The organism is Bacillus sp. P4_E1, from assembly GCF_056401715.1.
On the sequence record NZ_JBFUIV010000009.1, the window covers coordinates 57,672 to 115,342 of the forward strand.

Here is a 57,671-nt window from a genome sequence, read left to right on the forward strand (position 1 = left end):
AAACTTTATGACCGGTATTGGTGTAGTCTTTATTACAGCTGGTGTATTATTTATCGCTTTCAGCTAAAAAAACCGCTATTATTAGCGGTTTTTTCTTTTCCTTATGTAAATCCACACAATCAATATTACAATTGCCGAAACTAATAAAATCCATATTCCATAATGATGTAAACTATATTCAACAAAGCGCCACTTCTCTCCCAGTTTCCAACCTAAGCCAATAAAAACACTTATCCAAATTAGTGCACCACCGTAAGCATACAAACAAAATCGCCACAATGTTAAATTTGAAACTCCAGCAAAATATGCTGTTAAATGACGTACTCCCGGTATAAAGTAGCCAATCATTAAAAGAAATGGACCGTATTTTTCAAATAAAATATGTGTTTTTTCAATATGATGTTCCTTAATTCTAACTTTCGGACCATATTTTTTTAAAACAGGGAGCCCAAGTTTTAAACCTAATATGTAACTTAATGTAATGCCAAGCATTGCACCTGCCATTCCACTTAAAAAAGCAGCTGTTCCTGACATAACTCCTTTTGAAATGTTATATCCAATAAAAGTCAATAAAAACTCATCCGGTATAGGTAATCCAACAATCCCGCCAGCTAAAGCTATAATAATTCCAAAATATCCATAATGTGCGATTAACTCGCCAATATGTTGTTCCATTCGGAAGACACATCCTATACACGATCGTTATTCCATATTGTGCCCATTCTATCTTTAAGACAAACATGGTATACATATTCACTATACATTGTTTTTATAATGAACTCTACTTCTATTCCATTCCTTAAATAGAGATTTAATCAGTGGTTTTTTATCCATCCCCACTGATTATTAGCCTGAACCAATCGGGATTTTACGGGCAGCAGGGCCCCCACTTAACTTCCTTGCATTCGCTCAATTTTGGAGTAGGAGTCTTACTTCCTATAAATAGCGAGATAAAAAAATAAAAATTCATAGGCTTATTTTTTTGTTACAATAAAGGGAAGTTACTTTTTGCAACGGTTTAACTCTCAAGAAAAATGATATATCTAGCAAAAACATAGTTTGGTCTATATAATGCAACTTCTACCTATTAGAGTAACATGCACCCTTTTACATACAACATCATTTTTCTAAATTATACAGGGGGAACGAACATGACCATTGAAAAACAATTTATCCAAAAGATTTACTATAAAACATTTTTAACAGAAGACTCTTCCATTCCGGTAGCGGAAGTACTCGGTGAAGCATATATAAATGAATCAAAGAATGAATTCTCCAATATATCTAATGTTCGCTTTGCACAAGGTGAAGTTTATTTTCAAACTAACGACTTTGAAGCCGCTATATTCAAATGGGAGAAAGTAAATAATGAACTTGCTCTCTGGGCTATGAAGAATATTGCAGATGCTTATTTCGAATTAGATTTCTTGCCAAAAGCAGAAGAAATTTATACATCTATCCAAACAGAAGATACAACTCTTACAATGGAAGTCTCCCTACAACTTCTTTCTCTTTATATAGAGCAAAATCGTTTAGGACTAGCATTTAAGACGATTAGCGAGGCTGTTGCATTTCAACCAGACTATCCAAATATTACTGCAATCGCTCGATCGTTCTATGAAAAACAAGAAGATTGGAATAATGCTATTGAACTCGCTGTTCAAGAAGGAATTCGAACAAAATCATTACACTGGTTCGATACTTTAATCAATTATGTGAACAGAGGCTTTACTAAAAAAATTAAACCTGAGTATTTCTATGAATCTTTAAAAGCCTTATATACAATTGATCAAGTTCAATTTAAAGAGCTTGTTATCTCACTTTGGAACAGCTATGAAAATGAATCATTCCATCTACCTTGGATTCAAACAATAAATCACCTATTCTTACATGTTGAAGTAGATGCTCATGACGATTGGAATGAAATTTCTACTCGCTATCAAGAGACGTACTTCGAATTGATTACTGGACAACATTTCATGCACGAATTACAAGGACTTGTACCAGATTTATTAACAAATTGGTTTAGTTTAATGAGAGCGGAAGATTCTTTACTTGTCTCCGCAGCAGTATTAGCATGGAATGAAGTTTCACCGACAACTCTAGAATCATTACTCGTAAAAAGCGCAGGTGCCTTACTTTCAAATGCATCAGCTCATGCAAATGTTGATATGGCAGACGTATCAGCATTATTTGAAACGATTGCTGTATGGGCTGAGAAGAATGATGTAGATTTAGGTCATCAATTCACACTACTTGTTCGTGAGTTATACGATTTAACTGTTACACAACTTCTAGTAGCAGGAGCTAGCGATTATGATAAATCAGCCTTTATTAACTCTATACTAGGAGAAAATATATTAAATGAGGCTATAACAACTTCAATTACATTTAAAGATGATAGTCAAACTGAAATAACTGAGCTTACAGAACTAGATATACGAAATATACCAAACTTTGACGAACTTCATAACATACTAGCCGTACCTTCTCAGTCAAAACTAGAAAGAAAATGTATTGAAGTTAAATTACCAAGTAGATTTTTACGAAAAAATAAGTTTTCATTCCTTGTCACACCTACTGTGCATGGACAACTTGACAAAAACAGCTCTCACTTTGAATACTTACAGGCAGCAGATAGTCTCATCTATGTCCTAAATTCAGCTTCACCATTACATGATGAAGAGCTCGATACATTATTATATATTCGTGAGCAAGTACCAAATTTACAAATTAAATTCGTCTTACAAACAATTGATACGAATACTAGTGAAAATATCACGAACAGCATTAAAAAGAAAATACTCGTACATTTCCCAGAAGCACACTTTTTCCCTTACTCTCCTTCACAAGAGAGTAGTGAACAGCTAGGTAATGTAACAGACTCTATTCTTTCTAACCTTACTCAGCGTAACGTGGAAAAAGAACGCATTGAAAAATTATTATGGTTTATCCAAAAAACAATTGCATACCTTGTAAATGAACGTGTGGAATTAGAAAATACGTTAGTGAAATCCGTTCGCTGGAATAAACATATTTTAGTAAAACTTGATGGTTTTATTAATAATCTTACTGCCATTCAAAAAGATAAAATTCGTTCTATTACAGAATCTTATCTCTTAACGAAAGAAGAGATTACGCAGGATATACATTCTCAAATTCCTGAATTGTTGCAGAGTTGCTCTGACCTCGTTCAAGAAGATAGTGATTTCAAACTGGTCCATGAAGAACTAAATGTAGCAATGAATGAAAGAATTCAAAAACATGTACAGCAAGTGCTTCTTCCTAAATTTACTGGGTCTATTCAAGAATGGATTGAAACTGCTCATAATGAATTCATTCAAGCTCAGGCTTATTTAGATGAAATGAGCGATACCTTTAATAAGCTCTATGAGGAAGAGCGTATTAAACTTCCTTGTGATTTCAAATTACTAGATGACTGGGATAGAGATGTTGCAAGAATGACGAATAGAATTACAGTAGCTAACATCAATATTTTATTACGCTTTACACCGACACAATTTTTCTTAAAGAGTGCAGGGAAATTATTCGGTAATATGCAAAAAAATCAATCTATGCTATCAAATAAATATAAACAATATATTGAAACAGAAGATTATACAGAAGTTGCTCAGATGATTTCAAAACAATTCTTCCTTCAATTTGAAGTATTTGAAGGTGCGCTAGAACGGGATATCATGATGTTCTTTAAAGACCCTCTTAGCATATTGAAACAAACCGTAGAAGCGGCCCAACTTGAAATACAAGAAGATGAGCAAACATTAACAAAGCTAAGAACAAACCCAGAAACTTATCATGATCCTTTAACACTCTTTAAATTGCAATTGTTACAACGAAAATTCATGTTAAATATCGACCAAAATAATGAACATATTGCTTCACAAGAAACAATAAATAAAACACCAACTGTTTAAATAAGAAAAACCAAGCAACTAATTCGCTTGGTTTTTCTTATTTTTAATCTACAATTTTCACATGTTCAAATGGATAATATATCGCCATGAACTTTCCTAATACTTCTGTTCTATCAATGAGCCCTAAGCCGTTCCTACTATCCCTACTAACTAAACGATTATCTCCCATCACAAAAATTTTATTTTTAGGAATTGTAATCGGTCCAAAATCTTCAGTTAAATTGATAAGTAATTTTTCTGCCTGTTTTTTATTATTCTTTAAATACTCTTCATTTTTCACTTGATGATTAACATATAATTGATCATTCTTCATCTCAATTACATCTCCTGGTAATCCAATAACTCTCTTCACATAGAAATTATCTGTCTTCACGACAATAATATCCTCTCTCTCATAACTTTCAAATCTCTTTGCAAGTTTATTAATAATTACTTTATCTCCATCTTGTAACGTCGGCCTCATCGATGCTCCTTTTACAGTCGTAGGGAAAAACAAAAAGATTTTTGCCAAAAACACTAATAAACATGCAATTGCAATTATTTCAAAGAATTCACGCAAACGTTTTTTCTTTTGCATCATTCCACCATCTCATCATCTTTTTATTTTTATTATAAGTACTCCGACTGGTTAATTTCCACAAAATTCTGAATTATAACATTAGAATATTACAAATATAAAAATAACAATCCCTATAAATTCACTATTTTTATATACTATGTTTTCCATCTATCAAACAGGACTTTTCCTATGAAATTTATGCTTAGAAAGTATAAGATACTGCACAAATTAAACAAACAAATATAATAGCATAGCAATAAAAAAGATACTCTCAAAATAGTCTATCAACTATTTTTGAGAGTATCTTTTTATAATCCTACATATACAATACACATCTGCGCTGCGACATATGTAAACCAAATCCAAAGCGGTTCATACTTCAGTTTGCGCCCTCCGATATCTGTCACGCCGATAATAAAATCAGAAATCACAAACAGTAAACCACCAAGTGCTGGTATCCACCATATTCCTATATTCTCGTAATATAAGGCGAATGCAAAACATGCCATTCCTCCAACCCACAAACCGTAAATTAGAGCGCCTATTGTAAAAAGTTTGTCTTGTTTTTCATTTCGAATAAAGAAAAACCACCCTATAATTAGAAAGAGTCCGTATACGAATAAACCGATCCAAAAACCATTCCATGAAATACCTGTTTGTAAAAATGCTTTCACATAGAAACAATGTGCAAGAGCGAAAGTAACCATTCCTCCAATTAATCGATGACCAATTGGAATTAATCCTGCCATAAATAAATCCCCTACAGTTGATAAAGTCATACCGAGTGCAACCCACGTACTGTACTCAGCCGATGGATCTTGTAACCATATCCAAATTGCACTTCCTGTTAAAGAAAAACTAAGAATAAGACGAACTGCTAAAGGTAACGGCATATTATTTCTCGTTCTCTTCGTCTGTCCTATTGCATAAATTGCTCCCATTAAAAAAAGAATAATTTGCCCGACTAACACAATGTAAAGTACATTCATAATATGTTCTCCTCAATAAATGCTTTATTCTATCTTTTTTCGTTACATATATCACGTTCTCCTTTTTCTATGTAAAAAAAGAAGAACAATACTGTTCTTCCATTTTAATCGTTTTTCTGTTCTCTATGCTACTTGTTTTTCTTGCTCAACTTTCTTTTTAACCGGGTTACGATTTACTACAATAATTCCCGCTGCGACACATGCTAAACCAAATAGTACAAAGGAATGGATTGCTTCCCCTAAAATTAGACTTGATAGTAGCACACCAAACACTGGTATAAAGAACATATACATCGAGACTTTCCCTACTTTGTTATACTTCATAATTGTATTCCATATACAGAATCCAGCTGCTGATAAGAACGATAAATATATGAGCATAAGTATTGCATGTAGATTAAATGTGAATGGCATCATTCCAACTTGAAATGCACCTATACATAGCAACCCAATTGATCCGAAAATCATCTGATATGCTGTCATATACCCAATATCTAATGTTTTACTACCTTCTTTCGCTAATATGTTTCCATACGAATACATCATGGCTGCCCCAAGAAGTAATAAGCTACCTATTCCAAAATGAAATGATAAACTTCCATCACTCGGTACATTCACTAAAATCACACCGCAAAAACCGATAGCTACTCCAATTACTTTTCGCCTATTTAGAGCATCATCTTTATATAAAAAGTGTGCGAGTAAAATTTGAAAGAATGATGATGTTCCTGAAATAATCGCTCCTTCAATTCCTGAGCTATAACTCATTCCAATATAAAAACATATATATTGAAGAAAAGTTTGAAACAAGCCAATTTGAACTAACTGCTTTCCTGTTCCTTTTTTGAACTTCATATCTTTTCCTAACGCTTTAAAAAATAATAAGAGCATTACACCAGATAAGAAAAAGCGATAGCCAGCAAATAATATTTGTTCCCCGACTTCTTGTGGCTGAATTCCAAGTTCAGCATAGCTTAATTTAATAAAGGGAAATGCGCTTCCCCATAAAAATGTTGCTACTATTGCAGCAATAAACACGCCAATCGGATGGGTAAAAAATTTCTCTGTCTTCAACTTGATGTCTTCCTTTCCGACCTTTTTATGAACAATATTCATATATACCAAAGGAAATGCGAAAACACAAGTTTTCAGTTTATCCCGCTATTCGCCGGGCAGTAAAAGCCCGATTGGCGAGGGCTAATAATCAGCGTGGGATGAACAAAACCCCCACTAATTAAAGTTTCACTTTATACTAAAACAAAAACATATCATCTAAGAAAAACATATGCTATACTATAGAATAATTACAACATAATAACTATTAAAATCAGATTCAACAGAAATGCTGCTATCCATTATGGATGGCAGCTTTCGTCGTTTTATAGGGGTTTCGATTTTGATTCTTTTTCTCAATAAGAATTCGGAAGGAGCGAGTATTAATGAACGCAGAAGTAAAAACATTACAAGCACAAAAAGATATTTCTCATCCCTCTTTATGGGATACATTAAAGAAACATTATGAACTTATATTTGCAATCACATCTGGTATTTTTATTTTAGCTGGTTGGTTATTCACAAAAAATGATGCAATAAGTGCAGGTATTACTTTCTATATCCTTGCTTATGTAATTGGAGGATTTGCAAAAGCGAAAGAAGGTATTGAAGACACAATTGAAGAGAAAGAGCTAAATGTTGAAATGCTCATGATTTTTGCAGCTATCGGTGCCGCAGTTATCGGTTACTGGGCAGAAGGTGCTATTTTAATCTTCATCTTTGCATTAAGCGGTGCAATGGAATCTTATACATTAAGTAAAAGCCAAAAAGAAATTTCAGCGCTTCTTAATCTACAACCGGAAGAAGCATTACGTATTTCAACTGGAACCGAGGAACGTATTCCAGTTGGACAATTACAAATTAACGATATTATTTTAATTAAGCCAGGTGAGCGTGTTCCTGCTGATGGCACAATTCATAATGGTGAAACAAATATTGATGAAGCAGCTATTACAGGAGAACCTATTCCGAATGAGAAAAAATTCGGCGATGAAGTATTTGCCGGCACTGTAAATTTACGTGGTGCTATCGAAGTTAAAATTACGAAGCCGAGCGATCAAACATTATTCCAAAAGATTATTCGTCTCGTTCAAAGTGCACAAAGCGAAAAATCACCATCACAACTATTCATCGAAAAATTTGAAGGAACATACGTAAAAGGTGTGCTGCTCGTTGTTGCGCTTATGATGTTCGTTCCTCATTTCTTACTTGATTGGAGTTGGAATGAAACGTTTTATCGCGCTATGATCTTACTTGTAGTCGCTTCTCCTTGTGCTCTAGTTGCAGCTATTACACCAGCAACTTTATCAGCAATTTCAAACGGAGCGAGAAACGGTATTCTCTTTAAAGGTGGTATTCATTTAGAACGTCTAGCTTCAGTAAAGGCGATTGCCTTTGATAAAACGGGAACATTAACACAAGGAAAACCTACTGTAACAGATGTATATGTTCGAGAAGGCATAGCAGAAAGTGAAGTACTTTCTATTACAGCAGCGATTGAAAGTCACTCTACACACCCTTTAGCAGAAGCGATTGTTAAATATGCAAAACATGCTTACGACATTACGATAAAAAAACCAGAAAACGTTGAAGATGTAACTGGTTTTGGATTAAAAGGAATATTAGAAAACAAAGCTTATAAAATTGGTAAAGCTGATTTTATCGGAGAAGAAATAAAAACATTTCATAATGGCATTTCTGCTTCACTTGAAAAAGAGGGGAAAACTGTCGTTTATATTAGTGATGAGGATGGTATTCTTGGACTGATTGCTTTAAAAGATACCCTTCGCCAAGAAACGATAGCGGCTATTCGTGATTTGCAAAGCATTGGTGTCGAAGCAATCATGATTACTGGTGATAATGAAGAAACAGCAAAAGCAATTGCCAATGAAAGTAATATAAAAGAATATTACGCATCATGTTTACCGGAAACAAAAGTTGAAACGATAAAGCAGTTAAAAGAAAAGTACGGCATAGTCGCCATGGTTGGAGATGGTATAAACGATGCACCTGCCCTCGCTACTGCTAGTATTGGTGTTGCAATGGGTGAAGGAACAGACGTGGCATTAGAGACTGCAGACGTTGTTCTTATGAAAAACGAATTATCTCGTCTCTCTCAAGCAATCCGTTTATCAAAACGAATGAACCGTATTGTGAAGCAAAACGTTATCTTCTCTTTAGCTGTCATTGCAATGCTGATTTGTTCAAATTTTTTACAGTTTTTAGCGCTTCCCTTCGGTGTTATTGGACATGAAGGAAGTACCATTCTTGTAATTTTGAATGGCTTACGATTATTAAAAGGAAATAATTAAAACGGGTCCCTCATAAAGGACCCGCTTTTTTTAATGGTAGCTATTGTGACCGTTCGCACTGCTGCTCGTTTTATGCTTTGGATGCGAACTGCTCTTTTGTTTGTTATTTTTATTATTGTGGTTCTTTTTATTATTACTCATGAAATATCCCCCCTGTTCCCTTTTATTATGGAACAAGAGCTCATTTTTCATTACGGGAATTATTGTCACCCGTTCTATAATGATGGAGTAAACCATTAATTTCACCGCCAAGTAAAATTACCCATCCAGTTAAGTAAAACCATAACATTAAAATAATAATACCACCGAGACCACCATATGTATTAGCGTAATTTGCAAATTTATCTACATAATAGGCAAATGAGTACGATACCACAATCCATCCTATAGTAGCAAATAACGCCCCTGAAACAACTTCTCTTCTCTTTAACTTACGATCAGGCGCAAATGTATATAAAAAGCTAAACAAAGCGATTAAAACGAAGAAACTTGCTACTAAACGTGTAATGCTCCAAACATAAGAAAAACTATCCGATAAACCAATTGCTTTAAACACGGCTGCCCCAATCACTTGTCCAAATACTGGGACGATTAGTGCAAACACGATCATAAAAATTATTGCTAACGTGAACACGATAGATAAAGCTCTTGTTTTAATAAAGGAGCGTGTTTCTGTTACATCATAAGCGCGGTTAAAAGCATTCATAACCGCATTAACACCATTTGAGGCAAACCATAACATCGATAATAGACCAAATGATAATAAACCACCATTTTGCTGATTTACAACTTTATCTACATTTACCTCAATCAAGTTCATCGCATCATCTGGTACATAAACCTCTAATAAACTAAGCACATCCTCTGTTTGAATGGGAATAAAGCCAAGAAGCGTAATTAAGAAAACAAGCCCAGGGAAAATCGCAAGCAAGAAGAAATAAGCGAGCTGTGCTGCTAAGCCCGCTACATCATCGCGCATCGTCCGGTCATATAAATCTTTCCCAAACGAAAAAGTGCGATTTCTTTTTGCTTTTTCTAGAAATTTTCTCATATTTTTTAGACGCTTTTCTTCTCTTCTTTATTTTGCTTTAGCTCAATGTATGCTTCAGTTTTTTTTTCCTCTGCATTTGAGTCCTTCATAAATAATTCACGCGCTTCTTTCATACCACCATCTTCAGCTACCACTGGCTCTTCTTCTGCTTTAAGCTCATCTACCTTTGGAGATACAGCTTGAATTTCAATCGTTTCCGGCTTTTCTACTGGCACAATCTTTTTCTTACTAAACATTTCTTTCGTTTCTTTTAATGTTTCTACAACAGACGGCGTCAATTTTTTAATTTCTGCTACTTTCGCTTTCACTACATTGAAATCAGCAAGTTCGCGTCCTTTATCTGTAACAGTTTGCACTTTTTCTTTTATCTTCGCATTTTCACCAATCTCAATCATCTTTGTTTTTGCTTTTTCTGCCGTATTTTTTACTTTTTCACGGTTTTCTTTCTTTAACATAGATACAGCTACACCTGCAGCTACACCAATCGCAATGTTTCGAGCAATATTATTTTTCTTTGCCATATTCCTTCACCCTTTCATTTCTTATATTAGAAAGTATTACTTTCTAAGCTTCCTCATATTCCTTGTTCATTTCGAATGAAAGCTAATAGCTTTACACACCCTTCTGTTACAAGGTCATACACTTCTTGGAAGTTCCCTGTAAAGTAAGGGTCAGGAACGTCTGTCCAGCCACCGTCTGGAACAAAATCGGACAGCCTACCAATATAGCCTCCAGTTTTACTAAAACTTTTTAAATCCGCTATATTCTTGTTGTCCATGGCAATAATATAATCAAACTTTGTTAAGTCTTCTTTTTCTACTTGCCGTGCTTTAATTCCTTCAAAAGAGACTTCATTTTCTTTTAAAATTTTTTGTGTTCCTTTATGTGGTGGATGACCAATATGCCAATCTCCAGTTCCTGCAGAATCAATGACAATTTTCTCTTCGAGTCCCTCTTTTACGACAAAATCTCGAAAAATTGCTTCTGCCATTGGAGAACGACAAATGTTCCCAAGACAAACAAACAATACTCGGACCATATTTTTGTTTCTTCCCTTCTTGGTGCATTTCTTAATATATATCTATAGTATAAGCAACCAATTATTAATTATAAAGGAAATCCCTACTAATTTAATAGGATTGAAAAGTTTCATTAACGAAAATGATAAAAAAATGTTAAGATAACCTTATGTTATTTTAAAGGGGGACACTTCGGTGGATTTATCCGTGAAATCAGAAGCAAACGTTGAATATATGGTAGAAGCTATTAAAGAAAAATTACGCATGGTTAATGCTGGAGCAATGAGAGCTGCTAGTTTTAACGAAGAAATGTACGAGGACTTACGTGACATTTATGAGCATGTTATGAAACGTGAAACATTCAGTATTAGTGAAATGCAAGCTATTACTGAGGAACTAGGTACATTAATTAAAAAATAACAAAGAGCCTCACGTATGCGAGGCTCTTTTAATTTCAACAAATTCATGACAACTCTTCTCTTTTCCTCATCACATTCTAAAATACTGTACAATGAAAGTAGAATCTCACCTTAGATTTTTTCTCCATACATACTACTCTAAAAAAATTGCCACACTACCATTGCTAACTGTTTTTACTGGGGGTGCTTACTTATGAGCAATTGGTACAGTAAGACGAAAAATCAAACATTAATCGACCTAGAAACAAATGAACAACACGGTTTAACAGATGAAATCGTAAATGAACGTTTAAAGCAATATGGTTATAATGAATTAGCTACCAAACAAAAACGTACTTTATGGCAACGCGTTTTCGCCCAAATTAATGACGTCCTCGTATATGTCCTTATTATCGCTGCCCTTATTTCCGCCTTTGTAGGTGAATGGGCTGATGCAAGTATTATCGCGCTCGTTGTAGTTTTAAATGCCGTTATCGGTGTAATCCAAGAATCGAAAGCAGAACAGGCTTTAGAAGCATTGAAAAAGATGGCAACACCTAAAGCTATCGTAAAGCGAGATGGTGAACTAAAAGAAATTCCATCTGAGCACGTCGTTCCAGGTGATATCGTTATGCTTGATGCTGGGCGGTATATCCCCTGCGATTTACGCCTTATCGAAACTGCAAATTTAAAAGTTGAAGAATCTGCTCTAACTGGTGAATCCGTCCCTGTCGATAAAGATGCAGTCTACCACCCTTCCATGCAAAGTGATGAGCAAGTACCATTAGGCGATCAAAAAAACATGGCATTTATGTCGACGTTAGTAACGTATGGACGTGGCGCTGGTGTTGCTGTTGAAACTGGGATGAACTCACAAATTGGCAAGATTGCTACCCTTTTACATGAAGCAGACGATGATATGACACCACTTCAAAAAAGCTTAGCACAAGTAGGAAAATATTTAGGTTTTGTCGCTGTAGCTATTTGCGCTATTATGTTTCTCATCGGTTTTTTACAAGGACGAGATACTTTGGAAATGTTTATGACTGCAATTAGTTTAGCTGTTGCAGCCATTCCAGAAGGCTTACCAGCTATTGTTTCCATCGTTCTTGCCATTGGTGTTCAGCGTATGATTAAACAAAACGTTATCATTCGTAAACTACCAGCTGTTGAAGCTCTCGGTTCTGTCACAATTATTTGTTCAGATAAAACAGGTACATTAACTCAAAATAAAATGACCGTTACTCACTTTTATAGTGATCGCACATACGACCAGCTAGAAAATTTGAATATAAATAATGATGTACACCGTCTATTATTAGAAAATATGGTTTTATGCAACGATGCCTCTTACAGTACCGACTCACAAACAGGGGATCCTACAGAAATTGCCCTTCTTGTTGCCGGAAGCTCTTTTAACATTCAAAAAGATCATTTAGAAAATAAACATGAACGTGTTAACGAATTACCTTTCGAGTCTGATCGTAAAATGATGTCAACTGTACATACGTACGATGAAAGCTACTATAGCATGACGAAAGGTGCAATTGATAAACTTTTACCTCACTGTACCCATATCTTTATAAATAATAAAATTGAGATCTTAACAGATTCTGATAAAAATCAAATATTAGAAGCTGCCGGGTCAATGTCACAAGAAGCCTTAAGAGTACTTTCATTCGCATATAAAAGATACGATTCAAACGATGTGAATATAAATCACCTCGAAGAAAATCTTATCTTTATCGGTCTTGTCGGTATGATTGATCCACCACGCACAGAAGTAAAAGATTCAATTACAGAATGTCAAAAAGCTGGTATTCGCACAGTTATGATTACTGGTGATCATAAGGATACCGCCTTTGCAATTGCCAAAGAACTTGGTATTGCTGAAGAAAAATCTGAAATTATGATTGGAACTGAATTAGATACCATTTCAGATACAGAACTAGCAAGTAAAATTAATCACTTAAATGTATTCGCTAGGGTCTCTCCAGAACATAAAGTGAAGATTATAAAAGCATTACGTGCTAAAGGAAATATCGTTTCCATGACTGGTGACGGTGTAAATGATGCTCCATCTTTAAAACAAGCAGATGTTGGAGTAGCAATGGGAATTACAGGAACAGATGTCGCAAAAGGCGCAGCAGATGTAGTTTTAACAGATGATAACTTCTCATCTATTGTGAAAGCTGTTGAAGAAGGAAGAAATATTTATCGTAATATTAAAAAGTCTATTCTCTTCCTACTCTCTTGTAACTTCGGCGAAATTATAGCTCTCTTTTTAGCTATTTTACTCGGCTGGGCAACACCACTACGCCCTATTCACATTTTATGGGTAAATTTAATTACAGATACACTACCTGCATTATCACTCGGTGTTGATCCTGAAGATCCAGATGTGATGAAGGAAAAACCACGACATGCGAAAGAAAGCTTATTTAGCGGCAGCGTTCCTTTTCTTATTTTCAATGGGGTTGTAATTGGACTTCTTACTTTAACAGCCTTTATCGTTGGGGCAAAGCTCTATACAGGAGATACAAATTTATTTCCTCTCTTCCCAGAGCAAATTGATGAAGACGCGCTATTACACGCTCAAACGATGGCATTTGTCGTTCTTAGTTTCTCTCAACTCGTTCATTCATTTAACTTACGTTCAAGAACGAAATCAATTTTTTCAATTGGGATATTTACAAATAAATATTTAGTCTTCTCACTTCTAATCGGTGTTCTTATGCAAGTGTGTATTATCTCCATCCCACCTCTTGCCAATATATTTGGTGTGCATGCATTAACAATGCGAGATTGGGGATTTGTTCTCTTGTTAAGTATCATTCCGCTTGTTGTGAATGAAATCATTAAATTAGTTAAGAGAAACTAAAAGGCAATGAGGACTGTTCCTCATTGCCTTTTCTTTATCCTTGTAATTCTTTTTTGATGTTCTCTGTTAATGTAGCCATGCGCTTGCGGCTTTCTTCACGCTCACGTTTATTTTGCTCTTCAATTTGTTGTGTTTCTTGCATACCTCTTGAAATAATGTTCCAAGTTTCCTCAAGTGTTTCCATCTTAATACTAGAAGAACCTGATAATCTCGCTACTTCCACACTTTGAGTTGCGATATTTTGTGCATTTTTCTTAAGTAATTCATTTGTACGTCGATCAAGTTCAGCCATAGAGTCCGCAACAAGCTTTTGACGTTTCGCATTTACCGCTTGAATGATACCATTTTTAAAGATAGGAATCGTTGTAATAAATGCTGTATTGATTTTACCGATTAATTTATTGTTACCGCGTTGAATCATACGAATTTGTGGTGCTGTTAATAGAGCAACCATACGTGCTTTTTCTAAATCATCAATACGTTGTTCTAAAATTTCAACAGAGTTTTTAAGCGATTCTAATTCAATACCCGCTAACTGATCATTATTACGTATGCGCTCTTCGTACATCGGAACTAACTCTGTATTTAAACGCTCTAATAACATTTCCCCTGCTACTACGTATTTTTCTAAGTCTAAATAATACTTTAAGTTTTGCTCATATAAACCATCTAACGTACCAATCGATTTTTTCATTTCATCTTGATACTTCGTAATTTCTACGTATACTTTATCCATTTCGCGACCCATCGTCTGATACTTACTAAAGATTTGTTCAATCATTTTATCTGCTTTTTTGAACATACGTGAGAAGAAACCACTTTTCTCTTCCGCAAAGTCTTTACTATCAAATCTGTCCATAATTTTACCAAGCTGTTTTAATAATTCACCAGAGTCTTCTACTTTCGATAAAGACATTGTATGTAAAATTTGATCAGCGAAACGTGAAATTTCCATAGAAGGTTCTTTTCCGAGTTCAATTAATTCTAATTGATCTTTAATGTCTACTGCGTTATAAATACGTTGCACTTCTGCATCTTGTCTAAGTTGCAAGCGAACATCTTGTGCGGTTTGCTCATTCAATTCTGTTTTCGAATCTAGTACGACTGGGTTATTCATATGGTATTCTCCCTTTCCTTATAAAAATGGACGAAATAGTCCTTTTATTGTTTGTGATAAATTTTTATAGGCTGATGAACCATGAAATTCAAGATCGAAATTAACTTCTTCAAGCCAATGTGAATCAAATGCTCCTGATTGAATATACGGTTCAATATCGTTTCTCCCCGTTGGATTAAAGTGGAATACATCTACTCCAATTTGATTTAAAAATAGTAATAACACAGCATCAGAACGACTTAATTCTCCGCTCTTCTCATTATTAAATATAACAATTTTCGGTACTTCTTGCGAATAATCAAATTTCTCAAGCTGCTCTAAAATGTTCGGTGGTATTTGAGAGAGTTGTGCGAAAACATACAGTGCTACATCTTGTTTCGTCTCTTTCGCAATTGGTTTACACATTTCACTTTCGCACGTATGGATGATTGCTTCTGCAATACCATGTTGTAATCCTTCTGGTAAACGCTTATGCGGCCACCAATGGCTGTTCATAATTAAATCCGGATGTAACTTCCCTGCGCGGTCCAATGCATCTCGATAATGATATTGGAAATTCGCTTTTTGTTCTTTCGTGAACGGGAATGTATTAATCAAGAAACTGTTATCAAATGATGTAACAGCCTTTAGTCGCTGAAAATATTCTTTATCATTCTTTGAAACACCTGATATTTTTGCAAATAAAGAAGGAATATAAATATGCTTATTTTCAACAAAGAATGTTGGGCGTACAAATGCCTTTTCTTTCGTAATTAAAAAGAGTTCATCGTACGTTGTTTTGAGCGTACGGGCTACAGGTGTATACGAACGGAATTGCCACGGTTTGTATAATAATGAATTATCGTGGTGAAGTACTTGCTCGATTTCTTTTGAAGCTTGATAAGCTACTGTTGCGACGCGTTCGCGACGCCGATCAGGAAATGGTTCCAATGAAATACGGCCTGAATGAGATACGACAAAGGTCTTTCCTTCCTCATCTACACTCTCAAATCCATCTTTTCCTTCTGGGTGATAATAAAGCACATCACAGCCGAGCATAATAAGAAAGTATAAGAAATATATACGACTCTCCGTCGCATCACCGTACCAAACGATACGTGGCATTTGTTTCTTATAATTAATCGTAGAGAACCACTTCGCTACGTAATTTTCACTTAATTTAATCATATCGATTAAGAAACGCCGGAATCCTTCTGTTTTTAAAGATTGATTATGTTGTTTCTCATACAATTTCAATACAGAAATAAACTTTGTATGTATATAATGCTGTAAATCAGGATTGTCTACTTGCGGTAATAGTTGTTTTCCAGACAAATGTGCTACAAGCCTATTTACTGTAAGTCCATTCGGCGCTTCTTGATGTAATGCAAAAACTTCTTGAATATGGCGCAGTTTTTCGGGATCAATCACCTTATTTAAATTTTGTTCATGCAAAACCTCGATCCCTTTTGCTTCATTATAATCAAATAGTTCATTGAAATATTCATCTACATCATTCGGAACACCAAGAATGCGACTTGCTATATAACTAAATTTCATCTCATTCTCTGTCAGTTCATATTGTGGACGTTTTTCTAAAAGCGCTTCAAATTGCTTTAAATCTGATTCGTCTTTTAATGCACATGGTTGAAGTGTAAAACGTGAAAACACAACAGTTCACCTCCAAAAACATTTACTTTTTTTATAAAGTCTCTCTTCTATTATAAACTATTTTTAGTTATAAAAAATGGGCGCTCGCATAACGAGCAAACCCATTTCAATTATTTATGATTATTTTTAGTAGCTGCAACTTCTTCTTTAGCTTGTCCAGAATTCTTCATGTAGTGAAGTATAAACGTTGCTCCAAATGCTACAACTAAAATAATAAAGAATAGCGTATGGCTTACTTCAATATGAATAACAGACAGTAACATTTTTGCTGCAATAATTAAGATTAAAATATATGCTGTCGTTTCAAGTTCTGGAATACGCTCTAACAATTTTAAGAATACGCCAGCGATACCGCGCATCATTAAAATACCAAGCATTCCACCTAATAATAGAATCCAAACTTGATTTGATACACCAAATGCAGCAAGTACGCTATCTACAGAGAACGCGATATCCATTAATTCAACCATCGCAACTGTTCCCCAGAAGACACCAAACATTCTGAAGAGAATACTGTTTTGGTTCATACCATGAGCTTCCTCTTCTTCTGCATTACCTTTTCTTTTATCAATGAAGTATTTAACTGAAAGCCAAGCTAAGTAAAGTGCACCTAACACTTTTACCCATGCTAATTTAATTAAGAACATTCCAATTCCAATTGCAATAAAACGGAATACATAAGCTCCAATCAGTCCATAGAATAATGCTTTTTTTCGTTTTTCTTCTGGAAGATGTTTTACCATTACCGCTAGCACAAGTGCATTGTCAGCAGATAATAACCCTTCAAGTACAACAAGTGTACCTATTAACCCCCAAGATACTGGATCTTGTAACACTTTAATCCACATGTCCAAGTCGAAAAACTGAGCATACGTATCAAGGATTCCTTGCAAAATACTCATCTTACCTTTATCCCCTATTCTTTGCTAGATTTATAGAAAGGTCAAAAAAAGGAAACGAATGTCGTTTCCCTTCTTATGCATCCAAGCCATACGCTTTTACAAGCGCACCTAATCCACCTTGGAATCCGCTTCCTACTGCACTAAACTTCCACTGTCCATTATGACGATATAATTCACAAAAGACAACTGCTGTTTCAATGGAGAAATCTTCCCCTAAATCAAAACGAAGAACTTCTTCGTTTGTTTCTTCATTTGCTAAACGAACGAATGCATTTGCAACCTGTCCAAAGTTTTGATTACGGCCTTCACCATCATAAATTGTAACTGTAATAGCAATTTTATGAACATCTGCTGGAACCTTTTTCAAATCGACAACAAGTTGCTCATCATCACCGTCACCTGCACCTGTACGGTTATCTCCTGTATGTAAAACTGATTCACAAGGAGACTGTAAATTATTATAGAAAATAAAATCAGTTTCCTTCGTACATTTCCCGTTCGCATCTAATAAAAAGGCAGATGCATCTAAATCGAAATCAGATCCACCATCATAAGATTTAATATCCCATCCAAGACCAATTACTGCTCTTGATAAACCTGGGCTTGTTTTAGCTAAATCAATTTTCTGTCCTTTTTGCAATTGAATAACCATATATATTCACCTCTATATTTTAATTTTTAAAAATATATCCATCAGTAATTACGCGTTTCACTGATGGATATATAAATCTATTACTCTACATCTAAACCAAAGTTATTACATAGAGAACCTAATCCACCTTGGAATCCACTTCCGATTGCATTGAATTTCCATTCACCTGCGTGACGGTATAATTCGCTCACTACTACAGCTGTTTCAATAGAGAAATCTTCTCCTAAATCGTAACGAATTAATTCTGCATTCTTTTCTTCATCCATAATACGTACGAAAGAATTAGAAACTTGTCCGAAGTTTTGGCTGCGGCCTTCTCCATCATAAATTGTAATTGTGAAACAAATACGCTCAATGTTAGCAGGAACATTTTTTAAGTCTATTTTAATTGTTTCATCGTCGCCTTCACCTTCACCTGTACGGTTATCTCCTAAATGCTCTACAGCACCATTCGCACCTTTTGGATTATTATAGAAGACGAAATCCTCTGCACCTGAAACTTTACCGTTAGCACCTACTAAGAAGATACTAACATCTAAATCGAAATCATTTTGTCCGTCATAACGATTCGTATCCCAACCAAGTCCTACAAGAACTTTCGAAAGACCTGGATTTGTTTTTGTTAAGTCTACCTTTTGTCCTTTTTTCAATGAAATAGATGCCATATTATACTATTCCTCCTTGGTTTATTTTATTGGTAACGTGATACAATCTCACTTAAGTTTTTATCTTGTGTTCCTTCTCCCACTGCTGAAAACTTCCATTCGTTTCCGTCTCGGTACATTTCACCTGCAATTAAAGTCATTTTGCCAGCATAATTATCTGACAAGTTATAACGCGCTAATTCTTCACCTGTTTGTGGGTTTTGAATACGAATATATGCATTGCGAATCATCCCAAAGTCTTGACGACGATTTACACAGTCATAAATATTTACAACGAATACTAAACGATTAATACGGCTCGGAACTTTATGTAATTCTACGAAAATTGTTTCGTCGTCACCAGCGCCTTCACCTGTTAAATTATCTCCTGAATGAATAATACTACCACAAGTAGAAAGTTTGTTGCCGAAGTAAACTAGATCATTTTTGTTTAAAAAACGATCCCCTTCTAACATAACGACAGATGCATCACAATCTACACTTGGTTTACTTCCAAATAAAGAAGACAGAAACCCACCTGATTGCCCAATTGGATCCCAGCCTAAGCCAACCTGTAGTTTCGCTACTCTCGGTTGTCCTTTCGTTAAATCAATCTTTTGTCCTTTTTCTAAAATAATAGGCATGAAGTTTCTTCCTTTCTACAAAGCATTTTCCAACTCGGAAAACATTGTATTCTTCTCTTATATTGTAGCATTATTTATCTAATGAGAAAAAGGATAAATTCTCAATTATATGAAAACAGCTACTATATTTATTTATACTGATGTAATAAGTGGTAAATAGAGCCAATCATTCCTGCACAATTACCGCTTTGCGCAAGTTTAATCTCACAATTACTATAAATCTCTTGATTTAAGTATGTTCCTATCTCTTCCTTCACTTCATTTAAGAAATCATCTCCTCTTTCAGTAATTCCCCCACCAATAATAATCATTTTCGGATTAAAAATATAAGCAAGATTGCTAATACCAATCGCCAAATGTTTAAAGAAAATCTTCACGGCTTGAGTAACACCGCTATCACCCTTATCATATAATTCGAAAATTGTTTTACCATCCCACTCCTTTTTACCTTTATATCTTCGTACGAGATGAATTAATCCCGAAATTGAGGCAACCTCCTCAAAAGTTTTCCCTTCTATTAACATGTTCCCCCATTCCCCAGCGCCAAACGAATGTCCACGGTATAACTCTCCATTTATAACAATTGCTCCACCAATGCCCGTTCCAAGCGTAAGCATAATAAAATCGCTTTCTCCCCTCCCTGTACCTTTCCATTTCTCGCCTAAGGCTGCACAATTAACATCATTTTCAATAGATACAGGAACTTTTAATACTTCTTGTAATCTCTCAACAATAGAAATATTAGCATAACGCGGAATATGATCCACACCTCCCGTTATAACTCCTTTATCAATATCAACAATTCCCGCTGTACTAATACCAATTCCGGAAATAGTATGTTCAGTCATTAACTTTTTTGATAAACATATAAGTTTTTGAACAATTTGTTCCCCGCCCAAGTGAATTTCTGTTGGGACCTTTTTATGTATTAGTACTACCCCTATTTCTGAAACAATTCCATATTTAATTTGCGTACCACCAATATCAAATGCAATATATTCTTTCATCCGTTGCCACTTCCTCTACTGTTATGAGTGTAAATTCTCCATCACTCTACTATTTGCAAGGAATTTACATTAACTCTTTTCTCCCTTTAGAAATACACCACCTTTTTCTATATATAGTTTTTTTTGCATAAAACTCTTTTTCCTATGAAATATTACAAAGGGGTGTATTTTAGATGGAACAATAATTTTTTCTTCAGGAGGAAAACAATGACAAAAATATTCATTTTAGCATCAACACTTTCTTTATCCTTTTTTAGCGGCTTAAATATTGGTAATGCTGCAACTGAAAACTTCCATCCAATAACAAACGCTATTGTACAAAATAACGATACTTTAGCAGAAGGTAATTCAAAAGATAATAATAAACCTCCAGGAAACAATGGTTCTCAGGACGATAGTGGTTCTGGTGGCAATGGTTCTGGTGGCAACGGTTCTGGTGGCAGTGGTTCTGGTGGCAGTGGTTCTGACGGCAACGGTTCTGGCGGCAGTGGTTCTGGCGGCAATGGTTCTGGTGGCAATGGTTCTGGTGACAATGGCTCTGGTGGCAACGGTTCTGGTGGCAACGGTTCTGGTGGCAGTGGTTCTGGCGGTAACGGCTCCGGTGGCAACGGTTCTGGTGGCAACGGTTCTGGTGGCAACGGTTCTGGTGGCAACGGTTCTGGTGGCAACGGTTCTGGTGGCAGTGGTTCTGGTGGCAACGGTTCTGGTGGCAGTGGTTCTGGCGGTAACGGCTCTGGTGGCAGTGGTTCTGGTGACAATGGCTCTGGTGGCAATGGCTCTGGTGGCAATGGCTCTGGTGGCAACGGTTCTGGTGGCAATGGCTCTGGTGGCAACGGTTCTGGCGGTAACGGCTCTGGCGGTAACGGCTCTGGTGGCAATGGTTCTGGTGGCAATGGTTCTGGTGGCAATGGCTCCGGTGGCAACGGTTCTGGTGGCAGTGGTTCTGGTGACAATGGCTCTGGTAGCAATGGTTCTGGTGGCAATGGTTCTGGTGGCAGTGGTTCTGGTGGCAGTGGTTCTGGTGGCAGTGGTTCTGGTAGCAGTGGTTCTGGTGGCAGTGGCTCTCAGGGCGGCAACCGTGTTAAAGGCGACAGCAGTTCTCAAGGTGGTAATGGCTCTCAGGGCGGCAACCGTGTTAAAGGCGATAGCGGCTCTCAAAGCGGTAACGCAAAAGATAATGCAACAAAACAAGGCAATAAATTGCCTAATACTGCAACGCATTATCCTGCATCTATTTTAATTGGTCTTTCGACATTCCTAATTGGTGTGTTACTATTTATTCGTCGTAAAAACGCAAAATAAAAAAATCATCCTTCCATCTAAAAATACATGAAACAGATTATAAAGTGAAACTTTAATCAGTGGGGATTTTGTTCATCCCCCACTGATTATTAACCTTCACCAATCGGGCTTTTACGGGCAGCAGGGCTCCCACCTAACTTCTTTGCTCCAGCCGAATTTTGAAGTGGGAGTTTTACTGCCTAGCAAATAGCGGGATAAAACTAAAAAGGACTTTGATTGCATTTTATTATGCAATCAAAGGTCCTTTTTGTCATCTAGTAGAAAGAGTATTAATACGCTTTTCCCCAATACACCATCTGCTTCGCTTTTTTACTACAGCAAATACATTCGTCAGCTAAACTTTCTTGTTCGAACGGAATACAACGTGAAGATACTCCAACTTCTTCTTTTAATTTTTCTTCACAAGCTAGTTCTCCACACCACATCGCTTTAATAAATCCTTGCTTTTCATCAGCCGCTTTTTTCATCTCTTCGAAATTCGTCACACTATACGTATTCTCATCGCGAAATACTTTTGCTTTACTAAATAAAGAATGGTGAATTCCCTCAAGTAGTGCTGGAATGCGTTCTTCTAATTGATCCATTGATATAAACTCTTTTTCTTTCGTATCTCGCCTTACAAGTACAACTTGATTCTTTTCAATATCCTTTGGACCAACTTCTAATCTAATTGGAACACCCTTCATTTCATACTCATTAAATTTCCAGCCAGGTGTTTTATTGCTAGCATCTATTTTTACACGTGCAACCTTCTGAATACGTCCTTGCAACTCTGTTGCTTTTTCTAACACACCTTCTTTGTGCTGAGCAATAGGAACGATAACAACTTGTACTGGAGCGACTTTCGGTGGCATTACAAGTCCGTTATTATCGCTATGAACCATAATAAGTCCACCTATCATTCTTGTTGATACACCCCAAGATGTTTGATGTACGTATTGCCATTTACCGTTACGGTCTAAAAACTTAATATCAAATGCTTCAGAGAAATTCGTTCCAAAGTTATGAGATGTTCCTGTTTGAAGTGCTTTTCCATCATGCATTAAACTTTCAATCGTATAAGTTGCCTTCGCTCCTGCAAACTTTTCTTTTTCTGTTTTTTGCCCTTTAATAACCGGAATCGCTAAATACTCTTCACAAAAAGCAGCATATAGATTTAAAATATTTAATGTTTCAATTTGAGATTCTTCTGCCGTTTCATGAATCGTATGACCTTCTTGCCATAAAAATTCAGTTGTACGAAGGAATGGTCTCGTCGTCTTCTCCCAACGAACTACTGAACACCACTGGTTATATAACTTTGGTAAATCATTATATGATTGAACAATTTTTGAAAAATGCTCACAGAATAGAGTTTCAGATGTAGGACGTATACAAAGTCTTTCCGCCAATTTCTCATCTCCGCCATGAGTAACCCATGCTACTTCAGGAGCAAATCCTTCAACATGATCTTTCTCTTTTTGTAATAAACTCTCTGGAATAAACATCGGCATGTACACATTTTCATGACCAGATTCTTTTAATTTTTCATCCATTACTTTCTGCATATTTTCCCATAATGCATAACCGTATGGACGTAAAATCATACAACCTTTCACACTTGAATAATCAACAAGCTCCGCTTTTTTTACAATATCGGTATACCACTGAGCAAAGTCTTCTTCCATTTTCGTAATGGCTTGTACTTGTTCTTTTACCATAGTTATTCTTCCTCCTTTAGAAAATAGAAAAAGCCCGCGTCCCCAAATAGGGACCGAGCTTTGTCGGCGTTACCACCCTGATTCATACACAAAAAAATTGAGTATGCTCTCTTTTTGATAACGGGAATTTCCCGCTGCATATGCAGAACTCAAAGGTAGGTTCCATATCGCCTCTTTAAGAATCTTCCAGCCAAAAGGATTCTCTCTCTGCAAAAAGGTAAGACATGTACTATTCCTTTTTCATCGTTATAACAAAATAAATTTGTTGAATATCATAATATAAATTTTATTTCAAAACAAGAGCCAATTTTCTTATTTTTATACATTATTTTCAATTATCACTGTTTTATACGTAACTTTTCCGAACTATTTTTACAAGTTGATGAGCAACCATACCAATTAGTGTACCAATTAAAACGAAGAAACAAATAAATCCGTATCCCATTCCTTCCCAACCACCAATAGCGATCATTGTTACAGGAAAGAAAGCTAAACAAAGAAGTACTAAACTAAGTGCAAATATAATATCAAACTGTTTATCTGGAAAACGTTTCTTTAGTAAATATGACATAAAAAATACAAGGAGAACGGTGACTCCACCAATGATGTAAAAGATACCAAATCCATCTAGCCAATCCATAGTATTCCCTCCTTCCATTCATTCCCTTATACTTATTATATGTTTAATTTTTCTGAAAATAAATAACGAAATTTTATTCAAAAATATATTTTTATTACCAGGTATTAATAGTAATATATAAGAATAGGTTTTATATAATCAGGAGGGAAACTTTATGGATAAAGCATTAACAAATCGCGTCATTATTTTATCTTTTGACTGCTTATCAGCTTTAGATTTTCCTATATTACAAAAACTACCTAATTTCCAAACTTTAATAAAAAGGGGCGCGATTGCGAAAAAAGTGGAGCCAATTTATCCTTCTGTAACATATCCAAGCCACTCAACAATCGTAACCGGTAATTATCCTAATAAGCATGGCGTTGTCAGCAATACATTACTTCAACCAGGACGTGAGTCACCAGATTGGCATTGGTACCGAAAGTCCATTAACGGGACAACTTTATATGATGAAGCACGCAAAGCAAATTTAACGACAGCAGCCCTTCTATGGCCTGTTACTGGAAGAGCAAATATCGATTACAATTTACCAGAAATTTTTCCAAATAGACCGTGGCAAAATCAAATTTTAGTTTCATTATTTAGCGGTAGCCCGCTATATCAATTAGATTTAAATCGTCGTTTCGGCCATATACGAAATGGGTTGTCACAGCCTGAGCTTGATAATTTCGTCCTTGCTTCTGCCGTACATACAATTCAGACGAAAAAGCCTAATGTTATGTTTGTACATTTTACTGATTTAGATACTCAAAGACATTACCATGGCTTCGAGTCTGAGGAAACAGTAGCTGCAATCCACAGACACGACGAACGCCTCGGAAAAATTATCCATACATTAAAAGAAAGTGGTATATACGAAGAAAGTACAATTATTGCACTTGGTGACCATAGCGCTTTAAGTGAAAACAAGGCAATCCAATTAAATGTCCTATTCTGTCAAAAAGGGCTTATATCCGTAAATAAACGTGGAAAAATACACGATTGGAAAGCTTATTGCCAAAGCTGTGATGGATCTGCCTACGTACATGTAAAGGATAAAAATGATACTGAAACGATTAAAGAGATTCAACTTCTTCTTGAAGAGCTTCTTCAGGATAAACAAAATGGAATTGAATTTATTCTGCACGATGAAGATGCAAAAGAACGTGGCGCTGATGGTAATTGCTTATTTATGCTAGAGGCCATGGAAGGTTATTACTTCATTGAAAATTATACAGGTGATTTCATAAAAGAAATTAATAAAGAAGATGTTAATTCTAGTAAGAAATATACATTTGGAACGCATGGATATTCCCCAACAAAACCTAACTATGAAACAATTTTTATAGCTGCTGGGAAAGGCATTCAAAGCGGCGTTACAATTCCGTATATGAGACTGATTGATGAAGGTCCGACTATCGCTAGGTTACTCGGTTTGCACTTAGGTGAAACAGACGGCGCAATTGTAGAGGATTTACTTCAATTGTAAAGAACTGTGTATATATGTAAAAGTTATGTAAAAATCATCACTGTTTCTCTTTTTATAATTTTTATTTTTGTACACTGTTAGTAGAACAAATTTAAGGGGGAACATTATATGAAAAAAATGTCCAGACAAGAAAAAAGCTGGATATTGTACGATTGGGCGAACTCGGTATATTCGCTCGTCATTACAACTGCATTATTCCCAATTTACTTTAAAGCAGCTGCAAAAGAAGCTGGACTATCTGGCGCAACTTCAACAGCCTATTGGGGATATGCAAACTCGTTCGCTACACTTTTAATTTCTATACTCGCTCCTATTCTCGGCACAGTTGCTGATTATAAGGGATTTAAAAAACGATTTTTCACATTCTTCTTTGGACTCGGTATCGTATTTACAAGTATGCTAGCAATTGTTCCAACATCTCAGTGGTACTTATTACTAGGATGCTATATGCTCGCATTAGTTGGCTTTGCTGGAGCAAATATTTTTTATGATGCATTTCTAGTAGATGTTACCTCAGGAGATAGAATGGACCGAATTTCTACGCGAGGTTTTGCATTAGGTTACATTGGGAGCACAATTCCTTTTATCGGTTGTATTGCTCTTATTATTCTTGCTCAAAAAGGAACTATCCCCTTATCAGTCGGAATTGCTAGTCAAATTTCCTTTGCAATAACAGCTCTTTGGTGGGGACTATTTACGATACCAATGCTAAAAAATGTAGAGCAAACACACTATATTGAACGTCATCCAAGACCAATTGCAATGAGCTTCAAGCGCCTTGCTAATACGTTTAAAAATATTAAAGAATATAAAACTGTATTTATGTTCCTAATAGCTTACTTTTTCTACATTGATGGGGTAGATACAATTATCACTATGTCTACTGCTTACGGAACAGATCTCGGTATTAGTGCAACCAATCTATTAATCATCTTATTTGTAACACAAATTGTCGCTTGTCCATTTGCTTTATTATATGGAAAACTATCGGAAACATTTACCAGTAAAAAAATGCTATATGTCGGCATTATCATTTATATCATTATTTGCACATATGCTTATTTCTTAAAAACGACGTTTGATTTCTGGATTTTAGCAATGTTAGTTGCTACTTCTCAGGGCGGGATTCAAGCACTTAGCCGTTCTTATTTCGCAAAACTAGTACCGAAAGAATCTGCAAATGAATTCTTCGGATTTTATAATATCTTTGGTAAATTCGCGGCAATTATGGGTCCGGTATTAGTTGGTGTCACAACACAATTAACAGGAAAAACAAACGCTGGTGTCCTTAGTATTATTGTCTTATTTATTATCGGTGGATTCTTATTAACTAGAGTACCCGAAAATGATACGTCCGTTACACCACCTAATCCGAAAACTAAAACAATATAAGAGAAAGATCCCCTTCACACAAGAAGGGGATCTTTCTCTTATATTTTTAACGATAACGCCCCACAATTAAAAACTCTAAAGCTTGTACAAAAATAGTTTATCGACAGTTGTTCCTAATACTTCTGCTAACCGGAATGCTAGTGCTAAGCTTGGATCATATTTATTATTCTCAATTGCATTTATCGTCTGTCTTGATACGTTACACTTATCCGCTAATGCACCTTGTGAAATACTATTTGCAGTGCGCAATTCATAGATTTGATTTTTCACACCGTTTCTCCTAACCTGTAAAATCGTTTTTACATCATCAGTATATAGTTGGGGCATGTCATTGTCAAAAGATTGCCACAAGAAAAGGGAGCAATTCTGCTCCCTTACAATAGCTATTTCGAAACTAATCAATTCGTCATTTCCTCTCGATTCACAATATCTTCTTTCTTTATTTGCATACGTAAAACCGGACCTATCGCAAATAAAATAAGTGCCATTGCTATACAAAATACAGTAACTAGTGAGGTCATCTCCTTCAATCCTCCAGCTAGTGAAGTTCCAATTAACATTGCCCCCATGAACAGTGGTAAAATCGTTCCATTTACTCTGCCAATCATATTTTCTGGTACAAGTTGAATCATAAGCGTACCGACAACGATATTGACACAGGCTAAACAAATACCTGTTCCAAATCTCATGAAACTAGTAATCCAAAATGATGTAGATAACCCTTCTACTAAAAATGACATCGCTAATATGCTCATACCGAATACAAACATCTTTTTCGGATTCACTTTTGAAGCGAAAACTGCAGCAACAATACCACCAATTAACATACCGATTCCATCAGCTGCGGCTAAATATTGAACGGCTTCCTTTTCCATTCCAAGCCGTTCTATTACAAGAAACACTTCTAATGGAGTCGTTAGTCCAACAGCTAAGCCCATAATGGTGAAAGTGATCGTAATCATACGTAAATTTCGCGTGTGAAGAACGTATTTCCAACCTTCTTTTATATCATTTTTTAATGAACCTCTCGCCACTTGCTCTTGTTCCACCCATTTTGGTAAAAATGAAAGAGCGATAGCAGATAACAAAAATAAAATAATTAAGCTATATAGTGACGTAAATAAACCAAGTTGTGTGTACACAAGCGATCCTACCACTGGTCCAAAAATCATAAATAGCGACTGTAATGTTTGATTAAATGCAATCGCATTTGCTACCTGTTCTTCTTTTACATAGCGTTTAAATATACGCGAAGATGATGGCTGAGAAAACTGACCTACAATCGCGGAAATGAGTGTTGCAAAAAATATAGCCTGCCAATAATCCAGCTTTAACAACAAGACAATTCCTACAATAGACAGTACGCTTAATACATCTCCAGCGACCATCGTTCTTTTCGGATTCCAGCGATCAGCTAGCGCCCCACCGATAAACGAGAAAATAAAAATAGGTGCATATTCCATAACCGATAATAAAGAAACTGAAACTGGATCATTATTCGTTCGCTCCATTATGAAATACAAAAGAGCCATATTTCTGATCCAAATTGCAAATTGTTGTAAAATATCAGATGCCATAACGAGCATAAATGCTCGGTTTTTAAATAAAGCGTTCATTTTTATTCCCCTTCCATAAACCGACCGTTCGGTCTAATTTATTTTGTAAGAAAAGCAACTGACCTATTATTCAGCTGCCATTCCTTTTAACAATACATCTATTGCCTTTTTATAAATACGTTTCAGCTCTTTATAATCTAACTCGTAGTAAAGTACTCCAAGCCCAGATAATAATCCATTCACAATATACATAAGATCACGCGTATCATCTTCTTGAAACTCTCCAGACTGTATACCTGCTTCAATTAATTTCTCAACCATAACATATGATTCTCTAGTTAAAGCTAACAGTTCATCTAGAATTTCTTTACTTACAACTTGGCTCATAGAGAATTCCTCTATTGCATTTGAAATGGGTTGCTGTATGTCCTCTACATAATATTCCGCGAGACCATATAGTTTTTCAGTACTAGTACTATACAACTTCTCTTTTTCATTCCATTTTTCAAGCCAATCATACGTATGCTGTTTCACTACAAATAAAAATAATTCTTCTTTACTTTTAAAGTGATAATAAATGCTTCCTTTACTTCTCTCTGTAATCTCACAAATCTCTTCCATAGATGTCGCTGCATAGCCCTTCTGTGAAAACAGACTTTCTGCTTTATAAGCAATTTCTTTCTTTATCTCTTCTGCGCTTCTTCTCATATTCACACCTCTTTAAACCGACCGTTCGGTCTAATAATAACAAATAAAAACCTCTATCGCAAGAGGCTATACTCCTTATTTAAGAAAACGTACTTTCAAACCACATTCGAATCATATGTATTATTCCAAATTTAAATCCTAATTTAGTAAGAAATACGGTTCCCTTGTCATTTCCCCTAGCATGTTAAAAATATTTAATCAAACGTTTGTTTAACTGTTTTTATGCATGTGGAAGCCAACTAATCAAACGTTTGTTTAAAAAGAAATACGCCCCCTATAGGGCGTATTCTCATCAATCACCGCCGCCTCCACCACCGCAGCTACCTCCACTATCTCCACCAAAAGAACCTCCGCAATCATGTGAACCTCCATCGTGCGAGCTATCATTATCCGATCCAGCAAAGAAAAATAATGGTGATGAGCTGTTGGATGAATTATGAATGTTATTTTGTTTTGTAAGATTTACCTTCTTTTTGTTTGATCGAACTGCTGTTGCGATCGTTCCAACTACAACAAATAATAGTATGACAATAATAAATTCCATATAAAAGCCTCCCTTAATCTTCGAATAATTGAATGGTTCTCTCTAAATTTTCAAGTGAAATAAAGCGCGATTCACGAAGAATTTCTTTTCCATTATAAAATAATAAAACTGTCGGCCCTGTAAATACCGCATATCGCCCTGCAATCTCTTGCATGTCTTGTAGTAATATTTCTACTTTCTCTACGTAATCATAATTCTCTAATACGCAATTTACTTTTCTTAACATAACATCACAAACACCACAATTTTCCGTTTTAATAAACAGCAGTACCAATTGTTGTCCTTCAATATATGTCGCTAATTCTTCTATCGTTTCAAATGTATTCATCTTATCCCTCTTAGCGTAATTTACGAAATACTTTATCCTGATACATACGAAAAGCCGAACTATCTTTAATCTTTCTCTTTTCCATTACCTGCTGAAAACGCAGCGTTTTTGCTGTTAACTCTTCTTGTAATTCTGTTCTCTCTACTTCATCATAACAGCACGCAATTAAGTCTTCTATTTTTAATATATCTTTTTGTAGTTCCATTTCTGGTGGAATCATACCTGCATTTTTCAAGATTTTATAACTCATTCTAAGTTCTGGAGGTACCATTGAAAGGTCTTCTAATTGTAGTGGTTTTCCTTTCCCCGGAATATGATCGAGATCACCATTCCGTATTGCTTGTCGAATTTTTTCTTCAGCAATGTTCAAAAAGACATCCACACCATTCGCTCCTTTACATATTTTTACTATTATTTTACATGATATTTTCTCATCTTGCTACGCTATTACAAATTGACTTTATACAATTTTTTCTCAAATTTAATTACAAGGAGCCTTTTCCTCCCTAATCAATATTTTATTTTCATGTGTAGTCTGTATTAGAGCCATTTAATATTGAGAAAATCTTTGCGAATCAAATAAAGCGTTTACACCAAATCTTGCATTTGCTACGATTTAATCACCCCCAGCTCCCTTGTATAGACTTCGTGATGTCTGATCATTTTTATCTAGACGTTTCATACGTCTAGATTCACTTTGATTTATTGGCGCATGCCTTTAAATATATCTTTTATTTTGAAAGGAGAAATGACTATGAGATCAAAAAAATTCACGCTACTATTACTATCCCTACTACTTTTCTTACCTCTTTTTCTCACAAACTTTATTACTCCAAATTTCGCATTAGCAGATTCACCAAAGCAAGGTCAAAAAATTGTTGGGTATTTTCCTTCATGGGGCGTTTACGGACGTAATTATCAAGTTGCAGACATTGATGCATCAAAGCTAACTCATTTAAACTATGCTTTCGCTGATATTTGCTGGAATGGAAAACATGGAAACCCTTCTACTCACCCCGATAATCCAAATAAACAAACGTGGAACTGTAAAGAATCTGGTGTACCACTGCAAAATAAAGAGGTCCCTAATGGCACTCTCGTACTCGGTGAACCATGGGCTGATGTCACAAAATCTTATCCGGGATCGGGTACAACTTGGGAAGATTGTGATAAATATGCCCGCTGTGGAAATTTCGGAGAACTGAAACGATTAAAAGCTAAGTATCCTCACTTAAAAACAATTATTTCAGTTGGTGGCTGGACTTGGTCTAACCGCTTTTCTGATATGGCCGCTGATGAAAAAACAAGAAAAGTATTCGCTGAATCTACAGTAGCTTTTCTTCGCGAATATGGATTTGACGGCGTTGATTTAGACTGGGAATACCCGGGTGTTGAAACGATTCCTGGTGGTAGTTATCGTCCTGAAGATAAACAAAACTTCACCCTTCTGCTTCAAGATGTTCGAAATGCATTAACGAAAGCTGGTGCAGAAGATGGTAAACAATATTTACTAACAATCGCGTCAGGTGCAAGCCAACGTTATGCGGATCATACAGAGCTAAAGAAGATTTCTCAAATACTGGATTGGATTAATATTATGACATACGATTTCCACGGTGGATGGGAAGCTACTTCTAACCATAATGCTGCACTATACAAAGATCCAAATGACCCCGCAGCGGATACGAAATTTTACGTAGATGGTGCGATAGACATTTATACAAATGAAGGGGTTCCAGCGGATAAACTCGTATTAGGTGTACCTTTTTACGGACGTGGATGGAAAAGTTGCGGAAAAGAAAATAATGGGCAATACCAACCTTGTAAACCAGGTAGTGACGGAAAGCTCGCTTCTAAAGGTACTTGGGATGATTATTCTACCGGTGACACAGGTGTGTACGATTATGGTGATTTAGCATCTAATTATGTGAATAAAAATGGTTTTGTTCGCGGATGGAACGATGTAGCGAAAGTACCTTATTTATATAATGCGACTACAGGCACGTTTATTAGCTATGATGACAACGAATCTATGAAATATAAAACAGACTATATAAAGACAAAAGGTTTAAGTGGCGCAATGTTTTGGGAACTAAGCGGGGATTGCCGTACAAGTCCAAAATATAGTTGTAGTGGACCAAAATTACTTGATACGTTAGTAAAAGAATTACTTGGTGGACCTATTACTCAAAAAGATACTGAATCACCAACAAATGTAAAAAATATTTCTGTTACAAATAAAAATTCAAACTCAGTTCAATTAAACTGGACTGCATCTACTGATAACGTAGGCGTTACTGAATATGAAATTACTGCCGGAGAAGAAAAATGGAGTACAACAACAAATAGCATTACAATTAAAAACTTGAAACCTAATACAGAATACACATTTTCAGTATTAGCAAAAGATGCTGCTGGTAACAAATCACAACCTACTTCTATTCTTATAAAAACAGATGATGCTAACACAACACCTCCTGGTGGAAATGGCAATGCTACCTTTTCAGTCACTTCAAATTGGGGAAGTGGTTACAACTTCTCAATTATAATTAAAAATAGCGGAACGACCCCTATTAAAAACTGGAAATTAGAATTTGATTATAACGGCAATTTAACACAAGTTTGGGATTCTAAAATTAGTAGTAAAATAAATAATCATTACGTAATTACGAATGCAGGATGGAATGGTGAAATTCCTCCTGGTGGATCAGTTACAATCGGAGGGGCAGGAACAGGCAATCCCGCCGAACTTGTAAATGCATCCATTAATGAAAACTAAACGTAACCTCCATTAATTATTTCACTAAAGTTTGAATTTAGGTTTGAGTGCTCTATCCTAAATTTAAACTTTTAATTTTATGAAAAATCACATTTTATATTATAATAACCTATTATAATTATATTTAGTTTCTAATATGAAGTTCGCGTGAAGTTCATCTGAATTTTACATGAATTTCCTTTAAGTTCTATTGTTTTCCCATACTAATCACATTATCCTTTACATATAGGAATCATTTCCATTCCATTTCAAACTATCTATATATATAAAAAAGATAGTAGCCTATTAGGGAAAGGCATCTAGTATTATTATAAATATAACCAAAGAAAAAGAACTCTTATRGTGCGCTTATAAGCGCACCATAAGAGTTCTTTTTCTTACAATCCTCATTTGAGAGTTCTCGAAAATCATGTTAATCACAAAGAAAAGGCATTAGCTCATAAAAGCTAACGCCTTTTCTTTGTGATTATTGTTAAACGTTCCATTTTTCGATATTCCATATTTTCGTTATCCATGCTTCATAGAAAGAGGGCTCATGTGAAACAATTAAAACTGTACCTTTATATTGTTTTAACGCTTCCTGTAAATCCGTCTTAGTCTCTGTATCCAAATGGTTAGTTGGTTCATCTAAAATTAAAACATTGCTTTTAGTTACGATAAGTTCGCATAATCGTACTTTTGTTTGTTCTCCTCCACTTAATAACTGGATAGGTTTTAATACATGTTCTTCTTTCAATCCGCACTTTGCTAATGCTTGTCGGATTTCTTTTCTTGTCATATCTGGTCTCCCTGCCCATACTCTTTCTAGTGCAGTTATTTCTGAGGAAAATTCCTCTTGTGCAAAATAAGCGGGTTTTACTCGTTCCCCAACAGAAACTGAGCCGCCTAACGGTTTTATTTGTCCTAGTAATGTTTTTAACATTGTTGTTTTTCCAATCCCATTATGACCAATAATCGCAATCTTTTCCCCTTTTTTCACTTGAAAATCCAATTCTGGAAATAACGGTTCACCATAACCAATTTTCAGTTTCTCTACCTGTAATATACGACTCACTGGCTCAGTATAAACATTAAAATCAAAACGGGCGCGAGGTACATCGTTAACCTTTTCAACCTTTTTCATTTTCTCTAATACTTTTTCACGACTTTTCGCTTGTTTCGCTTTACGAATTTTATTTTTTTGAATAAAACCCTCTAAATGTGCAATTTCTTTTTGTTGTTTCGCATACGCCGCTTGTAATTGTTTCCTTTGTAATTGATAACTTTGCAAAAAGGTTTCATAATCTCCCGCATAGCGCTTAACCTTTCGTTCTTCTAGATGATAAATAACATTCGTAATATTGTTCAAAAATATTTCATCATGCGAAATGATAATATAAGCTTTTTCATACATTTGTAAATATGATTGCAACCATTCTATATGTGCTGTATCTAAATAGTTAGTTGGCTCATCTAATAATAAAACATCCGCTTTTTCTAAAAGGAGTTTCCCAAGTAACAACTTTGTCCGCTGACCACCACTTAACTTTGAAACATCCTTTTCCAATCCTATTTCAAACAAGCCTAAGCCTGTTGCTACTTCCTCAATTTCTGTATGAATTTGATAAAAATTAGAATTCTCCAATATAGTTTGTAACTCTCCATACCTTACTAACAATTTCGCTACTTCTCCTGCTCCAGCCATCTCTTCTGTAAGTTTTAACATGTCACGTTCCAACTCATACAGGTTAGAAAACGCACTTTGCAAGTATTCTTCAATTGTTATGCCTTCTTGTAAATCTATATGCTGTTGCAGAAAGCCAATCTTCACATGTGGAAACCATTCAATGTTTCCATCATCATGTATAAGTTCTCCTGTTAACAAGCGTAATAATGTGGATTTTCCAATTCCATTTTTCCCTACTAGCCCAACATGTTCGCCCTTTAATAATCGAAAGCACGCATTATATAAAATGGTTTTCTCACCATATGAATGACTTACATTTTCTACTGTTAATATACTCATCTTTTTTCTCTCCTTTTCTTATGATCCATAAGCTAAATAGAGAGAACAACAGTATAAAGCCTTATTTAGTTATACATATAAAAATGGGTAAGGTGAATACACCTTACCCATTACATATTATCGTAAGAAAGGATTAAGGTTCTTTACCTGCTGTCTTCAATTTAGCTTATTTGTTAAAAATGGGCAGACTTCTCCCGTATCAAGCTAAAACCATTTGAAGAACAGTTGATAAAGTCATTTTATCCTTTCACTCCTTTAACATTTGTTATATTAAGAGTATAAACCACTCTGTTATATTCTATTCTCTACTTTTTCTTTTGTTCCTTCTTCCAATTTATCCGATGTTAATGAACCCACTATTTCCCCTATAGATTTCATCTTTCTCCTTCAATAGAAAAAAGCCTCTTAACAGCAATTATACAAAAAACTGTTAAAAGACTTTTTTCTATTTTTTCATGTAAGGAGCCAATACTCTTAAAATTTCTTCCTTATCCTTCTTTAACTCAAGAGATGTTAACATATCCATCGTTCGCGGCCTAGGTAATTCCACTTGGACCTCGCCAACTATTGATGCTGGTCTTTGAGATAAAATAAATACGCGATCAGAAAGTAAAATTGCCTCATCTAAGTCATGTGTAACCATAACAATTGTTTGCTTTTCTTGATGCCAAGAATTTAAAAGCCAACTGTGTACTTCCATTTTTGTAAATGCATCTAATTTTCCAAAAGGCTCATCCAGCAGCATAATTGGCTTTTCACATAAATACGTACGAAGGAAACTAATTCTTTGACGCATTCCACCTGATAATTCATCTGGATAATGATCTGCATATTCATCTAGCTCAAATTGCTTTAATGCTTCCATTCCTTCTGTCAGCCTTTGTTTTTTAGGCTTCCCTTCGATTTCCAATGGAAGAACGATATTTTGCAAAGCCGATCGCCACGGTAGTAATAAATCTTGTTGCGGCATATAACTAACAACATCTTGTTTTTTTACATACTCCTCGTTATAAAACACTTCTCCGCTCGTTGGCTCTTCAACACTTGCAATCATATTTAATAATGTACTTTTTCCACAACCACTCGGACCTACAAAAGAGACAAACTCTCCCTCTTGTATAGACGCACTAATATTTGCTAATACATTCTTTCCATCGAAAGCTTTTAAAATATCTTTTATTTGTAATCCACTCATTTTTCACTTGGAAGGAATTCATTTGTAAAGGCATCTTTTACATCGATTTTCTTTTTAATAACTTTGTTGTCATATAAGAAATTCATGTAATTTGTCCAAATCTCTTCCTTCTGTACTCCCCACGCTTTTGCATCATCTTGATACTTTGTACTTAACCACTTTTGGCTTTCTTGTACTAATTCTTTATTCACATCCGGAACAGCTTTAATTAAAATATCCGCAGCTTCTTTCGGTTCTTTAATTGCAAAATCATAACCTTCTGTCGTTGCCGTCATAAATTTTTTCACAAAATCTTTATCTTGCTTCGTATGTTTTTCACTTGTAATAATAACAGGACTATAGAAATCAAGCGCTGGATCTAAGTCTTTTACCATAATTGTATTTAACTCTTTTCCTTGACGCTTCGCTTCAATTCCATCCCATCCATAATAAATCCATTCAAAGTCTGCATCACGACCGATTGATTTAAAGAAATCTGTTTGTCCAAGAATAATTTTTTCAACTTTATTAAAATCAGCTTGATGTTTCTCCATAATCGTCTTTAACGTCGCTTCTTCTGCTGGTCCCCCCCAGCCGCCATAACGTTTACCTTCAAAATCTTTCGGTGACGTCATATTATCTTTTTTTAGAGATGCAAAAGCAGAGGTATTATGCTGAATAATTGCACCAACAGAAACAACTGGGATTCCTTCAACACGAGCTAATGTTACATTTTCTTGTGTGCTTATCGCAAAGTCTGCTTTCCCAGAAGCAATCATCTGCTCTGCCGTTACATTATCACCAGGCTGGATAATTTCTACATCAAGCCCTTGCTTTTTGTAATAATCTTTCGTTTGCGCTACATATAAGCCAGTATGATTCGTATTTGGAAACCAATCTAAAACGACTTTTACTTTTTTATCTTTACTTGAACTTTCTTCTTTCTTCGCCGGATTACATCCGGCAACAGTTACTGCTAATAATGCAGCTAACATAATTTTTAAACCTTTTTTCATTTTCTGCCGCCCTTTCTGTATATCCATGGTGCTGTTATTCTTGCCATAAATTCAACAATAAAGTACAGACATAATGTCACCATGACGATAATCGCTGCAACACCAAATACTCGAGCCGTTAAAAAGGATTTTGTTGCTCTTGTAAGCATAACTCCTAATCCTTCGCTGGCACCAAGCCATTCCCCAATAATCGCCCCCATCACACTATATGTAACAGCAATTTTTAAACCTGAGAAAAAGTATGGGAGTACTGCTGGAAACTTTACTTTCTGGTAAACTTGCCATTTCGTTGCCTTCATTGTTTGTAACAGTTTCAGCATATTTTTATCTACCGTTTGGAAACCTTCTAAAATGCTAAGCGCAATTGGGAAGAAACAAACAAGAATAACAACCATTACTTTTGGCAACATTCCGTATCCAAACCAAATAATAAATAATGGTGCGAGCACAACGATTGGAATTGTTTGCGAAATAACGAGCAATGGATTCATTAAAATTCGAAATAAAGGGATGACATCCATAATGATAGCAATACTCGTCCCAAGTAAAATTGCAAAAAACAACCCAATTATTACTTCCTGTAACGTTTGCACTGTATTCGGTAATAGTAAATCTTTCATTCCAATTAACTCTTGCACAATTGCAGACGGCTTCGGTAAAATCCACGGCTCAATTTTAAATAATGAAACAGATCCTTCCCATATAGCAATGAGAAGGATAAGCCAAATTGTTGTGATTATTTTAGATCGCTTCTGGTTTTGCATATTCATCACGGTACTTCCAAACTTTTTCGTCAATCGTTACGCCTGTACTTGGACGATAGTGAATTTTAATAGAAGTAATTACTTCTTCTGCTCCAGCATCGACGCAAGCTTGTTGCGCGCGTTTAATGACGTCAAGAAGTACATCTAATTCTCCTTCCAACGTTGTTTCCATTGCCCCTACTTCATAACGAACTCCCGACTGTTGTACAACTTCAATTGCTTTATCAACAACGGAATACACATCTTTGTTCTTCGCTTGTGGTACTACTGAAAATGAAATTGTAACTTGTTGTGACATAATAAAATCCCCCTTACAAAATATGGTTTCAAAAAAAGAAAAGGCTTTCCTACCATGTAGGAAAGCCTTGTATACAAGTTATTCTATAATAACTTATGCTACATCACTTTAAAGTAACTCCCTACGCTGGCATTATCCAGATCAGGTTGAGGGTCGATGTATACTTACATCCTCTCAGCCAATTGGCTCCCCGGTTCTTAATTCGTTTTCATTGTAGCATGATTTATTTTATTGAACAAACAAAAGCATGTATAATCATTTCATTTAACTTTTAAATTCCCCAATTAACTCTTGTAACTCCTGTGAAAGCCAACTTAAAGAACTAGCTAATTCAGCAATATCTTGTACAGACATTTCCTGTTCTTTCATACTCTCTTCAATATTACTACTACTATTCGCATACATATTTGCGATATGTGATAGTTCATTTACAACACGAACAATATTTTGGCTATTTTGCAAAATATCACTTGAATTGCTAGAAACAGCTCTAACTTGATTTGTAACAGATTGTGCTGATTTTGAAATTTTTTCAAAGAAAGCACCACTACTTTCAACAAGTTTAATTCCAGATTCTACTTCTTTTGAAGCTTTTTGCATTGAAACAACAGCTTCTTCTGTTTCAGCTTGTGTTTCCCCTATTAATTTTGCTATATCCTTTGCTGATGCTTCCGTCTGCTCTGCTAATTTACGCACTTCATCAGCAACAACGGCAAACCCCTTTCCGGTTGCCTCAGCACGCGAAGCTTCAATAGAAGCATTTAAAACTAGCGAATTAGTTTGATTTGAAATGCCTGTAATTACATTTACAATATCACTAATTTCTTTTGATCTTGTTTCCAAAGAATAAATGATAGAAGATAAATCTTGTACTGCATTTTGTATTATGTTCATTTGATTAATCGCCTGTTCAATAACACCATTTCCTTTTACTGAATGACGCTCCATACCTTCAGACTCTTTCGACATTTGTTCTGCAGCATTCTTTATCTCTTCCATCTTATCTTCCATTTCATATACAATGCCTAAATACTGTGGTACTGAAGTTTCTTGTGATTGAGCGCCAGCTCTTAACCCAACCATAGAACTTACGATTTCTTGAACTGCCATGCTATTCTCTTTCGTACTCACTGACAATTCTTGTGAAGATGAGGAAACCTGTTCTGCTGTCTGCTTCACTTTATCTATAATTCCTTTAAACTTCTCGATGGTATTATTAAAATACGCATTAATAATACCAATATCATCTGGTCTTTCCTCTAATTTAATACTTAAATCACCTTCACCGACTTTGCGCAATCCTTCACGTAAATCTCGCAATGGAGCAAGTGCGTTACGCACAATTAAGAATTGAATAACAGTTGCAATTAAAACAGAAATACAAATAAACATTAAACCTTGTATAATGAAGTTTTCCTTTGTAATAGGAACAATAGAGGCATCTAGATCGGCTGCAACAATTGCCACAATATTATCTTCTCCATCTTTAATTGGCTCTAATATCGTTACCCATGATCCTAATGCGTCTTCATATACCTCTGTTATGTTTGCTTTTTTCGTGCTCATTACTTTATCATATGCTTTCATCCAACGATCTGGTTGTTTGTAATAGTCTCCCGGCTTTACTTCAACAACATTTGCTAAACCTGTAGACAAATCGACGATTTGTAACTCACCTTTTTCATTTTTTTTCGCTCCAACAATATACGTTTGTCCAACACTGTTCAATTCTTTCGTTGATTCATCTAATTTCTCTGTTAACTTCTCTCTCTTTTCTCTTTCTGCCGTTGGGTCTTTTGCAACATCCCTCAATATTTCTGCGTCTAATTTATGTAATACCGTATCTCCAGTTTCAAAAGAATGCCTTTCGAATATAGACATCATACTATTTTGAAACATGTTAAAACTTAACGCTCCCATAGTACCAACAAGCGTCAAAATAACTAATACAGTTAACAATACATTCTTTTGAAGAAACGATAGCTTATGCCAATATGTTTTCATGCACATTACCTTCCTTAATTCAGTTAATACAAAATAATAATTTCAAAACACAACTTTAATTGATAACAATTCTCAAATAAAAACCAAAAAAAAAAGACCAATGAAAAAGCATTGGCCAAGACCAACCCTATCCGTCCGGCAACTGGCTAGCTTAGCCCTTCGACCTTAGCCCCTGTAGTTTTGCGTCCTCATGTTTCCATAAGTTTGCCTTTCTCGCTGAACGAGTTGAACGATATGGGAGTTCTATGAGAATTAAAATATTCTCTTCCAAATATTACAACATAAAAATTAAAATGTCCATCCATTTAAAGATGTAAATATAAAGTTTTAATGTATTATTTTTTCGAAATAATTTAACAAAGTACGTGAATGTTACATTTCTTGTGTTATATAATAAAAAATGTATATAATACAAGGATTATTTCGGATCATTACTTATTTTTCATTCAAATCAAACTATTCGAATATATCTTAACTTACGAATTTCGGAGGTAGTTTATCATGTTTTGGCTACAATTTCTTACGTTACTAATCTGCATTTTTATTGGTGCACGCCTGGGCGGAGTTGGGCTAGGAGTAATGGGTGGCGTTGGTATGGCAATACTTGTTTTCGTCTTCCACTTACAACCTACAGCTCCTCCTATTGATGTAATGCTTATGATTTTAGCAGTAATTACAGCTGCCGGTGCTTTGCAAGCTGCTGGAGGAATGGATTACCTTGTCTACCTTGCTGAGAAAGCATTACGAAAAAATCCAAAGCGTATTACATTTTTTGCTCCTATTGTTACTTATTTATTCACGCTATGCGCGGGAACTGGTCATGTCGCTTATTCTGTACTTCCCGTTATCGCCGAAGTATCTCGCGAATCAGGAATTAGACCTGAACGACCAATGTCAATTGCCGTTATCGCTTCCCAGCAGGCAATTACAGCTAGTCCAATATCGGCTGCAACAGTTGCACTTTTAGCAATGTTAGCCGACTATAAAATCACCTTGTTAGATATTTTAAAAGTCAGTATCCCTTCTACTTTTATTGCTTGTATGGTAGCTGCATTCGTTGCTAGTAAAATGGGAAAAGAATTAAATGAAGACCCTGAATACTTGAGGCGATTAAAAGAGGGAATGATCCCTAAACTTGAAGAGAAAAAAGAATTTGCGGGTGTAAAAGGCGCTAAATTATCAGTTATCCTTTTCCTAGTAGGAACTTTCCTTGTCGTACTTCTTGGTTCATTTGAAGCCCTTCGTCCGGGATGGATGGTTGACGGGAAGTTAGCTCGTCTTTCCATGCCAAACACAATTGAAATGGTCATGTTAACCATTGCTGCTCTTATTATTATTTTCTGTAAACCAAATGTGGAAAGCATTGTAACTGGTAACGTCTTTAAAGCAGGCGCAACAGCAGTTGTTGCTATTTTTGGTATCGCTTGGATGGGAGATACTTTCTTCAACGGAAACTTAAATATAATTCAAGGATCAATTCAACACTTAGTGACAAGTGCACCATGGCTATTTGCTATTGCACTATTCATTCTATCTATTTTACTGTATAGCCAAGCAGCAACAGTTCGTGCTTTAGTGCCACTTGGACTATCACTTGGTATTCCGCCGGCATTACTTATTGCGATGTTCCCTGCAGTAAATGGATATTTCTTCATTCCAAACTACGGGACAATCGTTGCTGCAATTAACTTTGACCGTACTGGTACAACAGGAATTGGTAAATATGTTTTAAATCATAGCTTTATGATTCCGGGCCTGATCGCAACCTTTACTTCTATTGGAATTGGAATGCTCTTAATTTCAATTATGTTTTAAAGAAAAAGCACAAACCTTTATTTAAAAAGGTTTGTGCTTTTTTAATCAAACGTTTGTTTAAACTTTTTTGGCAGTCTATTCCTCCATATAGCATTTAAAATATTACATAGGCTTTTTCTACAAACTCTTATTTACTTCCTCAACTAATTTCTTCGTACTTTCATACGCAGATTCCGCTAAGCTAATCGCTGAAATAACTGAAACACCATCCGCACCCGCTTCTATAACAGAAGCTGTATTTTCAATTGTAATCCCACCAATCCCAACGATCGGTCTTGCAATCTCTTGTTCCCTAAAATACTTTAGACCTTCCGTTCCTTGAACCGCTTTTGTATCTTTTTTCGTACTCGTCGGGAAAATTGGACCAACTCCTAAATAATCAGCTCCATTTTCAATCGCCCAGCGTGCTTCTTCAATTGTATGTGTAGATACACCAACAATTTTATCACCCATTTTTTCACGAACAGAAGTAATTCCTTCATCATCTTGTCCAACATGCACGCCATCTGCATCTAACTCGAGGGCTAGTTCCACATCATCATTTACGATGAATGGTACACCGTACTCCTTGCAAAGCGCTTGTAGTTCTTTCGCAAAATCAATACGTTTCTCTCCCGTTAAAGCCCCTTCTCCCTTTTCACGAAGTTGAAAAATTGTTATACCACCTTCTAGTGCATCTCTCAATACTTGTAGTGGCTCCTTCGTACAATTGTTACTTCCCATAATAAAATATACTCGTAATAACCTAGACATTTCATCCATTGTAATGCGCGACATCTAGTTCCTCTCCTTACTGTATAACCTCAATCTTTCCATACTTCTCAATATCATCTGAAGTTGTATTCGCTAACTGATTTAAAAATTCAATTTGAAAGCTTCCTGGTCCATTCTCTACTGTTTTCAAAGCCGCTACTTCTGCTGCTACTCCATAGAATGTTAATGCGGCTACTGCTGCCTTTACATAATCCTTTTCTACCGCTACAAATGCTCCTATTACAGAAGTTAGTAAACAACCTGTTCCAGTAACTTTCGTTAAAATAGGATGGCCATTTCGAATAAGAATAGTTCGCTCTCCATCTGTAACAACATCTTCTTGTCCAGTAATTATCGCAACTGTATTTAATTCACCCGCTGCCTGTTTTGCAATATTTACAACATTACCGTTTCCAGTACCAGCATCTACACCTTTAATTTCCCATTTCTCATTAATAACGTTAGCTATTTCAGCTGCATTTCCGCGGATAACAGCTAAATCGATTTCAGCTGGAATATATCTCGCAACTTCTGTTCGATAAGAAGTTGCTCCTGCCCCTACTGGATCAAACAATACTGGTACATCATTCTTATTTGCTGATTTACCAGCAAGTAACATCGCTTCTACCTCTTCAGGACGAAGTGTACCCATATTTAAAACAAGGGCTCCCGCAATGCTAGCCATTTCTGCTACTTCTTCTTTTGCATACGCCATTACAGGTGATGCTCCTAATGCTAACAAACCGTTTGCTGTAAAATTTGTTACAACAACATTTGTAATATTATGCACGAGTGGATTAGACTCTCTCACCAAATCCACTACTTTACTAATTTCTTTCATATTCATCCTTTTCATCTCCTAACTATAGTAATGGGAGATACACAAAAAGGCACTTTGCGCGTACGCAAAGTGCCTGAACATGTGCTTTTACACTCTCCCTACGCTGGCATTATCCAACAGGTTCAAATGGTCAATGACGGACTAGTCATACTCTCAGTTTGCATCCACAAACTCCCATGTGTTTATTATTCATCTACTTCAAAGTCTACTCTTATTCTAGTAAAATAACAAGTTCTTTACTTTTATAGAATGATAGAGATCAAAACTCTCCTGGTTCAACCATTCTTCGCCTTTATATAAGTAAAACTCTCACACGTATATTTCACCACAAATAACTCAAACCGTCAGCAAGACTGAATAGAACAAAGATGTATGCTATATTTAACGTATGGAAATTTGAAAGGATGTTTTTAAATATGGCAAAAAGTATTGTAATTGCTGAAAAACCTTCTGTTGCACGTGATATCGCACGTGTACTGAAATGTGATAAAAAAGGGAACGGCTATCTTGAAGGTAGTAAATATATTGTTACTTGGGCTTTAGGTCATCTCGTTACATTAGCTGATCCAGAAAGCTATGATGTGAAATATAAACAGTGGAATTTAGAAGATTTACCAATGCTACCGGAGCGTTTAAAACTAACCGTTATTAAACAAACAGGGAAACAGTTTAACGCTGTAAAAAGTCAGCTTCTTAGAAAAGATGTAAATGAAATCATTATAGCTACTGACGCCGGTCGTGAGGGAGAGTTGGTCGCACGCTGGATTATCGATAAAGTTAAAATGCAGAAACCGATTAAACGTCTATGGATTTCATCTGTTACCGATAAAGCAATTAAAGATGGCTTCGCAAATTTAAAACCAGGAAAAGCATATGACAATCTATACGCTTCAGCTGTCGCACGTTCAGAGGCTGACTGGTATATCGGACTTAATGCGACTCGAGCATTAACTACTCGCTTTAATGCCCAACTAAATTGTGGTCGTGTACAAATGTATCCCGTCAATAGTTAGGGTGAAATTAATATTTCTAGTATTTATATGACTTGTATGATTTCCTCCCAAATTCATATGGTTATAATGATAATTTTAAGTAGGAAAAACCTCGATTGATTGTAAAACATCTTCCTTTTTATTAACAGAATATTCATTCTTTTTTAAAATTGATTAAAAAAATTTTGTAATTAAATGTATAGGTATTGTTTTATCTTATTTCCCTGAAAAGGTTCGATAAACTATGCATAAGTATAACAAGGGTTGCCTTCTGATAGCCAATCTTCTATATGTCTTATGGGGAAACAACCAAGAAATTCAGTTTCCTTTGGTGCTTATCAAATACAATACATTAAGAAGTTATTCCTCTTCTTGTTTAAGAATATGAAAATATCTTTTTTATTCTCTCTAAGATTTCGAAATACGCCCATAACCATATTTTTCACGCCACATTTATTCATGATAATTAAGTTCACTTTTTTCTTTTTGGGATAGGTTTGTTTTCTTAAGTTGATAGATGTGTTGTGGGAACCCATGATAAAAGAAAAAGCAGTTAGTAAAAGCTAACTGCTTTTTGCAGAAGAAAAATCCAATGAAAAGGTACCTAAAAAAAGAGGTATCTACATTATTTTCAGAATATCTAATTTAATACAATTAAAAAACTTATAATCTGTAAATTAAATTAAAATATTCGATATTAGCCAAATCATCCAGAAAAGAATTAAGAATTCGATTAAAATCCAAAATACCTTTTTTTCTGGTTTTTTAAATTCTTTTATTAAGGAGAAAATGGCACTAATTGCTACAAGGATGAAAAGAATGATTCGTATCATGTCTGGCATTTTAACCACTCCTAGTATTTGATTAGGTTCATTATATATTAATTTAAATATAATGAGAATTCCCCAATGAAAATTAAGCGGAATTTCAACAAAAGAACAGGTTCCAGAGGTTATTAATTTTCTAAAAGAATTGAAAAAATCCAATAAAGGCATGACATGATTAAATTCAAAATATCGGGAGAGCCGCTAGTAACAATGCATCCAAGAGTAGTACAGTAAGGGGAATCAAGAAATTCAGTTCTGCTGAAAAGCTTTTAAAACTAAGCTAAACTTTTGCAAAATAGGGTGAGGAGAATCCTAACTGGGATATTTTAAAGGAAAGTAATTTAAACAAGATATTATTTTGGCAGCCGCCCTGTACTATTGTCGCTTTTCTTTAAGCTATCTTGATGTCTCTGAAATTTTGAATGAATGTAGTGTTTCAGTTCATTCAACAACTACCCTGCGCTGGGTTCATGAATATGACCACCTGATTTATCAAATTTGGAAGAAGAAAAATAAAAGCGTAGAACTATCTTGGCAATTGGGATGCAACCTATATAAAAATCAAAAGAGAATGGCGTTACCTGTACCATACAATTGATAAAGAAGGGTACACATTGGATATTCAACTTTGTAAAAAACGGAATCATCAGGCTACATATGCCTTTATGAAAAGGCTAGTAAAAACGTTTGGAGAATCAACGGTTCTGACAACAGATAAAGCACCAGCATTACTTTGTGCATTCAAAAAATTAAAGGAACAAAGCTTTTATAAGCATACAACGCATTGTACAATCAAGCATTTGAATAATTTCATAGAACAGGACCATAGACATGTAAAAGGCCACTTTACCAAATCTACAGGATTTCAAGTTCTTCGCCATGCTTCGCGTACCTTGAAAGGAATCGAAACATTTCATGCTATATATAAACGAAAACGCAGTTTACAACCAAACTGCGTTTTTTCAATATACAATAAATTATAGCAATTACTAAGAATCGCATAACCTTTAAATGTAATTAACTGAACTTTTTACCTGCTAAAAAACTTTGCAACAAAGCCCTTTCTAAAAAGACATTTTCCAATTCTTCTCTAAAAGGCCACCATAAAGAGAAAGAACAAATCCACCTACAAACGAAATACCCAAAATAAAAATCAATAAATATTTATATACTAAATTCACTTCTATTTTTCCACTATCATCAATATCTATTATTACTCTATTCATATTGTTTGCACTACTAATTAGATATAAAATCTAATTTTCTTAATACAAAGTTCCAGATCGATTCTTCCCCTACTACTATAGATGCTTTACCTGTCATACCTATATATACTTGTTGCAACTCTTTTGAATCTATAGTTGCTTCTAATTCATACATATAGTCTTTCATTTCCTTATCAAAAATAGGATATGAAGATTTGTATGTTATTTTCCCTACTTGCTTAGTGGAATTTTTTAATCTAAAGGAATAATTTACCGTATCTCCTTCTTTAATACCAGCTATTTCTTGAGGATGTATTAATATTTTTATCTTTTTTTTGTCTTCTTTTGGAATAATAGAGACCACTTCTTGTCCATACTCAATCAAATCTCCATTGTTAAATATTCTATCTAATTGTACAATACCGTCTTGAGAAGCTTTTAAAGTTATTTTTTTATTTTGATGGTTTACTTCGCCTTCTTGATCTCGTTTCTCTATAACTTGCATTAAAGCTTCTCCTTTTTTTACCTCATCTCCAGTATGAACGAACATTTCATCTACGCTACCTATACTTTGTGCTCGAACTATACCTATATCTGATTCTCCCTGTACAATTGCTGTCCCTTTACTAACTATCTCTATTTTCCCCAAGTATACCCAAATTAAAACTCCTAAAAAAAACAATAAAAGAAAGCCAAGCAACCAAGTAATAAAACGAGGAGGCTTCTTCTCTAACAACTCTATACTATCCGTTAACTCTTCAAAGGAATAAATTTTATTCATGTTGATTTCCCCACATTTTATATGATTATTTTTCTATATACCTATATGCTCTACGTGCACAGTTTGATTCTTCCAAAGACGATAATATTCAGATTTCCGGAATAATAATTCTTCATGTGAGCCTTGCTCTAAAATGTTTCCTTTTTCCATTACAAAAATCTTATTAGCATGCTTTATTGTACTTAATCTATGGGCAATCATAATAATTGTTATACCTTGCTTTCCCAATTCTTTTAACATATCTGTAATACGCTTCTCAGTCGATGAATCTAAATTACTTGTTGCTTCATCCAAAATTAAAATATCTGGTTTCTTTAAAAGCGCTCTTGCAATAGCTAACCGTTGTCTTTGTCCACCTGATAAATTCGATGCATTTTCCTCTAAAAAAGTTTCATAACGTAATGGCAAATCACTAATAAATTCATGAGCAGCAGCTTGTTTACAAGCTTGTATTACTTCCTTCAATGTAACTCCACTTTCTAGGCCAAATTTTAAATTGTCAAAAATAGAAGCACTAAAGAAAAATGATTCTTGAGAAACATATGCGATTCGATTTCTTAAGGCAGTTCGATTAATTTCCTTAATATGATAATCATCATAATAGATATTACCTTCTTGTGGTTCAAAATAGTTCATTAAAAGTTTTGAAATCGTAGTTTTCCCTGATCCACTTTCTCCAACAAAAGCAATTTGATCTCCTGGCTCGATAGAAAAGCTTATATTGTTTAAAACTTTTTTACGTGTGCCGTATCGGAAAGAAACATTAGAACATTCTATCCGTCCAGACAACCTCTCAGGGGATACTTTATTGTGTTCCTTATCATCTTTTTCTGCTTCTAATTCTAAAATTTCATTTAATCTTTCCCCAGCAACTAATGCAGATTGCATTGTAGGTTGTATTCCAATTAAATTCTCAATAGGATTTAAAAAATAAGCCAGAAGTGCATTATATGTAATTAACTCACCAATTGTCATATTACCATGTAAAACCTGTATAGCTCCTACCCAAAGAATAACGGTTCCTCCAATTAATTCAATGCCTAATTTAAGGGATCCTTGTAAATTCGATAATATACCTCTCTTAAATACATGTCGCATTAAATTAATAAAACGACTTTCTGTTTGGAAAAAAACCTCTTTTTCTGCATTATAAGACTTTACGGTAGCAATCCCATTCAATGATTCCACTAAATACGATGTTAATTTTGCATTGCTCTCCATTTCTTCTCTATTAATATTTTGATATGGTTTATGAAATAGAAAGATAATTAATACATAAAAAGGAACAAGTAACAATGTCACTCCAAACAGAATCGGACTATGTGAATATAATAAAATTGCTCCTAACATAACCATTACAGTATCAATCATCAATGTAACAGTTATTGTAGACAATGCTTCACGTATTTTGCTGGCATCCATAAATCTAGAAATAATTTCCCCAACTTTTCTTGTTTCAAAAAAATTCATAGGTAGCCCTACTACATGACGATAATATCCAAGCATCAATTGAATGTCGATTCGTCTGCTTAAATATAGAATTAAATGTGTCCTAAAATAAGAAAGCAATATTTTAAAAATATAAAGCACAATAACCCCAATAGATACAAAATGTAGCGTCTGTAACAATTGATCCGTAACAATATCATCAATTAAAAATTTAAAATAGAAAGCACCAGCGAAACCAAATATATTAAAGAATACTGATGCAATAAACAGTGGTAATAATAAGTTAACCTGTGGTTTTAATAATGCTATAAACTGTGAAATTGTTCCTTGAGTCATATTCTCCTTTTTGAAGTCTTGCCTAGGCATCATTAATACCAAAATATTTGTCCAAATCTTACAAAAACCTTCAAATGTATAACTTACAAGTCCCTTTCCTGGATCAGCCACATAAATTTTATTTTTCTTTACTTTATAAATGACTACATAATGTAATAATCCGTCATTCATCACTACATGTGCAATGGCTGGTAGCGGAATTTCTTTCAACGCATCTGAATCAGTAGCCCTAACCCCTTTTACTTCAAATTTCAATTTCTCCCCAGCTTCTAATAACCCCTGTATATTTGTACCATTTAAATCTGTCCCAGCTATCTCACGAATTTTTGAGATAGCTATAGAAAGTCCATAATATTTGGATATCATCGCTAAACATGCAGGGCCACAATCCTGTAAATCATTTTGCGCTATAAATTTAAATTTCCCTCTCAATTTTTTTCCTTCTTTCTTAAGTAGTCATTAAAATCTTTTAAACTAAAAAAACATCTATTTTTCAATATATTACTATTTTAAATTAATTCGACGATAAATGACAGTATATTAAAAGAATAATTTCTTTTGAGATAATTCAAAAAAGTTATAGACAGATAAATATAATATTGTATAATATTGTATATGGTAATGAATAAAATATTATCATATACAACACTAACGATTGGAGCGATTATAATGAAACTAGACACAACAAAATTAGAAGCACTAAACACAAAAGAGATTACAGAAATTGAAGGTGGCGGAGCTGGAAAATGGATTTTCAGAGCTGGCGTGTGGTTCTTCACTGAATACCCAAAATCTGGAGGTCCAGAAATTGAAGCAAGCTATAAATATGGACAACCTGGACGTAGAATGTAATTAAAAGTTTTTATCAGGCTGTGGAGAAAGTCTTCTCCACAGCCTATTTTTGTGTCTAAATCTCTTTTTCTGTGTCAAAACTGATAAAAAAGGAAAAGGAGAGGTTTCTTATGATGGGTGCATTTAAAAATCATCGCGATGAGCGCGTATCAGTTTCTGTAGAAGAGTTAGTTCCGCAAGACCATTTTCCTCGTGCGATTGAAGCAACAATTAGTTTTGATTTTATTGAGGAAAAGTTACGCCCTTATTACTGTGAAAACAATGGACGTCCGTCAATCCATCCTATCGTTTTATTTAAGATGATGTTTATTGGATATTTTTACGGTATTCGCTCAGAGCGCCAATTGGAAAAAGAGATTAAAACGAACATTTCCTACCGTTGGTTTCTGGGGTTTTCTCTATCAGATACGATTCCAGATCATTCTACAATCAGTTGGAATCACCGTACTCGTTTCATTCATACAAATATTTTCGAAGAAATTTTTGATGAGATTGTGAGTCAAGTGACGGAGCACCGTATGGTGGGTGGTCGTGCGTTGATGACAGATTCTACACACATTAAGGCCAATGCCAATAAAAATAAATTTGTACATAAATATAAAAAAGAAAAGCCAAAGTTTTATATAGATGAACTAGAAGCTGCGGTAATCGAAGATCGTGAGGTACATGAAAAAAAGAATTAAAGCCTAGAAAGGAAAGTGATACCCCTACTAAAAAGACTCGTATAAGTACAACGGATCGCGAAGGATATCGTCAATACAAATCGAATCCAGAAGACTGTGTTGTGTGTCCACTACGTAAGGATTGCTTTTCAGAGAAACAAAAACAAAAAGTTATCACTCATCATATGTGGGAGAAATATAAAGATATCGCTAGAAAAAGCAAACTAACAGCTACAGGGAAAAGACTGTATAAAGTACGCTGTTCGACTATAGAGCGAAGCTTTGCGGACGCCAAAGAACTAACATGGCTATCGATATGCTCGATTTCGTGGGCTTAAGTATGTCCAAATGCAGGCATATCTCACAGCAGCCTGTCAAAACATGAAAAAAATAGCCCTTCACCTGACCAAAAAGGGTCAGGTGAAGGGCTATTTTCCTAGTTTCTATCATTTTTTATTGTTTTCATTCAATAAAATCTAAAAAGATGTCAGAGTGTTGGAAACCCTATTAAAAAATTAATAGGGTTTTTTATAATTTTAATAACACTCTTAAGGAAGATTTTCCTTTCTTAAGAGGTAAGAGATACCTGTAACAAGTTAAAAAAGATACTGGTTTAATGAAAACTTAATTTCATATTATCTCAATTAAAAAGATTATAAACATATCTTTACATTTATAAAATACTTATTTACTTTCGAAAGGTTTATTTCTCATTATACCCTTTTAACATGTTTCTTTCGAAGCGATTTGGATATAAATCATTTATCATTGCATATGGACTTCCATTCCAATAGTTCTTTAGTGGCGTCCACAATTTTTTCTTTATTAACCATTTTTGACTATAAACACTTAATAATTGTTCCACTGTCAATTTTTCTTTTTCTTCAATAGTCCACCTTAGCGCTTCTAAACCTCGTTGTTTAGTCCAGAAACGAGCCGGGGTCACCTTAAATTCCCATTCTTTAAATTTATTTGGATACAGATCATTTATCATTGCATATGGACTATTATTCCAGAATATTTGACATACTGACGCTAAATTATTTTCATTTAACCATCTTATATTATAATATTCTAACAATTCTCCATTAGACAAATTTTCTTTTTCCTCGATAGTCCATTTTAATACTTCTAATGCTTTTTCTTTAGTCCAGAATTTGTTAGGTGTCATTGTTAGTTCCCATTCTTTAAAACGGTTTGGATATAAATCATTTATCATCGCATATGGACTTCCATTCCAATACATCATTAAAGGTGCAGCAAGTTTATTTTTTTCTATCCATTTTTTATTATAAATTTTTAATAAATCTTCATCCGATAATTGTTCCTGTTGTTCAATAATCCATCTTAATATTTCTAATGCCTTTTCTTTATTCCAAAAGTTTAAAGGTGTCATCCCAAATTCCCACTCTTTAAAGCGATTCGGGTATAAATCATCTATCATTTTATATGGGCTATCATTATACCTATGTTTAAGTAGACCTCGCAGTCTATATTTTACAATCAATGGAGTATTCCATTTTCGCTTGATGTCTTCTTCTTCCCATTTTAAAATTATTTCAATTAAATATCGAGTCACTCTTCGAGCTAATTCATTATTTTTGTCTTCTTTCCATGTATTTGCAGGGAACCTACTTTTTTTCCCATCTAATATTTCTTGATAGATATCCTCTATAGCAACTGCTTGTATCAACAATTTCTACCCCTCCAAAAAAATATTCCGATGTTCATTTCGTAAATTATTCCAATAACTTATGAATATTTTTAATTATAATAATATCATATAAAATGAAATTATTTAGTATTTTATATAATGTCAAACAATTATTCCAGTAAATATTTATTTTAAATTTCTAATTCTTCAGTTATACTAAAATAGTATAATTTTATCTGAGTATATAAAAGGAGCCTAAGATTATGGAAAAACTAGAAACAAAAGATATTTTTCAGACTATTCCGCAAAAAGGTTTTTTTGGACATCCTAAAGGATTACTCACTTTATTCTTCACAGAATTTTGGGAGAGATTCTCTTACTATGGTATGAGAGCCATATTACTTTACTATATGTATTATTCAATTTCACAAGGTGGTCTAGGAATTGATCATGCAACTGCCGCATCAATTATGGCCATTTATGGATCCCTAGTTTACATGTCTGGTATTATTGGGGGCTGGGTTGCCGATCGTCTATTGGGATCAAGTAGAACCGTTTTTTGGGGTGGAGTTTTAATTATGATTGGCCACCTTATTTTATCACTACCTGGTAGTATAAGTACTTTATTTATTTCTATGGTATTTCTAATACTTGGGACAGGATTATTAAAACCGAACGTGTCTAGCATTGTTGGAAACCTATATAGCGAAACAGATACACGCCGGGACTCAGGATTCAGTATTTTCTATATGGGAATTAACTTAGGTGCATTTTTATCCCCTTTTATTGTTGGTACACTAGGCCAACAGTACAATTTCCATCTTGGTTTTGGGGTTGCCGCTATTGGTATGATGATAGGATTAATTTTCTTTGTTCTGACAAGAAAGAAAAATCTTGGCTTAGCCGGTGCTCAAATACCAAATCCTTTAACAGGAAGCGAACGAAAAACCGTACTTAAGCAGTTTAGTATCGGTATTATAGTTATAGCATTAGTATGTTTTGCAACTATACCAACAGGGATTTTAACTATTAATCGTTTTACTTTATTAGTAAGTATTTTAGGGATAATCATTCCCACTTGTTATTTTATTTTTATGTACCGTAGTCCAAAAACTACAAAAATTGAAAAGTCTCGTCTTATTGCATATATACCATTATTTATTGCTGCTACAATGTTCTGGGCTATTCAAGAACAAGGAGCTATAATTTTGGCTACATATGCTGATCAACGTACCCAGTTACAATTTGCAGGATTTAAGTTTCAATCTTCATGGTTCCAATCGTTAAATCCTATTTACATCGTTTTATTAGCACCTGTTTTTGCTTGGTTATGGGTAAAACTTAATTCGCGTCAACCTAGTACAGCAAATAAATTTGCTATAGGATTATTGTTTGCTGGTTTATCATTCTTAGTTATGATTATCCCTGCTTATATCCATGGCACAGAATCTCTAGTAAGCCCTATTTGGCTAGCAATTAGCTTCCTTTTAGTAGTAATTGGGGAACTGTGCTTATCACCCGTAGGCTTATCAATAACAACAAAATTAGCACCAGCTGCTTTCTCTGCTCAAACAATGAGTTTATGGTTTTTAACTAGTGCAGCTGCACAAGCCATAAATGCACAAATCGTTCGGTTGTATAACCCAGAGACAGAAATTATTTATTTCGGTGTGATTGGTGGCCTTTCAATACTACTAAGCGTGATTTTATATTTCACGGCGCCAAAAATTCAAGAATTAATGAAAGGTATCAAATAGAACAGAGGATTTTCCTATCTCCAATTAATCTTCAAAAATTATTTAAGATTTTAAAAATGCACTAGTAATTATTACTAGTGCATTTTTCTTATTAATTGACCTATAAAAGATATCTATTTGTTTTTTAAATTTATTTTCAATAATTAAAGTAAGTTTTCTAACAAATATTATATCTTTTTATCAAAAATTCTATGTGTATCAATAACGTTTCAGAATCCCCTTTATTGGCATTTTAATGTGGTTGCGTGATGTAAAAGTATCCTAATACCACTGCAAAAGCATATACATCTTGTTCCTTTCCGTTAACTTTTATTTCCCCTATGTACCCCCAATCCGTTTGAGTTTGTTTATCAGGCGGTGCTTCAAACCGTAGGGTTGCTTATTATTTAGGGGTTTGTCGATACGATTTGAAAAAATCGCGCAAAATGGTAGTTACCTAGGTATCCCATTGATACAATACCATGCAATGCCATCATATAACACTGCACAGTTGATGGTACCTTCTTTAATCTTTTAAAGAACATATGGTTTATATGGATCTAATTTACTTGGCTTTTTCTCTACTTTCCTTTTTGATGGTAATTCATCTTATTAGCTATATTTCTGAATGTTTTTGGATAAAATCCTGTTTCTTTAGATATCGCTTTAATTGCCCAGCCATTTTGATAAACCAGCTAACTATCTCCCAAATTTTATCCACAATTTCTCCACTCCATCATTTTTATTATCTGATATTCACAAAAAACAAAAATTCCATTTTTTCTCTCTCCAACATAATCATTTTATGTTCTCAACAACAATCATTTTAGTACCGATTTTATCTATATTTTATTCTTTTTTAATAATCACTAAATATTAATCCTTATCTTCAACAACATTTCCAGTTAAAATATTATGACTTTTCCGCAAATAAAAATTAGATAAACAGATTAGAAAATTCTAAAATAACTAGACAAAACAAAAAAATGGTATATAATAGTATTTGTATATAAGATTTGAAATATACAAAAAATATTAAATATAACAGGAGGAATTTTTTATGAAATTAAATACAGCAAAGTTAGAAGTTTTAAGTCAAAAAGAAATCGAAAAAACTGAAGGTGGCGCTCCTTATTATATTTACGTAGCTGGAAAATGGTTTTTAAAAAACTATCCAACATCTGGAGGTCCAGAAATTGAAGCAAGCTATAAATATGGACAACCTGGACGTAGAATGTAGTAACAAATCCTACTAAAAAATCTATTAGCAATATATTTTGTAGAAAACAGAGGGATATTGAAGTGAAAAAAAACATATGTGTTGAATTAACTTCTAAAGAACTATTAAATATTAATGGCGGGAAAACTATTGCAACAAACGCAACATACTATCCTAATAAATGGGCGAAGTCTGCCGGAAAATGGATAGCATCAAAAATTAAATAGTGCGTTATATATTTTACATTTAAATGTAAAATATACTATCACTGCCAAAAAACAAAAAAGCTCTAAACCTTTAGGGCTTTTTTGTTTTTTCACAGGCTTAAAATGGTTCCGTTGCAAAATTTTTAGCAGATAAAAAGTTCAGTTAATTACATTTAAAGGTTATACGATTCTTAGTAATTGCTTTAATTCATTGTATGTTGAAGAAAAAAAAAACGCAGTTTAGTTACAAACTACGTTTTCGTTTATATAGCATAAATCATTTCAATTCCTTAATAATTTAGAAAGAATGGAAAAGATACTGAAATTCAATAGTAAATTCAGAAAAAAAGCTAAGTCATGTTGAACTTCTTGCATGCACAGGCTTTTTATTAGTCGAACTTAAATCCTTTTAATGCTTCTGCCAGTGCATTATTTATTGGTTCTTCTTTATTCTGCTGCTTTAAATATTTCTGAACCGTACGTTTATCGACTTTACCACGAGATTCTTTCTTACGTCTTGCTTCAAAAGCTGATAGCTTTTCACGATAGCCGCATTTACATACAAAGATTTGCCCCGCTCCTTCACCACGTAATTCTAGTTTCTTCTTACATTGCGGACAACGAGCGTTTGTTGTACGAGATACATTTTTACGATGACCACATTCACGGTCTTGGCATACGAGCATCTTTCCTTTTTTGCCGTTTACTTCTAGCATTGGTTTACCGCAGTCTGGACAAGACTTCGTTGAAATGTTGTCATGTTTATATTTTTTATCACTTGCTTTAACTTCTGCAACGATTTCTTTAGTGTGCTGTTTCATTTCATTAATAAAGGCATCTTTTTTCAGCTTGCCTTTTGCAATTAGTTCAAGTTTTTGTTCCCACTCTGCTGTTGTAGCTGGTGAGCGTAATTCTTCTGGAACTAAATCTAACAGTTGACGACCTTTGGCTGTGATATAAATATCCTTGCCACCACGTTTTTCGATTAGGAATGAATTAAATAGTTTATCAATGATATCTGCACGTGTCGCTACAGTACCTAATCCACCGGTTGATTTTAACGTATCAGCAAGTTGTTTATTTTGCGTATCCATATATTTTGTAGGATTCTCCATTGCTGAAAGTAAAGTTGCTTCATTAAAGCGTGCAGGTGCTTTTGTTTGACCTGATGTTTGCATAATTAACTTTACAGTTAATGTATCGCCCTTTTCAATGTGAGGTAGAAGCTGCTCTTTTACGTCATCAGTTACATCATCGTCTTCAAAGCGATTTTCGTATACTTCCTTCCAACCAGCATGTAAAATCGTTTTTCCGCGTGCAATGAACGTTTCACTACCAACTTTGGTACGTAATGTTAGTTGCTCGTATTCGAATGCTGGGAATAAAACTGCTAAGAAACGTTTTACAACTAAATCATAAATTTTACGTTCTTTATCTGTGAAAGCTGAGAAGTTTACATAGCTTTCTGTTGGAATAATTGCGTGATGATCGCTTACTTTACTATCATCAACAAATGATTTATTAGACTTTATCGGTTTATTTAAAATTTTATGTGCTAAAGGACGGTATTCTCCAACTCCACACGCCTTCAGACGTTCTGGAAGTGTCCCGATGATATCTGATGAAATGTAGCGTGAATCTGTACGAGGATACGTTAGCACTTTATGTTGTTCATATAATTTCTGCATAATGTTTAATGTTTCTTTAGCAGAGTAACCAAACTTTTTATTTGCATCGCGTTGTAATTCAGTTAAATCGTAAAGGCCAGGAGAGAATGACTTCTTCTGTTTCTTATCAATTTCCACAACAGTAGCATTTTGCTTATCTAAGCTCTTTACGATACTATCAATTT

At 34.8% G+C, this 57,671-nt stretch carries 50 protein-coding genes, 4 pseudogenes, 3 riboswitches and 1 other annotated feature (2 of these 58 cut by a window edge); of the genes and pseudogenes, 17 read left to right on the plus strand and 37 right to left on the minus strand.

The genetic code is table 11. The features are described from left to right. A protein-coding gene (locus AC1DS7_RS14375) for an EamA family transporter (protein ID WP_002029573.1) crosses the window boundary here: on the plus strand, positions 1-67 show its 3' portion. The gene continues 362 nt to the left of window position 1, outside the view; 67 of the gene's 429 nt are visible here — the last part of the coding sequence; the start codon falls outside the window, past its left edge; it ends in the stop codon at positions 65-67. Between the two features lie 14 nt (positions 68-81). Here AC1DS7_RS14375 and AC1DS7_RS14380 read toward each other — a convergent pair whose 3' ends face one another. Next, complete coding sequence (locus AC1DS7_RS14380; protein ID WP_002029574.1) at positions 82-675, minus strand: DedA family protein; 594 nt, start codon at positions 673-675, stop codon at positions 82-84. A 476-nt stretch (positions 676-1,151) separates the two neighbouring features. Between AC1DS7_RS14380 and AC1DS7_RS14385 the strand changes: the two genes are divergently transcribed. Further along, a complete protein-coding gene (locus AC1DS7_RS14385) occupies positions 1,152-3,935 on the plus strand; it encodes a tetratricopeptide repeat protein (protein ID WP_002191838.1) in 2,784 nt (927 codons plus the stop codon). Between the two features lie 43 nt (positions 3,936-3,978). Here the strand turns inward: AC1DS7_RS14385 and lepB are convergent, their stop codons facing one another. From lepB to AC1DS7_RS14400, 3 genes are all read right to left on the minus strand, one after another. Next, entirely contained in the window at positions 3,979-4,515 is a 537-nt protein-coding gene (gene lepB, locus AC1DS7_RS14390) for a signal peptidase I (RefSeq protein ID WP_002010249.1), read from the minus strand. A gap of 287 nt (positions 4,516-4,802) precedes the next feature. Next, positions 4,803-5,483 carry a lysoplasmalogenase gene (locus AC1DS7_RS14395; protein ID WP_002029577.1) on the minus strand — a complete coding sequence of 227 codons (681 nt, stop codon included), beginning with the start codon at positions 5,481-5,483 and terminating at the stop codon, positions 4,803-4,805. A gap of 123 nt (positions 5,484-5,606) precedes the next feature. Continuing rightward, the gene (locus AC1DS7_RS14400) at positions 5,607-6,557 is read right to left on the minus strand and encodes a DMT family transporter (RefSeq protein ID WP_002125011.1); all 951 of its coding nucleotides are present in this window, start codon (positions 6,555-6,557) and stop codon (positions 5,607-5,609) included. 365 nt (positions 6,558-6,922) lie between these two features. Here AC1DS7_RS14400 and AC1DS7_RS14405 point away from each other — a divergent pair, with 365 nt between their 5' ends. Continuing rightward, a complete protein-coding gene (locus AC1DS7_RS14405; protein WP_002169232.1) occupies positions 6,923-8,848 on the plus strand; it encodes a heavy metal translocating P-type ATPase in 1,926 nt (641 codons plus the stop codon). Between the two features lie 181 nt (positions 8,849-9,029). On the opposite strand, the gene AC1DS7_RS14410 is transcribed toward AC1DS7_RS14405, so the two are convergent. Genes AC1DS7_RS14410 through AC1DS7_RS14420 form a run of 3 tightly spaced genes read right to left on the minus strand, consistent with a single transcriptional unit; the run spans position 9,030 to position 10,938 of the window. Then, entirely contained in the window at positions 9,030-9,899 is an 870-nt protein-coding gene (locus AC1DS7_RS14410; protein ID WP_002125008.1) for a YihY/virulence factor BrkB family protein, read from the minus strand. A gap of 5 nt (positions 9,900-9,904) precedes the next feature. After that, on the minus strand, positions 9,905-10,420 hold the full coding sequence (locus tag AC1DS7_RS14415) for a DUF4075 domain-containing protein (protein WP_002125007.1): 516 nt from the start codon (positions 10,418-10,420) through the stop codon (positions 9,905-9,907). Positions 10,421-10,473: 53 nt separating this feature from the next. Beyond that, positions 10,474-10,938: a low molecular weight protein-tyrosine-phosphatase gene (locus AC1DS7_RS14420; RefSeq protein ID WP_476999071.1), complete on the minus strand. Its 465-nt coding sequence runs from the start codon at positions 10,936-10,938 to the stop codon at positions 10,474-10,476. A gap of 175 nt (positions 10,939-11,113) precedes the next feature. On the opposite strand from AC1DS7_RS14420, the gene AC1DS7_RS14425 reads away from it, so the two are divergent. Beyond that, positions 11,114-11,338 (plus strand): DUF1128 domain-containing protein, encoded by a 225-nt coding sequence (locus AC1DS7_RS14425; RefSeq protein WP_002010236.1) that lies wholly within the window; start codon positions 11,114-11,116, stop codon positions 11,336-11,338. Positions 11,339-11,530: 192 nt separating this feature from the next. Continuing rightward, positions 11,531-14,197: a cation-translocating P-type ATPase gene (locus tag AC1DS7_RS14430; RefSeq protein ID WP_016121412.1), complete on the plus strand. Its 2,667-nt coding sequence runs from the start codon at positions 11,531-11,533 to the stop codon at positions 14,195-14,197. Between the two features lie 34 nt (positions 14,198-14,231). Here the strand turns inward: AC1DS7_RS14430 and AC1DS7_RS14435 are convergent, their stop codons facing one another. From AC1DS7_RS14435 to AC1DS7_RS14465, 7 genes are all read right to left on the minus strand, one after another. Beyond that, positions 14,232-15,314 (minus strand): toxic anion resistance protein, encoded by a 1,083-nt coding sequence (locus tag AC1DS7_RS14435; RefSeq protein WP_002029585.1) that lies wholly within the window; start codon positions 15,312-15,314, stop codon positions 14,232-14,234. 18 nt (positions 15,315-15,332) lie between these two features. Further along, a complete protein-coding gene (locus tag AC1DS7_RS14440) occupies positions 15,333-16,964 on the minus strand; it encodes a YceG family protein (protein WP_476999072.1) in 1,632 nt (543 codons plus the stop codon). A 110-nt stretch (positions 16,965-17,074) separates the two neighbouring features. Beyond that, positions 17,075-17,866, minus strand: coding sequence for a TerC family protein (locus tag AC1DS7_RS14445; protein ID WP_000025698.1), 792 nt, complete (start codon positions 17,864-17,866; stop codon positions 17,075-17,077). Positions 17,867-17,939: 73 nt separating this feature from the next. Continuing rightward, a complete protein-coding gene (locus tag AC1DS7_RS14450; RefSeq protein ID WP_002091197.1) occupies positions 17,940-18,518 on the minus strand; it encodes a TerD family protein in 579 nt (192 codons plus the stop codon). Between the two features lie 80 nt (positions 18,519-18,598). Then, the gene (locus AC1DS7_RS14455) at positions 18,599-19,183 is read right to left on the minus strand and encodes a TerD family protein (RefSeq protein WP_002010225.1); all 585 of its coding nucleotides are present in this window, start codon (positions 19,181-19,183) and stop codon (positions 18,599-18,601) included. Positions 19,184-19,209: 26 nt separating this feature from the next. Beyond that, positions 19,210-19,806: a TerD family protein gene (locus AC1DS7_RS14460; RefSeq protein ID WP_002029589.1), complete on the minus strand. Its 597-nt coding sequence runs from the start codon at positions 19,804-19,806 to the stop codon at positions 19,210-19,212. A gap of 128 nt (positions 19,807-19,934) precedes the next feature. After that, positions 19,935-20,813 carry an ROK family protein gene (locus AC1DS7_RS14465; RefSeq protein ID WP_002140255.1) on the minus strand — a complete coding sequence of 293 codons (879 nt, stop codon included), beginning with the start codon at positions 20,811-20,813 and terminating at the stop codon, positions 19,935-19,937. Positions 20,814-21,020: 207 nt separating this feature from the next. Between AC1DS7_RS14465 and AC1DS7_RS14470 the strand changes: the two genes are divergently transcribed. Beyond that, positions 21,021-22,115 carry a cell wall anchor protein gene (locus AC1DS7_RS14470; RefSeq protein WP_476999098.1) on the plus strand — a complete coding sequence of 365 codons (1,095 nt, stop codon included), beginning with the start codon at positions 21,021-21,023 and terminating at the stop codon, positions 22,113-22,115. Positions 22,116-22,384: 269 nt separating this feature from the next. On the opposite strand, the gene proS is transcribed toward AC1DS7_RS14470, so the two are convergent. Together proS and AC1DS7_RS14480 are read right to left on the minus strand one after the other, a co-directional pair. Further along, on the minus strand, positions 22,385-23,815 hold the full coding sequence (gene proS, locus AC1DS7_RS14475) for a proline--tRNA ligase (protein WP_476999073.1): 1,431 nt from the start codon (positions 23,813-23,815) through the stop codon (positions 22,385-22,387). Positions 23,816-23,860: 45 nt separating this feature from the next. Next, positions 23,861-24,068, minus strand: a binding site (T-box leader). Positions 24,069-24,161: 93 nt separating this feature from the next. Next, entirely contained in the window at positions 24,162-24,455 is a 294-nt protein-coding gene (locus tag AC1DS7_RS14480; protein WP_002124993.1) for a YesK-like family protein, read from the minus strand. Positions 24,456-24,609: 154 nt separating this feature from the next. On the opposite strand from AC1DS7_RS14480, the gene AC1DS7_RS14485 reads away from it, so the two are divergent. Both AC1DS7_RS14485 and AC1DS7_RS14490 read left to right on the plus strand, forming a co-directional pair. Continuing rightward, positions 24,610-25,923, plus strand: a complete 1,314-nt coding sequence (locus AC1DS7_RS14485; protein WP_476999074.1) for an alkaline phosphatase family protein — start codon at positions 24,610-24,612, stop codon at positions 25,921-25,923. 108 nt (positions 25,924-26,031) lie between these two features. Beyond that, entirely contained in the window at positions 26,032-27,315 is a 1,284-nt protein-coding gene (locus tag AC1DS7_RS14490; protein WP_431184052.1) for an MFS transporter, read from the plus strand. Between the two features lie 75 nt (positions 27,316-27,390). Here the strand turns inward: AC1DS7_RS14490 and AC1DS7_RS14495 are convergent, their stop codons facing one another. The 7 genes and pseudogenes from AC1DS7_RS14495 to AC1DS7_RS14525 all read right to left on the minus strand — a co-directional run bounded on the left by AC1DS7_RS14495 (position 27,391) and on the right by AC1DS7_RS14525 (position 30,833). Then, positions 27,391-27,642, minus strand: a complete 252-nt coding sequence (locus AC1DS7_RS14495; protein WP_033715363.1) for a helix-turn-helix transcriptional regulator — start codon at positions 27,640-27,642, stop codon at positions 27,391-27,393. Between the two features lie 71 nt (positions 27,643-27,713). Beyond that, on the minus strand, positions 27,714-28,931 hold the full coding sequence (locus AC1DS7_RS14500) for an MFS transporter (protein WP_016103253.1): 1,218 nt from the start codon (positions 28,929-28,931) through the stop codon (positions 27,714-27,716). Between the two features lie 66 nt (positions 28,932-28,997). Beyond that, positions 28,998-29,579 carry a TetR/AcrR family transcriptional regulator gene (locus AC1DS7_RS14505; protein ID WP_002124986.1) on the minus strand — a complete coding sequence of 194 codons (582 nt, stop codon included), beginning with the start codon at positions 29,577-29,579 and terminating at the stop codon, positions 28,998-29,000. Between the two features lie 79 nt (positions 29,580-29,658). After that, positions 29,659-29,742 (minus strand): annotated as a pseudogene (locus AC1DS7_RS14510) (histidine kinase); the annotation flags it as partial. 129 nt (positions 29,743-29,871) lie between these two features. Further along, positions 29,872-30,123: a hypothetical protein gene (locus tag AC1DS7_RS14515; protein WP_002029564.1), complete on the minus strand. Its 252-nt coding sequence runs from the start codon at positions 30,121-30,123 to the stop codon at positions 29,872-29,874. Between the two features lie 13 nt (positions 30,124-30,136). Further along, positions 30,137-30,451: a thioredoxin family protein gene (locus tag AC1DS7_RS14520; RefSeq protein ID WP_002063639.1), complete on the minus strand. Its 315-nt coding sequence runs from the start codon at positions 30,449-30,451 to the stop codon at positions 30,137-30,139. Between the two features lie 10 nt (positions 30,452-30,461). Then, the gene (locus AC1DS7_RS14525; RefSeq protein WP_215588699.1) at positions 30,462-30,833 is read right to left on the minus strand and encodes a DnaJ family domain-containing protein; all 372 of its coding nucleotides are present in this window, start codon (positions 30,831-30,833) and stop codon (positions 30,462-30,464) included. A gap of 372 nt (positions 30,834-31,205) precedes the next feature. Between AC1DS7_RS14525 and AC1DS7_RS14530 the strand changes: the two genes are divergently transcribed. Beyond that, on the plus strand, positions 31,206-33,230 hold the full coding sequence (locus AC1DS7_RS14530) for a glycosyl hydrolase family 18 protein (protein ID WP_215588698.1): 2,025 nt from the start codon (positions 31,206-31,208) through the stop codon (positions 33,228-33,230). A gap of 472 nt (positions 33,231-33,702) precedes the next feature. Here the strand turns inward: AC1DS7_RS14530 and AC1DS7_RS14535 are convergent, their stop codons facing one another. The 6 genes from AC1DS7_RS14535 to AC1DS7_RS14560 form a co-directional block, all read right to left on the minus strand. After that, positions 33,703-35,235, minus strand: a complete 1,533-nt coding sequence (locus AC1DS7_RS14535; RefSeq protein WP_002140244.1) for an ABC-F family ATP-binding cassette domain-containing protein — start codon at positions 35,233-35,235, stop codon at positions 33,703-33,705. 445 nt (positions 35,236-35,680) lie between these two features. Then, on the minus strand, positions 35,681-36,430 hold the full coding sequence (locus tag AC1DS7_RS14540; protein WP_078204731.1) for an ABC transporter ATP-binding protein: 750 nt from the start codon (positions 36,428-36,430) through the stop codon (positions 35,681-35,683). Beyond that, positions 36,427-37,425, minus strand: coding sequence for an ABC transporter substrate-binding protein (locus AC1DS7_RS14545; protein WP_476999075.1), 999 nt, complete (start codon positions 37,423-37,425; stop codon positions 36,427-36,429). The genes AC1DS7_RS14540 and AC1DS7_RS14545 overlap by 4 nt, the downstream gene beginning before the upstream one ends. Continuing rightward, positions 37,422-38,195 (minus strand): ABC transporter permease, encoded by a 774-nt coding sequence (locus AC1DS7_RS14550; protein WP_002091231.1) that lies wholly within the window; start codon positions 38,193-38,195, stop codon positions 37,422-37,424. Before AC1DS7_RS14550 ends, AC1DS7_RS14545 begins: the two co-directional genes overlap by 4 nt. Further along, on the minus strand, positions 38,167-38,487 hold the full coding sequence (locus AC1DS7_RS14555) for an MTH1187 family thiamine-binding protein (protein ID WP_000082898.1): 321 nt from the start codon (positions 38,485-38,487) through the stop codon (positions 38,167-38,169). The genes AC1DS7_RS14550 and AC1DS7_RS14555 overlap by 29 nt, the downstream gene beginning before the upstream one ends. A gap of 101 nt (positions 38,488-38,588) precedes the next feature. Beyond that, a riboswitch (TPP riboswitch) is annotated at positions 38,589-38,690 on the minus strand. 61 nt (positions 38,691-38,751) lie between these two features. After that, entirely contained in the window at positions 38,752-40,491 is a 1,740-nt protein-coding gene (locus tag AC1DS7_RS14560) for a methyl-accepting chemotaxis protein (protein WP_061688646.1), read from the minus strand. 134 nt (positions 40,492-40,625) lie between these two features. Then, positions 40,626-40,710, minus strand: a riboswitch (cyclic di-GMP riboswitch). A gap of 282 nt (positions 40,711-40,992) precedes the next feature. Between AC1DS7_RS14560 and AC1DS7_RS14565 the strand changes: the two genes are divergently transcribed. Beyond that, positions 40,993-42,306, plus strand: a complete 1,314-nt coding sequence (locus tag AC1DS7_RS14565; RefSeq protein ID WP_476999076.1) for an anaerobic C4-dicarboxylate transporter family protein — start codon at positions 40,993-40,995, stop codon at positions 42,304-42,306. A 117-nt stretch (positions 42,307-42,423) separates the two neighbouring features. On the opposite strand, the gene thiE is transcribed toward AC1DS7_RS14565, so the two are convergent. Together thiE and thiM are read right to left on the minus strand one after the other, a co-directional pair. Further along, positions 42,424-43,083, minus strand: coding sequence for a thiamine phosphate synthase (gene thiE / locus AC1DS7_RS14570; protein ID WP_476999077.1), 660 nt, complete (start codon positions 43,081-43,083; stop codon positions 42,424-42,426). 13 nt (positions 43,084-43,096) lie between these two features. Continuing rightward, entirely contained in the window at positions 43,097-43,906 is an 810-nt protein-coding gene (thiM, locus tag AC1DS7_RS14575) for a hydroxyethylthiazole kinase (RefSeq protein ID WP_476999078.1), read from the minus strand. 72 nt (positions 43,907-43,978) lie between these two features. Next, positions 43,979-44,088, minus strand: a riboswitch (TPP riboswitch). A gap of 228 nt (positions 44,089-44,316) precedes the next feature. Between thiM and topB the strand changes: the two are divergent. After that, a pseudogene (gene topB, locus AC1DS7_RS14580) lies at positions 44,317-44,892 on the plus strand (DNA topoisomerase III); the annotation flags it as partial. Positions 44,893-45,569: 677 nt separating this feature from the next. Here topB and AC1DS7_RS14585 read toward each other — a convergent pair. After that, a complete protein-coding gene (locus AC1DS7_RS14585; RefSeq protein WP_476999079.1) occupies positions 45,570-45,734 on the minus strand; it encodes a hypothetical protein in 165 nt (54 codons plus the stop codon). Between the two features lie 337 nt (positions 45,735-46,071). Here AC1DS7_RS14585 and AC1DS7_RS14590 point away from each other — a divergent pair. Continuing rightward, a pseudogene (locus tag AC1DS7_RS14590) lies at positions 46,072-46,702 on the plus strand (IS6 family transposase). Between the two features lie 81 nt (positions 46,703-46,783). Here the strand turns inward: AC1DS7_RS14590 and AC1DS7_RS14595 are convergent. From AC1DS7_RS14595 to AC1DS7_RS14605, 3 genes are read right to left on the minus strand one after another with little or no spacing between them, the layout of a single operon-like run. After that, positions 46,784-46,945 (minus strand): hypothetical protein, encoded by a 162-nt coding sequence (locus tag AC1DS7_RS14595; protein ID WP_476999080.1) that lies wholly within the window; start codon positions 46,943-46,945, stop codon positions 46,784-46,786. 13 nt (positions 46,946-46,958) lie between these two features. Beyond that, a complete protein-coding gene (locus tag AC1DS7_RS14600) occupies positions 46,959-47,705 on the minus strand; it encodes a hypothetical protein (protein ID WP_476999081.1) in 747 nt (248 codons plus the stop codon). Positions 47,706-47,738: 33 nt separating this feature from the next. Further along, entirely contained in the window at positions 47,739-49,922 is a 2,184-nt protein-coding gene (locus AC1DS7_RS14605; protein ID WP_476999082.1) for a peptidase domain-containing ABC transporter, read from the minus strand. A gap of 183 nt (positions 49,923-50,105) precedes the next feature. On the opposite strand from AC1DS7_RS14605, the gene AC1DS7_RS14610 reads away from it, so the two are divergent. Both AC1DS7_RS14610 and AC1DS7_RS14615 read left to right on the plus strand, forming a co-directional pair. Continuing rightward, the gene (locus tag AC1DS7_RS14610) at positions 50,106-50,342 is read left to right on the plus strand and encodes a hypothetical protein (protein WP_476999083.1); all 237 of its coding nucleotides are present in this window, start codon (positions 50,106-50,108) and stop codon (positions 50,340-50,342) included. 110 nt (positions 50,343-50,452) lie between these two features. Further along, positions 50,453-51,484, plus strand: a pseudogene (locus AC1DS7_RS14615) (transposase). A 223-nt stretch (positions 51,485-51,707) separates the two neighbouring features. Here the strand turns inward: AC1DS7_RS14615 and AC1DS7_RS14620 are convergent. Further along, entirely contained in the window at positions 51,708-52,700 is a 993-nt protein-coding gene (locus AC1DS7_RS14620; RefSeq protein WP_476999084.1) for a DUF4046 domain-containing protein, read from the minus strand. A 221-nt stretch (positions 52,701-52,921) separates the two neighbouring features. Here AC1DS7_RS14620 and AC1DS7_RS14625 point away from each other — a divergent pair, with 221 nt between their 5' ends. From AC1DS7_RS14625 to AC1DS7_RS14635, 3 genes are all read left to right on the plus strand, one after another. Next, a complete protein-coding gene (locus AC1DS7_RS14625; protein ID WP_476999085.1) occupies positions 52,922-54,415 on the plus strand; it encodes a peptide MFS transporter in 1,494 nt (497 codons plus the stop codon). Positions 54,416-55,454: 1,039 nt separating this feature from the next. Next, on the plus strand, positions 55,455-55,634 hold the full coding sequence (locus AC1DS7_RS14630) for a hypothetical protein (protein ID WP_476999086.1): 180 nt from the start codon (positions 55,455-55,457) through the stop codon (positions 55,632-55,634). A 62-nt stretch (positions 55,635-55,696) separates the two neighbouring features. Then, positions 55,697-55,840 (plus strand): hypothetical protein, encoded by a 144-nt coding sequence (locus AC1DS7_RS14635; protein ID WP_476999087.1) that lies wholly within the window; start codon positions 55,697-55,699, stop codon positions 55,838-55,840. 368 nt (positions 55,841-56,208) lie between these two features. On the opposite strand, the gene AC1DS7_RS14640 is transcribed toward AC1DS7_RS14635, so the two are convergent. Then, positions 56,209-57,671, minus strand: partial view of a DNA topoisomerase III gene (locus tag AC1DS7_RS14640; RefSeq protein WP_476999088.1) — the 3' portion only. It continues 724 nt past the right edge of the window; 1,463 of the gene's 2,187 nt are visible here — the last part of the coding sequence; its start codon lies off the right edge, out of view; its stop codon occupies positions 56,209-56,211.

Bases quoted from the DNA above. Each gene is read 5' to 3' on its own strand.
- AC1DS7_RS14380 (WP_002029574.1), bottom strand. From the start codon at position 675: ATGGAACAACATATTGGCGAGTTAATCGCACATTATGGATATTTTGGA.
- AC1DS7_RS14385 (WP_002191838.1), top strand. From the start codon at position 1,152: ATGACCATTGAAAAACAATTTATCCAAAAGATTTACTATAAAACATTT.
- lepB (WP_002010249.1), bottom strand. From the start codon at position 4,515: ATGATGCAAAAGAAAAAACGTTTGCGTGAATTCTTTGAAATAATTGCA.
- AC1DS7_RS14395 (WP_002029577.1), bottom strand. From the start codon at position 5,483: ATGAATGTACTTTACATTGTGTTAGTCGGGCAAATTATTCTTTTTTTA.
- AC1DS7_RS14405 (WP_002169232.1), top strand. From the start codon at position 6,923: ATGAACGCAGAAGTAAAAACATTACAAGCACAAAAAGATATTTCTCAT.
- AC1DS7_RS14410 (WP_002125008.1), bottom strand. From the start codon at position 9,899: ATGAGAAAATTTCTAGAAAAAGCAAAAAGAAATCGCACTTTTTCGTTT.
- AC1DS7_RS14415 (WP_002125007.1), bottom strand. From the start codon at position 10,420: ATGGCAAAGAAAAATAATATTGCTCGAAACATTGCGATTGGTGTAGCT.
- AC1DS7_RS14420 (WP_476999071.1), bottom strand. From the start codon at position 10,938: ATGGTCCGAGTATTGTTTGTTTGTCTTGGGAACATTTGTCGTTCTCCA.
- AC1DS7_RS14430 (WP_016121412.1), top strand. From the start codon at position 11,531: ATGAGCAATTGGTACAGTAAGACGAAAAATCAAACATTAATCGACCTA.
- AC1DS7_RS14435 (WP_002029585.1), bottom strand. From the start codon at position 15,314: ATGAATAACCCAGTCGTACTAGATTCGAAAACAGAATTGAATGAGCAA.
- AC1DS7_RS14445 (WP_000025698.1), bottom strand. From the start codon at position 17,866: ATGAGTATTTTGCAAGGAATCCTTGATACGTATGCTCAGTTTTTCGAC.
- AC1DS7_RS14450 (WP_002091197.1), bottom strand. From the start codon at position 18,518: ATGGTTATTCAATTGCAAAAAGGACAGAAAATTGATTTAGCTAAAACA.
- AC1DS7_RS14455 (WP_002010225.1), bottom strand. From the start codon at position 19,183: ATGGCATCTATTTCATTGAAAAAAGGACAAAAGGTAGACTTAACAAAA.
- AC1DS7_RS14460 (WP_002029589.1), bottom strand. From the start codon at position 19,806: ATGCCTATTATTTTAGAAAAAGGACAAAAGATTGATTTAACGAAAGGA.
- AC1DS7_RS14465 (WP_002140255.1), bottom strand. From the start codon at position 20,813: ATGAAAGAATATATTGCATTTGATATTGGTGGTACGCAAATTAAATAT.
- AC1DS7_RS14470 (WP_476999098.1), top strand. From the start codon at position 21,021: ATGACAAAAATATTCATTTTAGCATCAACACTTTCTTTATCCTTTTTT.
- proS (WP_476999073.1), bottom strand. From the start codon at position 23,815: ATGGTAAAAGAACAAGTACAAGCCATTACGAAAATGGAAGAAGACTTT.
- AC1DS7_RS14480 (WP_002124993.1), bottom strand. From the start codon at position 24,455: ATGGATTGGCTAGATGGATTTGGTATCTTTTACATCATTGGTGGAGTC.
- AC1DS7_RS14485 (WP_476999074.1), top strand. From the start codon at position 24,610: ATGGATAAAGCATTAACAAATCGCGTCATTATTTTATCTTTTGACTGC.
- AC1DS7_RS14490 (WP_431184052.1), top strand. From the start codon at position 26,032: ATGAAAAAAATGTCCAGACAAGAAAAAAGCTGGATATTGTACGATTGG.
- AC1DS7_RS14495 (WP_033715363.1), bottom strand. From the start codon at position 27,642: ATGCCCCAACTATATACTGATGATGTAAAAACGATTTTACAGGTTAGG.
- AC1DS7_RS14500 (WP_016103253.1), bottom strand. From the start codon at position 28,931: ATGAACGCTTTATTTAAAAACCGAGCATTTATGCTCGTTATGGCATCT.
- AC1DS7_RS14505 (WP_002124986.1), bottom strand. From the start codon at position 29,579: ATGAGAAGAAGCGCAGAAGAGATAAAGAAAGAAATTGCTTATAAAGCA.
- AC1DS7_RS14515 (WP_002029564.1), bottom strand. From the start codon at position 30,123: ATGGAATTTATTATTGTCATACTATTATTTGTTGTAGTTGGAACGATC.
- AC1DS7_RS14520 (WP_002063639.1), bottom strand. From the start codon at position 30,451: ATGAATACATTTGAAACGATAGAAGAATTAGCGACATATATTGAAGGA.
- AC1DS7_RS14530 (WP_215588698.1), top strand. From the start codon at position 31,206: ATGAGATCAAAAAAATTCACGCTACTATTACTATCCCTACTACTTTTC.
- AC1DS7_RS14535 (WP_002140244.1), bottom strand. From the start codon at position 35,235: ATGAGTATATTAACAGTAGAAAATGTAAGTCATTCATATGGTGAGAAA.
- AC1DS7_RS14540 (WP_078204731.1), bottom strand. From the start codon at position 36,430: ATGAGTGGATTACAAATAAAAGATATTTTAAAAGCTTTCGATGGAAAG.
- AC1DS7_RS14545 (WP_476999075.1), bottom strand. From the start codon at position 37,425: ATGAAAAAAGGTTTAAAAATTATGTTAGCTGCATTATTAGCAGTAACT.
- AC1DS7_RS14550 (WP_002091231.1), bottom strand. From the start codon at position 38,195: ATGAATATGCAAAACCAGAAGCGATCTAAAATAATCACAACAATTTGG.
- AC1DS7_RS14555 (WP_000082898.1), bottom strand. From the start codon at position 38,487: ATGTCACAACAAGTTACAATTTCATTTTCAGTAGTACCACAAGCGAAG.
- AC1DS7_RS14560 (WP_061688646.1), bottom strand. From the start codon at position 40,491: ATGAAAACATATTGGCATAAGCTATCGTTTCTTCAAAAGAATGTATTG.
- AC1DS7_RS14565 (WP_476999076.1), top strand. From the start codon at position 40,993: ATGTTTTGGCTACAATTTCTTACGTTACTAATCTGCATTTTTATTGGT.
- thiE (WP_476999077.1), bottom strand. From the start codon at position 43,083: ATGTCGCGCATTACAATGGATGAAATGTCTAGGTTATTACGAGTATAT.
- thiM (WP_476999078.1), bottom strand. From the start codon at position 43,906: ATGAATATGAAAGAAATTAGTAAAGTAGTGGATTTGGTGAGAGAGTCT.
- AC1DS7_RS14585 (WP_476999079.1), bottom strand. From the start codon at position 45,734: ATGCCAGACATGATACGAATCATTCTTTTCATCCTTGTAGCAATTAGT.
- AC1DS7_RS14595 (WP_476999080.1), bottom strand. From the start codon at position 46,945: ATGAATAGAGTAATAATAGATATTGATGATAGTGGAAAAATAGAAGTG.
- AC1DS7_RS14600 (WP_476999081.1), bottom strand. From the start codon at position 47,705: ATGAATAAAATTTATTCCTTTGAAGAGTTAACGGATAGTATAGAGTTG.
- AC1DS7_RS14610 (WP_476999083.1), top strand. From the start codon at position 50,106: ATGGTAATGAATAAAATATTATCATATACAACACTAACGATTGGAGCG.
- AC1DS7_RS14625 (WP_476999085.1), top strand. From the start codon at position 52,922: ATGGAAAAACTAGAAACAAAAGATATTTTTCAGACTATTCCGCAAAAA.
- AC1DS7_RS14630 (WP_476999086.1), top strand. From the start codon at position 55,455: ATGAAATTAAATACAGCAAAGTTAGAAGTTTTAAGTCAAAAAGAAATC.